Annotated in this window: 50 protein-coding genes (1 of these 50 running past the window's edge); 9 read left to right on the top strand and 41 right to left on the bottom strand. The window is 72.5% G+C overall.

The window, feature by feature from the left end; genetic code table 11:
- From PKE79_RS15405 to PKE79_RS15395, 3 genes are all read right to left on the bottom strand, one after another.
- Positions 1–883 carry the 5' portion of a sugar ABC transporter permease gene (locus PKE79_RS15405; protein ID WP_156243004.1) on the bottom strand. The gene continues 38 nt to the left of window position 1, outside the view, so only the first 883 of its 921 coding nucleotides appear in the window; it begins with the start codon at positions 881–883; its stop codon lies off the left edge, out of view.
- Positions 880–2,502 carry an ABC transporter permease subunit gene (locus tag PKE79_RS15400; RefSeq protein WP_271174593.1) on the bottom strand — a complete coding sequence of 541 codons (1,623 nt, stop codon included), beginning with the start codon at positions 2,500–2,502 and terminating at the stop codon, positions 880–882. Before PKE79_RS15400 ends, PKE79_RS15405 begins: the two co-directional genes overlap by 4 nt.
- Positions 2,503–2,648: 146 nt before the next feature.
- Positions 2,649–3,890: a sugar ABC transporter substrate-binding protein gene (locus tag PKE79_RS15395; RefSeq protein WP_271174592.1), complete on the bottom strand. Its 1,242-nt coding sequence runs from the start codon at positions 3,888–3,890 to the stop codon at positions 2,649–2,651.
- 187 nt (positions 3,891–4,077) lie between these two features.
- Between PKE79_RS15395 and PKE79_RS15390 the strand changes: the two genes are divergently transcribed.
- Together PKE79_RS15390 and PKE79_RS15385 are read left to right on the top strand one after the other, a co-directional pair.
- Positions 4,078–5,718 carry a glycoside hydrolase family 13 protein gene (locus tag PKE79_RS15390; protein WP_271174591.1) on the top strand — a complete coding sequence of 547 codons (1,641 nt, stop codon included), beginning with the start codon at positions 4,078–4,080 and terminating at the stop codon, positions 5,716–5,718.
- A gap of 33 nt (positions 5,719–5,751) precedes the next feature.
- Entirely contained in the window at positions 5,752–6,777 is a 1,026-nt protein-coding gene (locus PKE79_RS15385; protein WP_271174590.1) for a LacI family DNA-binding transcriptional regulator, read from the top strand.
- A gap of 21 nt (positions 6,778–6,798) precedes the next feature.
- Here PKE79_RS15385 and PKE79_RS15380 read toward each other — a convergent pair whose 3' ends face one another.
- The 4 genes from PKE79_RS15380 to PKE79_RS15365 are packed head-to-tail and all read right to left on the bottom strand — an operon-like array spanning position 6,799 to position 10,609.
- Positions 6,799–8,169 carry an FAD-dependent oxidoreductase gene (locus PKE79_RS15380; protein WP_271174589.1) on the bottom strand — a complete coding sequence of 457 codons (1,371 nt, stop codon included), beginning with the start codon at positions 8,167–8,169 and terminating at the stop codon, positions 6,799–6,801.
- A gap of 35 nt (positions 8,170–8,204) precedes the next feature.
- Positions 8,205–9,266, bottom strand: coding sequence for a polyprenyl synthetase family protein (locus PKE79_RS15375; protein WP_271174588.1), 1,062 nt, complete (start codon positions 9,264–9,266; stop codon positions 8,205–8,207).
- Between the two features lie 45 nt (positions 9,267–9,311).
- Positions 9,312–10,067: a class I SAM-dependent methyltransferase gene (locus PKE79_RS15370; protein ID WP_271174587.1), complete on the bottom strand. Its 756-nt coding sequence runs from the start codon at positions 10,065–10,067 to the stop codon at positions 9,312–9,314.
- Positions 10,064–10,609 (bottom strand): DUF402 domain-containing protein, encoded by a 546-nt coding sequence (locus PKE79_RS15365; protein WP_271174586.1) that lies wholly within the window; start codon positions 10,607–10,609, stop codon positions 10,064–10,066. The genes PKE79_RS15370 and PKE79_RS15365 overlap by 4 nt, the downstream gene beginning before the upstream one ends.
- Positions 10,610–10,667: 58 nt before the next feature.
- On the opposite strand from PKE79_RS15365, the gene PKE79_RS15360 reads away from it, so the two are divergent.
- Complete coding sequence (locus tag PKE79_RS15360) at positions 10,668–11,924, top strand: isochorismate synthase (RefSeq protein ID WP_271174585.1); 1,257 nt, start codon at positions 10,668–10,670, stop codon at positions 11,922–11,924.
- An 8-nt stretch (positions 11,925–11,932) separates the two neighbouring features.
- On the opposite strand, the gene PKE79_RS15355 is transcribed toward PKE79_RS15360, so the two are convergent.
- From PKE79_RS15355 to PKE79_RS15305, 11 genes are all read right to left on the bottom strand, one after another.
- Entirely contained in the window at positions 11,933–13,180 is a 1,248-nt protein-coding gene (locus tag PKE79_RS15355) for an FAD-binding protein (RefSeq protein ID WP_271174584.1), read from the bottom strand.
- Between the two features lie 93 nt (positions 13,181–13,273).
- On the bottom strand, positions 13,274–14,767 hold the full coding sequence (arfA, locus tag PKE79_RS15350; RefSeq protein ID WP_271174583.1) for an arabinosylfuranosidase ArfA: 1,494 nt from the start codon (positions 14,765–14,767) through the stop codon (positions 13,274–13,276).
- Positions 14,768–14,817: 50 nt separating this feature from the next.
- Complete coding sequence (locus PKE79_RS15345) at positions 14,818–15,447, bottom strand: DUF624 domain-containing protein (protein WP_271174582.1); 630 nt, start codon at positions 15,445–15,447, stop codon at positions 14,818–14,820.
- 2 nt (positions 15,448–15,449) lie between these two features.
- Positions 15,450–16,385 carry a carbohydrate ABC transporter permease gene (locus PKE79_RS15340; RefSeq protein WP_271174581.1) on the bottom strand — a complete coding sequence of 312 codons (936 nt, stop codon included), beginning with the start codon at positions 16,383–16,385 and terminating at the stop codon, positions 15,450–15,452.
- An 8-nt stretch (positions 16,386–16,393) separates the two neighbouring features.
- On the bottom strand, positions 16,394–17,320 hold the full coding sequence (locus tag PKE79_RS15335; RefSeq protein ID WP_271174580.1) for a carbohydrate ABC transporter permease: 927 nt from the start codon (positions 17,318–17,320) through the stop codon (positions 16,394–16,396).
- 55 nt (positions 17,321–17,375) lie between these two features.
- Entirely contained in the window at positions 17,376–18,710 is a 1,335-nt protein-coding gene (locus tag PKE79_RS15330; protein ID WP_271174579.1) for an ABC transporter substrate-binding protein, read from the bottom strand.
- Between the two features lie 133 nt (positions 18,711–18,843).
- The gene (locus tag PKE79_RS15325) at positions 18,844–19,881 is read right to left on the bottom strand and encodes a LacI family DNA-binding transcriptional regulator (protein WP_271174578.1); all 1,038 of its coding nucleotides are present in this window, start codon (positions 19,879–19,881) and stop codon (positions 18,844–18,846) included.
- A 24-nt stretch (positions 19,882–19,905) separates the two neighbouring features.
- The gene (locus PKE79_RS15320; RefSeq protein ID WP_271174577.1) at positions 19,906–21,051 is read right to left on the bottom strand and encodes a glycerate kinase; all 1,146 of its coding nucleotides are present in this window, start codon (positions 21,049–21,051) and stop codon (positions 19,906–19,908) included.
- 60 nt (positions 21,052–21,111) lie between these two features.
- Positions 21,112–21,981 carry a polyphosphate kinase 2 family protein gene (locus tag PKE79_RS15315; protein WP_271174576.1) on the bottom strand — a complete coding sequence of 290 codons (870 nt, stop codon included), beginning with the start codon at positions 21,979–21,981 and terminating at the stop codon, positions 21,112–21,114.
- A 44-nt stretch (positions 21,982–22,025) separates the two neighbouring features.
- On the bottom strand, positions 22,026–23,714 hold the full coding sequence (menD, locus tag PKE79_RS15310) for a 2-succinyl-5-enolpyruvyl-6-hydroxy-3-cyclohexene-1-carboxylic-acid synthase (protein ID WP_271174575.1): 1,689 nt from the start codon (positions 23,712–23,714) through the stop codon (positions 22,026–22,028).
- A 1-nt stretch (position 23,715) separates the two neighbouring features.
- A complete protein-coding gene (locus PKE79_RS15305) occupies positions 23,716–24,090 on the bottom strand; it encodes a PLD nuclease N-terminal domain-containing protein (protein ID WP_271174574.1) in 375 nt (124 codons plus the stop codon).
- 79 nt (positions 24,091–24,169) lie between these two features.
- On the opposite strand from PKE79_RS15305, the gene PKE79_RS15300 reads away from it, so the two are divergent.
- Positions 24,170–24,448, top strand: a complete 279-nt coding sequence (locus PKE79_RS15300) for a DUF4229 domain-containing protein (protein WP_271174573.1) — start codon at positions 24,170–24,172, stop codon at positions 24,446–24,448.
- A 235-nt stretch (positions 24,449–24,683) separates the two neighbouring features.
- Here PKE79_RS15300 and PKE79_RS15295 read toward each other — a convergent pair whose 3' ends face one another.
- The 7 genes from PKE79_RS15295 to PKE79_RS15265 form a co-directional block, all read right to left on the bottom strand.
- Positions 24,684–25,637, bottom strand: coding sequence for a 1,4-dihydroxy-2-naphthoate polyprenyltransferase (locus tag PKE79_RS15295; protein ID WP_271174572.1), 954 nt, complete (start codon positions 25,635–25,637; stop codon positions 24,684–24,686).
- 11 nt (positions 25,638–25,648) lie between these two features.
- Positions 25,649–26,797 carry an AMP-binding protein gene (locus PKE79_RS15290; RefSeq protein ID WP_271174571.1) on the bottom strand — a complete coding sequence of 383 codons (1,149 nt, stop codon included), beginning with the start codon at positions 26,795–26,797 and terminating at the stop codon, positions 25,649–25,651.
- Between the two features lie 13 nt (positions 26,798–26,810).
- Positions 26,811–27,719, bottom strand: coding sequence for a 1,4-dihydroxy-2-naphthoyl-CoA synthase (locus PKE79_RS15285; protein ID WP_271174570.1), 909 nt, complete (start codon positions 27,717–27,719; stop codon positions 26,811–26,813).
- 97 nt (positions 27,720–27,816) lie between these two features.
- Entirely contained in the window at positions 27,817–28,617 is an 801-nt protein-coding gene (locus tag PKE79_RS15280) for an LLM class F420-dependent oxidoreductase (RefSeq protein WP_271174569.1), read from the bottom strand.
- A gap of 50 nt (positions 28,618–28,667) precedes the next feature.
- Positions 28,668–29,330, bottom strand: a complete 663-nt coding sequence (locus PKE79_RS15275) for a DNA alkylation repair protein (RefSeq protein WP_271174568.1) — start codon at positions 29,328–29,330, stop codon at positions 28,668–28,670.
- Positions 29,331–29,398: 68 nt separating this feature from the next.
- Entirely contained in the window at positions 29,399–30,358 is a 960-nt protein-coding gene (locus tag PKE79_RS15270) for a permease prefix domain 1-containing protein (RefSeq protein ID WP_271174567.1), read from the bottom strand.
- Between the two features lies 1 nt (position 30,359).
- Positions 30,360–30,701 (bottom strand): PadR family transcriptional regulator, encoded by a 342-nt coding sequence (locus PKE79_RS15265; protein ID WP_271174566.1) that lies wholly within the window; start codon positions 30,699–30,701, stop codon positions 30,360–30,362.
- A gap of 96 nt (positions 30,702–30,797) precedes the next feature.
- Here PKE79_RS15265 and PKE79_RS15260 point away from each other — a divergent pair, with 96 nt between their 5' ends.
- Positions 30,798–31,784, top strand: a complete 987-nt coding sequence (locus PKE79_RS15260) for an o-succinylbenzoate synthase (RefSeq protein WP_271174565.1) — start codon at positions 30,798–30,800, stop codon at positions 31,782–31,784.
- 269 nt (positions 31,785–32,053) lie between these two features.
- Here the strand turns inward: PKE79_RS15260 and PKE79_RS15255 are convergent, their stop codons facing one another.
- The 4 genes from PKE79_RS15255 to PKE79_RS15240 all read right to left on the bottom strand — a co-directional run bounded on the left by PKE79_RS15255 (position 32,054) and on the right by PKE79_RS15240 (position 37,287).
- Positions 32,054–33,109 (bottom strand): hypothetical protein, encoded by a 1,056-nt coding sequence (locus PKE79_RS15255; RefSeq protein ID WP_271174564.1) that lies wholly within the window; start codon positions 33,107–33,109, stop codon positions 32,054–32,056.
- On the bottom strand, positions 33,106–34,986 hold the full coding sequence (locus tag PKE79_RS15250; RefSeq protein WP_271174563.1) for a GNAT family N-acetyltransferase: 1,881 nt from the start codon (positions 34,984–34,986) through the stop codon (positions 33,106–33,108). Before PKE79_RS15250 ends, PKE79_RS15255 begins: the two co-directional genes overlap by 4 nt.
- A 1-nt stretch (position 34,987) precedes the next feature.
- A complete protein-coding gene (locus PKE79_RS15245; protein ID WP_271174562.1) occupies positions 34,988–36,571 on the bottom strand; it encodes a phenylacetate--CoA ligase family protein in 1,584 nt (527 codons plus the stop codon).
- A gap of 80 nt (positions 36,572–36,651) precedes the next feature.
- Complete coding sequence (locus PKE79_RS15240; protein ID WP_271174561.1) at positions 36,652–37,287, bottom strand: TetR/AcrR family transcriptional regulator; 636 nt, start codon at positions 37,285–37,287, stop codon at positions 36,652–36,654.
- 163 nt (positions 37,288–37,450) lie between these two features.
- Between PKE79_RS15240 and PKE79_RS15235 the strand changes: the two genes are divergently transcribed.
- The 3 genes from PKE79_RS15235 (at position 37,451) to PKE79_RS15225 (ending at position 43,302) form a co-directional block, all read left to right on the top strand.
- Positions 37,451–40,249 (top strand): MMPL family transporter, encoded by a 2,799-nt coding sequence (locus tag PKE79_RS15235; protein WP_271174560.1) that lies wholly within the window; start codon positions 37,451–37,453, stop codon positions 40,247–40,249.
- Positions 40,246–42,690, top strand: a complete 2,445-nt coding sequence (locus PKE79_RS15230; RefSeq protein ID WP_271174559.1) for a YhgE/Pip domain-containing protein — start codon at positions 40,246–40,248, stop codon at positions 42,688–42,690. Before PKE79_RS15235 ends, PKE79_RS15230 begins: the two co-directional genes overlap by 4 nt.
- 168 nt (positions 42,691–42,858) lie before the next feature.
- Complete coding sequence (locus tag PKE79_RS15225) at positions 42,859–43,302, top strand: DUF1905 domain-containing protein (RefSeq protein WP_271174558.1); 444 nt, start codon at positions 42,859–42,861, stop codon at positions 43,300–43,302.
- Between the two features lie 55 nt (positions 43,303–43,357).
- Here PKE79_RS15225 and PKE79_RS15220 read toward each other — a convergent pair whose 3' ends face one another.
- From PKE79_RS15220 to PKE79_RS15210, 3 genes are read right to left on the bottom strand one after another with little or no spacing between them, the layout of a single operon-like run.
- On the bottom strand, positions 43,358–45,394 hold the full coding sequence (locus PKE79_RS15220; protein ID WP_271174557.1) for a PTS fructose transporter subunit IIABC: 2,037 nt from the start codon (positions 45,392–45,394) through the stop codon (positions 43,358–43,360).
- Between the two features lie 41 nt (positions 45,395–45,435).
- Positions 45,436–46,437 carry a 1-phosphofructokinase family hexose kinase gene (locus tag PKE79_RS15215; protein WP_271174556.1) on the bottom strand — a complete coding sequence of 334 codons (1,002 nt, stop codon included), beginning with the start codon at positions 46,435–46,437 and terminating at the stop codon, positions 45,436–45,438.
- On the bottom strand, positions 46,434–47,213 hold the full coding sequence (locus tag PKE79_RS15210; RefSeq protein WP_271174555.1) for a DeoR/GlpR family DNA-binding transcription regulator: 780 nt from the start codon (positions 47,211–47,213) through the stop codon (positions 46,434–46,436). Before PKE79_RS15210 ends, PKE79_RS15215 begins: the two co-directional genes overlap by 4 nt.
- 137 nt (positions 47,214–47,350) lie before the next feature.
- On the opposite strand from PKE79_RS15210, the gene PKE79_RS15205 reads away from it, so the two are divergent.
- On the top strand, positions 47,351–48,793 hold the full coding sequence (locus tag PKE79_RS15205) for a glycosyltransferase (RefSeq protein ID WP_271174554.1): 1,443 nt from the start codon (positions 47,351–47,353) through the stop codon (positions 48,791–48,793).
- On the opposite strand, the gene PKE79_RS15200 is transcribed toward PKE79_RS15205, so the two are convergent.
- The 9 genes from PKE79_RS15200 to PKE79_RS15160 form a co-directional block, all read right to left on the bottom strand.
- Positions 48,783–49,925: an acyltransferase family protein gene (locus tag PKE79_RS15200; protein WP_271174553.1), complete on the bottom strand. Its 1,143-nt coding sequence runs from the start codon at positions 49,923–49,925 to the stop codon at positions 48,783–48,785. The two genes, PKE79_RS15205 and PKE79_RS15200, sit on opposite strands and share 11 nt — an antisense overlap.
- A 52-nt stretch (positions 49,926–49,977) precedes the next feature.
- Entirely contained in the window at positions 49,978–50,955 is a 978-nt protein-coding gene (gene ccsB / locus PKE79_RS15195; protein WP_374727745.1) for a c-type cytochrome biogenesis protein CcsB, read from the bottom strand.
- Positions 50,956–51,009: 54 nt separating this feature from the next.
- Positions 51,010–52,731, bottom strand: coding sequence for a cytochrome c biogenesis protein ResB (gene resB, locus PKE79_RS15190; protein ID WP_271174551.1), 1,722 nt, complete (start codon positions 52,729–52,731; stop codon positions 51,010–51,012).
- Complete coding sequence (locus PKE79_RS15185; protein ID WP_271174550.1) at positions 52,728–53,501, bottom strand: cytochrome c biogenesis CcdA family protein; 774 nt, start codon at positions 53,499–53,501, stop codon at positions 52,728–52,730. The genes resB and PKE79_RS15185 overlap by 4 nt, the downstream gene beginning before the upstream one ends.
- Before the next feature lie 19 nt (positions 53,502–53,520).
- Positions 53,521–54,156, bottom strand: a complete 636-nt coding sequence (locus PKE79_RS15180) for a TlpA family protein disulfide reductase (protein WP_271174549.1) — start codon at positions 54,154–54,156, stop codon at positions 53,521–53,523.
- Between the two features lie 145 nt (positions 54,157–54,301).
- Positions 54,302–55,186 carry an N-acetylneuraminate synthase family protein gene (locus tag PKE79_RS15175; RefSeq protein WP_271174548.1) on the bottom strand — a complete coding sequence of 295 codons (885 nt, stop codon included), beginning with the start codon at positions 55,184–55,186 and terminating at the stop codon, positions 54,302–54,304.
- Positions 55,183–55,746, bottom strand: a complete 564-nt coding sequence (locus tag PKE79_RS15170; RefSeq protein ID WP_374727746.1) for a KdsC family phosphatase — start codon at positions 55,744–55,746, stop codon at positions 55,183–55,185. The genes PKE79_RS15175 and PKE79_RS15170 overlap by 4 nt, the downstream gene beginning before the upstream one ends.
- A gap of 121 nt (positions 55,747–55,867) precedes the next feature.
- A complete protein-coding gene (locus tag PKE79_RS15165; RefSeq protein ID WP_271174547.1) occupies positions 55,868–56,497 on the bottom strand; it encodes a histidine phosphatase family protein in 630 nt (209 codons plus the stop codon).
- Between the two features lie 19 nt (positions 56,498–56,516).
- A complete protein-coding gene (locus PKE79_RS15160; protein ID WP_271174546.1) occupies positions 56,517–57,224 on the bottom strand; it encodes a DedA family protein in 708 nt (235 codons plus the stop codon).
- Positions 57,225–57,494: the final 270 nt, after the last annotated feature.

The following is a 57,494-nucleotide window of genomic DNA, read 5'->3' as shown; positions in this document are numbered from 1 at the left end:
ACTTCTGGAGGAAGAGGAACAGCGCCACGACGGGCAGCGCGGCGATCACGGCACCCGCCGAGAACGCGCTCCAGTCGGCGTAGCGCGGGTTCGACACGAGCTTCGTGAGGCCGACCGCGAGCGTCTGCACGTCCGTGTCGATGAGCAGCACCGACGCGACCACGTACTCGTTCACGGAGGCGATGAACGACAGCAGCGCGACGACCGCGAGGATGGGCGCCACGAGCGGCAGGATGATCGTGAAGAACACGCGCGCATGCCCTGCGCCGTCGATCTTGGCAGCCTCGTCGATCGACTGCGGGATCGTGTTGAAGAACCCGTACATGAGGTACGTGTTCACGCCGAGCGCGCCGCCGAGGTAGACGAGGATGAGCCCGATGCGGGTGTTCAGGCCGATCGCGGGGAACCAGTCGCTGATCGCGCTCATGAGGAGGAAGATCGCGACGACCGCGAGCAGCTGCGGGAACATCTGCACGACGACGATCGCGATGAGCCCGAACCGGCGGCCCGCGAACCGCATGCGCGAGAACGCGTACGCCGCGAGCCCGCCCAGGAACACGGTCGCGACGGCGGTGATGCCCGCGATGATGAGCGTGTTGCCGAACCAGGCCACGAACGGCACCTTCGGGTCGCTCAGGATCCGCACGTAGCTGTCGATGCCGATCTTCGAGAAGAGCGCGTTCGAGCCGGTGAGGGTGCCGTTCGGGTTCAGCGAGCTCGAGATGACGAAGACGATCGGCAGGAGCGAGAACGCGACCATGACGACGCCGACGAGGTGGCGCCATCCGGTGTCGGCGAACCAGCGCCCGAAGCCGCGCCGGCGGGGCGCGTACGCGCCGCGGCTGCCGCCGGTGATGGCGACGGTGTCGAGTGAGGCGGTCATCCGTTCAGCTCCTCGAGGGACTTGGTGCGGCGGAACGCGATCACGGAGATGACCGCCACGATGATGAAGATGATGATCGAGTACGCGCTCGCGAGCCCGTAGTCGCGGGTCTGCCCCGTGAAGGCGACCTTGTAGACCATCGAGATCAGCAGGTCGGTGTGGCCGACCGGGATCGGCGCCTCGCTGTCGCGCGGACCGCCGTTCGTGAGCATGTAGACGATGTTGAAGTTGTTGAAGTTGAACGCGAACGACGCGATGAGCAGAGGCGCCACGCTCACGAGCAGGAGCGGCAGCTTGATGAGCCGGAACACGGCCCACGGCTTCGCGCCGTCGACGGTCGCGGCCTCCTGGAGCTCCTCGGGGATGGCCTGCAGCGCTCCCGTGCACACGAGGAACATGTAGGGGAAGCCGAGCCAGAGGTTCACGATGAGCACCGACACCTTCGCGAGCACGGGGTCGGTCAGCCACGGGATGTCGGCGCCGCCGAAGATCACCTCGTTGAGGAACCCGAAGCTCTGGTTCATCATGCCCGCCCACACGAGCGCCGACAGGAACGACGGCACCGCATACGGGAGGATCATGAGCACGCGGTAGGTGCGGCGCCCCCGCATGCGCGCGTTGTTGAACGCGATCGCGAGGAAGAGGCCGAGGAAGAACGTCGACGCGACCGAGATGAGCGCGAACGCGAACGTCCAGATCGTGACGTAGACGAGCGGGCTCGCGAGGCGCGCGTCCGTGACGGCGCGGATGAAGTTGTCGAAGCCGACCGTCACCTGCCACCCGGGAAGGATCTCGGTGCCGTCGGGCGCCGTGAACGCGCCGGTGCCGAGATCGGAGTAGACGGTGCCGCTGCGGAGGTCGGTGAGCGTGCCGGCCGCCTCGTCGTACTCGAGCGTCGAGGTGTAGAGGTACGCGCTCGTCCCGTCGGGGGTGCGGAGGGCGCCGTCGTTCGGGTCGTCCGAGAACGGCACGGCGAGCTCGGTGATCTGGTCGGTGCGCTCGAGCACGTCGGCGAACTGCAGCGTCGTCCAGCCGGGCGCCGACACGGCCTTGTCGCCGTCGAAGCCGGCGTCGACCGGCGCGAGGGGCTGCTCGGCGGTCCCCAGGAGGGCCTCGCCGTCGGGCGTGGTGACGAGGAGGCCGATCTCGCCTCCGGACTCGACCACCGTGATCGGGTAGCTCGCGGAGTCGGGCACGCGCTCGAGGGCCGAGGCCATGAGCGCGGCGACGGCCTGCTCCTTCGAGCCGTTGTGGCCCGTGCCGTAGTTCGTGAAGGCGACGTAGCCCGTGTACACGAGCACGAAGACCTGGAACAGGCACAGGAAGATGAGGCCGGGCGCGAGGTACTTCGCCGCGAGCGCGCGGCGGGAGAAGTAGACCCAGTTGACGATTCCCGCCACGAGCACGACCGCCGCGAGGACGATCCACTGCTCGTGGCCGAACAGCACGAGAGCCGCGTAGACGGCGATCGCGTCGACGATCGCGAGGGCCGCGATCTTCACGATCACGGAGGCCAGTCCGCCGCCGGCCTGGTCGGCGATCGACCGCGCGCGCCGCTGGCGCGCCGTGGGCTTCGGGTCTTCGGTCGCCGTCTCGGCGCCGGAGAGGGTGTCGGTCATGGGTTCCTATCGCTGTCTCGTGGGGTCAGCGGCCGGTCGCCAGGGCGGGCGGACCGCTGCGGTGCGCTCGGACGGTCCGCGGCCGCGGGCGGGGACGCCCCCGTCGAGGGGGCGGCCCGCCCGCGTCCGCGATCCGAGCGGGTGCGTCAGCCGATCGCGGCCTGCACGTCGGCGGCGAGCTTCTGCCACGTCGCGACGGGGTCGGCGCCGTTGATGATCTCGGCCTCCGCGATGCCCCAGTACTGCCACACGGCGCCCATCTCGGGGATCGCGGGCATCGGCACGGCCTCCGCGCCGACGGTCGCGAAGCCGCCGATGATCGGGTCGCTCGAGGCGGTCTCCGCGGCCGACGAGAGCGCGGGGAGGATGTTGCCGGCCTCGAAGAGCGCGAGCTGCGCCTCCTCGCTGCCGAGGTAGTTCACGAGGAAGTCGTTCGCGGCGACCTTGTCGTCCGACTCGGCCGACACGAAGAAGCCCTTCACGCCCGCGAAGGGCGATGCCGGCTGATCGGTCGGGCTCGGGACGGGGTCGATCACGACGTCGATGCCCGCGTCGACCGCTGCGCCGACGTTCCACGGGCCGGTCAGCCAGAAGGCCGCCGTGCCGTCGAGGAACGCCTGCTTGGCGATGTCGCCGTCGATGTCGGTGTTGAACGCGCCCTTGCCGCCCTGCTCGCCGAGCCACGTCGCGAACTCCTCGCCGCCGGCGTTGCCCAGCTGCAGGTCGGTCGCGTCGTAGCCGTTCTCGTTCGTGCCGAAGACGGGAGCGCCGAACGCGGTCTGGAACGGGTAGAGGTGGTACGGGTTGCCCTCCGCGCCCTGCTCGACGACGAACGGGGTCTCGAGGCCGGCGGCCTGGCCCTTCGCGATCATGTCGTCGAAGCTCGTCGCGGCCTCGGGGACGAGCTCGGCGTTGCGCAGCATCGCGATGTTCTCGACCGCGTACGGGAGCATGTAGACGGTGCCGTCGTACGTCGAGGCCTCGACGGCGACGTCGAGGAAGTCGCCCGCGGCGTCGCCCAGCTCGAGAGGCGCCACGACGCCGTTCGTCGCGAGCTCGCCGAGCCAGTCGTGCGCGCCCATCGTGATGTCGGGGCCCTCACCGGTCGGCACCTGCTGGATGAAGTCGTCCTTGATCGTCGCGTTGTCCTTGCCGACGAGCTCGACCTCGACGCCGCTCTTCTCGGTGTACGCGTCCGCCACCGCCTGCAGCGCGTCGACGCGCTCGGCGTCGACCCACACGGTGAGCGTCGACGAGGGCGCCTCGGCGTCTCCGCCGCCCGAAGCGCCTTCGTTCGCGCTGTCGCTCGCACAACCCGCGAGCCCGAGTGCCGTCACGCCGGCCATCGCGACGACGGCCGCGAAGCGTCCCCTGCTGTTCACCTTCATTGGTGTGTCCTCCTGGTTGATGAGCCCGCAACTGTGCAAGCGTTTACAGGTATACACCGTCGAGCACCGATTTGAAAACCGCGAATCTGCGGGCGTGACCGATTCGATACGAATCGCGGGGCGAGTCACGCGCCCATGAACTGCAAACGCTTACAACCGACGCCGAAATCCTCTAGAGTGGGCGACCATGACCCCTGAATGGTGGCGCACCGCCGCGATCTACCAGATCTACCCGCGCTCGTTCGCCGACGCCTCGGGCGACGGCGTCGGCGACCTCGCGGGCGTGACGTCGCGCATGGACGCGCTCGCCGAGCTGGGCATCGACGCGATCTGGCTCTCGCCGTTCATGACCTCGCCCCAGCGCGACGCGGGCTACGACGTGACCGACTACCGCGACGTCGATCCGCTCTTCGGGACGCTGGCCGACTTCGACGCGATGCTCGAGGCCGCGCACGCCCGGGGCATCCGGGTCATCATCGACCTCGTGCCGAACCACTCCTCCGACCAGCACGTCTGGTTCCAGGAGGCGCTGACCGCCGCGCCCGGCAGCCGCGAGCGCGCACGCTACCTGTTCCGCGACGGCCGCGGCCCGGGCGGCCACGAGCCGCCGAACAACTGGCAGTCGATCTTCGGCGGCCCCGCGTGGACGCGCGTCACCGAGGCGGACGGCTCTCCCGGTCAGTGGTACCTGCACCTCTTCGACTCGAGCCAACCCGACTTCGACTGGACGCAGCGCGAGGTGCGCGACGAGTTCCTCGACATCCTGCGCTTCTGGCTCGACCGGGGCGTCGACGGCTTCCGCGTCGACGTCGCGCACGGCCTCATCAAGGAGGACGGGCTCCCCGACTACATCCAGCCCGAGGACGCCGACTCGATGGGCGGCGAGGCCGAGGACGACGTGCCCTACTGGGGGCGCCCCGGCGTCCACGAGGTGTACCGCGAGTGGCGCGCGCTGCTCGAGGAGTACGACGGCGACCGCGCGCTGTGCGCCGAGGCGTGGCGTCCGACCGCGCGCGAGACCGCGCTGTGGGTGCGCCCCGATGAGATGCACCAGGCCTTCAACTTCCCGTACATGATGACCGAGTGGGACGCCGCGGCCCTGCGCACGGTCATCGCCGACTCGCTCGAGGCCTTCCCGGCCGTCGGCGCGCCCGCGACGTGGGTCCTGTCGAACCACGACGTCATCCGGCACGCCTCGCGACTCGCGCTGGGCGCCGACAGCCCGCAGGGCCACGGCATCGGCCCGCTCTCCCCGGGCAAGCCCGACCCCGTCGTCGGCCTCCGCCGCGCCCGAGCGGCGACGACCGTCATGTTCGCGCTGCCGGGAAGCGCCTACATCTACCAGGGCGAGGAGCTCGGGCTCCCCGAGGCGATCGAGCTTCCCGATGAAGCCCGCCAGGACCCGACCTGGTTCCGCACGAACGGCGAGCGCTACGGCCGCGACGGGTGCCGCGTTCCCATCCCGTGGGAGGCCGGCGCGCCGGCGTTCGGCTTCAGCGCGACCGGGGCGTCGTGGCTCCCCCAGCCGGCCGAGTGGCGGGCGCTCGCGCGCGACGTCCAGCGCGACGATCCCGCGTCGACGCTCTCGCTCTACCGCGACCTCCTGCGGCTGCGCCGCGAGGAATCCCTCGCGAGCGGCGACCTCGAGTGGGTCGACGGATGGCCGACGCACGTCCTCGCGTTCCGCAACGGGCGTGTGACGGTGATCGCGAACACGGGATCCGAGGATGTCCCCGCACCCGAGGGCATGCGGGTCCTGTGCGCGAGCGGGCCGCTCGGCGAGGGCGTCGTCCCCGTCGACACGGCCGCCTGGTTCATCGCAGGATGACGCGGGATGCCCCGCGTCTCCTACGATGAACGCGTGCATTCCGTGAGCATCGCCGAGGTCGCCCAGCGCGCAGGCGTCTCGACCGCCACGGTCTCGCGCGCCCTCTCCGGCCGCGGCCACGTGTCGGCGGCGGCGAAGGAGGCCGTCCTCGCGGCGGCCGACGCGCTCGGGTACGTCGTCTCATCGAACGCCTCGAGCCTCGCGAGCGGGCGCACGCGCAACGTCGGCGTCGTGCTGCCGTTCCTCAACCGGTGGTACTTCGCCTCCGTGCTCGAGGGCGCTCAGCAGGCGCTCCTCCGGGCGGGCTACGACGTGACGCTCTACAACCTCTCCGGCGGCGGAGAGGAGCGCGCGAGCGTCTTCGAGCACTTCCTCCTGCGCCAGCGCGTCGACGCCGTGATCGCCGTGTCGCTCGAGCTCACGGAGGACGAGGTCGCCCGCCTGCACGCGCTCGGCAAGCCCATCGTCGGCGTCGGCGGGCCCATCCCGGGGGTGCGCACGCTCGCCATCGACGACGTCGCGGTCGCCAAGCTCGCGACCGAGCACCTCGCGGGGCTCGGGCACACGCGGATCGGCCACCTCGGCGGCCGACCGGAGTTCGACTCCGACTTCCACCTGCCTGTCCAGCGCCGTCACGGGTACGAGGCGGCGCTCGACGAGGCGGGCATCCCGTTCGACCCCGACCTCGTGGCGAACGCCGACTTCACGGTGCAGGGCGGGTACCACGCGGCCAAGCAGCTCCTCGGCGCTCCCCCGCGCAGCCGTCCGACGGCGATCTTCGCGGCCTCCGACGAGATGGCGATCGGCGCCATCCTCGCGGCCCGCGACCTCGGGCTCGCCGTGCCCCACGACGTCTCTGTCGTGGGAATCGACGACCACGACCAGGCCGAGTTCTTCGGGCTCACGACGGTCGCGCAGTTCCCGCGGAAGCAGGGAGCGCGCGCGGTGGACATCCTGCTCGAGCAGCTCGAGCCGCGCGACGGCTCCGAGCCGCTCGCGGACATCCCGCTGCCGTTCGAGCTCGTCGTGCGCTCGTCGACGTCGCGCCCGCGCGACTGAGCCGACCCGGCGCTCGGGCCGTCAGTCGCGCGAGATCCGCACCATCTCGTCGCGCGGGACGACCTTGATGCGCGCGCGGCCGTGCGGCTGGCCCAGCGCGATCTCGTGCGCGTCGAGCCGATGCCACCCCTCGAGGTCGGTCCAGATGACGCCGCGCTCGGCGAGGAGCGCGGGGATGGCGTCGGCCGACGGGTCCTCCGGCTGCCACCACGAGCCCTGATCGTTCACGATGTGCTGCACGGTCTCCATCGCGTCGGACTTCGTGTGCCCGATGAGGCCGACAGGGCCGCGCTTGATCCAGCCGGTCGCGTACAGCCCGGGCACGCGCTCGTTCGAGTCCTCGTGCAGCACCTGACCCTCGTGGTTCGGGATGACCCCGTGCTTCTCGTCGAACGGCACGCCGGGCAGGGGCGATCCGAAGTACCCCACGGCGCGGTAGAGCTGCCCCATCGGCACCTCGCGCATCTCGCCTGTCCCGATGACGCCGCCGTGGCCATCCGGTCGCGTCCGCTCGTACACGAGGGCGGCGACACGGCCCTGCTCATCGGTCTTCACCTCGACGGGGCGCGCCCAGAAGTGCAGGTGCAGACGACGCGAGGCGGTTCCCCCGGCCCCGTTCGCACCCGGGAGGGTGCGCCATTCCTGGAGGACGCGGTCGATGACCTTGACCTGCTTGTTCGACGCGACGGCGGCCTTCGACGCCTCGTCGTAGTCGAAGTCCTCGTCGTACACGACCATGTCCACGTCGCGCAGCTCGCCGAGCTCGCGCAGCTCGAGCGGCGTGAACTTCACCTGCGCGGGGCCTCGGCGGCCGAACACGTGCACATCGGTGACGGGCGATGCCGCGAGCACCTCGTAGACGTTGTCCGGGATCTCGGTGGGCAGCAGGTCCTCGGCGTGCTTGGCGAGCATGCGCGAGATGTCGAGGGCCACGTTGCCGTTGCCGATCACGCCCACCGACGACGCCGTGAGCGGCCACGTGCGCGGGACATCCGGGTGCCCGTCGAACCAGCTCACGAAGTCGGCGGCGCCGAACGAGCCGTCGGCGTCGATGCCGGGGATCGCGAGGTCGGCGTCGCGCACCGCGCCGGTCGCGAACAGCACGGCGTGGTAGTGGCGCTTGAGGTCGTCGAGCGTGAGGTCCTCGCCGAAGCGCACGTTGCCGAAGATGCGGATGTCGCCGCGGTCGAGCACCTCGCGGAGGGCGCCGACGACGCCCTTGATGCGCGGATGATCGGGCGCGACGCCGTAGCGGACGAGGCCGTAGGGCGCGGGGAGCTGCTCGAACAGGTCGATCGACACGTCGAAGCTGCGCTCGGTCTTCAGCAGGATGTCCGCTGCGTAGATGCCGGCCGGGCCTGCGCCCACGATGGCGAGACGGAGCTGGGTCATATCGGTCCCTTCGTTCGGCACCGCGGAGGCGGGCGTCAGCTGGAGCGGATGGCGAGACTCTCCGCGAAGCGCGTGAGCGCCTCGCGGACGGCGCCGCGCGGGAGCGCGTCGAGCGCCGCGATGGCGCCCCTGGTCCATTCGAGCGACAGCTCGCGGGTGGCCTCGGTCACCGGGTGGTCGCGGAGCTCCGCGAGCGGCCCGTCGAGGATCGCGGGGTCGGCGCCGTCGGCGATGCGCGCGACTCCCTCGTCGATGCGCGCGAGGAGGCCGCGCGACGCGTCGTCATCGCGACGCGACAGGAGGAGGTAGGGCATCGTCGGCACGCCGGCGCGCAGATCCGTCCCCGGCACCTTGCCCGTGTCGTCGGGGTTCGCCGAGAGGTCGATCACGTCGTCCGCGAGCTGGAACGCGACGCCCACCTTCTCGCCGTACACGCGCAGGGGCTCGCCGTACTTCTCGTCGGCCCCCGAGAAGTACGCTCCGGCCTGGGCGGCCGCGGCGATGAGCGAGCCCGTCTTGTCGGCGAGCACGCCGATGTAGAACTCGATCGGGTCGTCGCCCGGCTGCGCTCCGAGCGTCTCGTGCATCTGCCCGAGGACGAGGCGCTCGAACGTCTGCGACTGGATGCGCATGGCCTCCTCGCCGTTGCGCGACATGATCACGCTCGCGCGGGACAGGAGCAGGTCTCCCGTGAGGATGGCGACGCTGTTGCCCCACACCTGGTGCGCGGCCGCGACGCCGCGACGCCGGTCGGCGCCGTCCATGACGTCGTCGTGATAGAGCGACCCGAGGTGCATGAGCTCGAGGGCCTTGGCGGCCTCGATGACCGGCTGCGTCGCCCCCTGGCCGAGCTGAGCGGTGAGCAGGACGAGCATCGGGCGGACGCGCTTGCCGCCGGCCTCGTAGAGGTACCGGCTCATCGCGTCGACGAGCGGGTCGGCGGCCTTGAGCTCGACGGCGAGCTCGCTCTCGACCTGCTCGAGGCCCTCCTCGATCTTCGCCGCGAGGCGCCGGGCGACGGGTCCGGCGAACACGCGGTCGCTCAGACCGAATCGGCTCGCCAGCTGCGAACCCGGCGCGGAGGGGCTCGGAGTCACCTGCCCAGCCTACCTGCCCGGCCCGCACCGGCGCTCACGGTGCCTTCAGGCCGAGACATCTCCGGGCGCGGCCTCGCCCGTCGGCTTGACCCCGCGGTGCAGGGCGACGATGCCGAAGCTCAGGTTGCGGTAGCGCACGTCGACCCAGCCCGCCTCGCGGATCCACGTCGCGAGCGTCGCCTGGTCCGGCCAGTGCCGGATCGACTCGTTGAGGTAGTCGTAGGCCTCGCCGTTCGATCCGACGAGGCGCGCGACCCGCGGCAGCACGTTGTCGCCGTAGAAGCGATAGAGCTTTCCGAACAGCCGCCCGGGCGGGGTCGAGAACTCGTTGATGACGAGCCGTCCGCCCGGCTTCGTCACGCGGAAGAGCTCGGCGATCGCCTTCTTGGGGCGGTCGACGTTGCGGAGCCCGTACGACATCGTGACGGCGTCGAACTCGTCGTCATCGAAGGGCAGGTCGGTGGCGTCCGCCTGCACGAAGGTGAGATTGCGGATGTCGCCGTGCCGCCGGCGCCCCTCGGCGAGCATGCCGGGCGAGAAGTCGGCGGCGACGACCTCGGCGCCGCTGCGCGCGAGCGACGCGGACGACGAGCCGGTGCCCGCCGCCAGGTCGAGGATGCGCTCCCCCGGCCGAGGCGCGACCGTGCGGGTCGTCGCCGCGCGCCAGAGCGCGTCGTTCCCGAACGTCATCGCGACGTTGGTGAGGTCGTAGCGCGCAGCGACCTGATCGAACATCCCCGCGACGCTCGCGGGGTCCTTGCCGAGGTCGGCGCGGTTGGGTTCCTTCGGTGCGGCGCTCACCCTGTCGAGTCTAGGTCGTGCAGCACCCCGAACCAGCGGTCGGCGGTGGCATCGTCGAACGGCGCGACGTCGGCGCGCACCTCCCGCTCGAGGACGAGCGTGCGGGCCTCGAGCTCCTCCTGCACGTCGGCGGGATAGCCGTAGTGCGCACGGTGCTCGTCCCACTCGTCACGGTCGTCGACGTAGATGCCGCGGTCGTCGAGGCGGTGCACGACGTCGAGGTCCATGTCGATCGCCGTCGGCTCAGGGCCATCCCAGCGCGCATCCCACGCGAGATCGATGTAAACGCGCGTGAGCGACGGCGCCGCGTTCCGCGTGAGCGTCCACGTGGCCTCGCCCGCGGGGAGGAGCGTGATGCACGCGGCGTCGAGGACGACATCGCGACCGGGGCGCGCGCTGCGCCACCCCGGGAGCTGGCCGAACCAGTCGCCCCAGTCGTCCGACCCGAGATACACGCACTCGTGCACCCAGTGCGGAGAGCCGTCCCACTTGCGCCAGCGGAAGAGCAGTCGGGTTCCCACGGCGGGTCGGTCGGCGCTCACCCTGCCGAGTGTAGACGCGCACGACGTGCGCTCAGCGTGAGTCCCTAGGCTGGAGGCCGTGCCCGACCCGCTCTCCCTGCCGCGCCTGCGCGCGGTGACGCGCCCCATCGACGCCCCCGAGGATCCGCTGCTGCTCGCCTCCGCCGAGGACCCGCTCGTCTGGATGCGCCGCGGCGAGGGGATGATCGGATCCGGAGCCGAGGTGCTGCGGATCGACGTCGGAGAGGACGGCCGGCTCGAGGCGATCGCCGACGTGTGGCGCGCGATCTCGGCCGCGGCCGAGGTGGACGACGCCGTCCGCCTGCCGGGAACGGGACTCGTCGCGTTCGGGGCGTTCGCGTTCGACGAGACCTCGCTCGCGCCGAGCACGCTCATCGTGCCGAGCATCGTCGTGGGGCGCCGCGGCGGCCGCGCGTGGATGACGCGCATCTCGCGGATGGATGGCCCGGAGCCGGCCGCCCCCGATCCGCTCGCGTACGGCCCGCACTGGTCGGCGACGCTCGGTCCCGGCGAGCTCGACCCCGCAGGGCACACCGCGGCGGTTGCCGCCGCACTCGAGGCGATCGCCGCCGGCGAGGTCGAGAAGGTCGTCATCGCGCGGGACATCGCGGGCACGCTGCCCGCCGACGCCGACCTGCGGCGGCTCGTGCGCGCTCTCGCGGAGGGGTACCCCGACACCTGGGCCTATGCCGTCGACGGCATCATCGGGGCGAGCCCCGAGACGCTCGTCACGGTCTCGGGCGGCACCGTCACGGCGCGCGTGCTCGCCGGCACCCGCCCGCGCGGCGCGAACGCGGATGAGGACACGGCGATCACCGCCGAGCTCGCGACGACCGCGAAGGACCTCGACGAGCACCGCTACGCGGTCCAGAGCGTACTCACGGCGCTCGAGCCCCACACGTCGGCTCTCGTCGCCGCCGAGCAGCCGTTCGCCCTGAAGCTGCCGAATGTGTGGCACCTCGCGACGGATGTCGAGGGCACGCTCGCGAACGGCGACTCGGCTCTCGACATGGTGCGCGCGCTGCATCCGACCGCCGCCGTGGCCGGGACCCCGACGCCCGACGCGATCGCCGCCATCCGGCGCATCGAGCCGTTCGACCGCGGTCGCTACGCCGGGCCCGTCGGCTGGGTGGACGGCGACGGCGACGGCGAATGGGCGATCGCGCTGCGCTGCGCCCAGATCGGCGCACCCGAGGGGGCGCACCGCCCGGTCACCGCGCACGCGGGCGGGGGCATCGTCGCGGGCAGCCAGCCCGAGGCCGAGCTGCTCGAGACGCGCGTGAAGTTCCGTCCGATCGTCGACGCGCTCGCGTAGCCAACGGCTCAGCCCGCTGCGGCGAGCACCCGGTCCAGGAACGGATTGCGCAGCTTCCCCTCGGGGTCGAAACGCCGCGCGAGCTCCGCGAAGTCGCCCAGGCGCGGCCAGACCGACCGGAGCATGTCGGCGTCGAGTCGCGTGAGCTTGCCCCAGTGCGGGCGCGCGCCCCACGGCTCGAGGGCCTTCTCGAGCTTCGCCACGACGGTCTCGACCTCGGCCTGGCGCTGGTGCCACGTGAAGTGCAGGCCGATCGCGTCGTGGCCGGAGGCAGGGCTCAGCCAGAGGTCGTCGGCGCGCATCGAGCGGATCTCCATCACCTGCACGAGCGGCGCGACCTCGTCGGCGAGCGCGCGGACGGCCTCGATCGCCCCCACCGCGTGCGTGCGCGGCACGAGGAGCTCCGACTGCAGCTCGGCGCCGTTCGACGGCGTGTGGCTGAGCTTGAAGTGCGCGAGCCGGTCGAGCCACGCGCCGCGCTCGCCGAGCTGAGGCGTGGTCGCCTCGGGGGTGACGCCGGCGAGCATGTGCACCTGCTCGGTCGCCTCGGCGATGTCGCCCGGCAGCCGCGGTGCCTCATCGCCGCGCGCCTTCGTCCAGACCTGGTCGATGACGTCGGGGTCGTCCCAGCGGTGGAAGAGGCTGACGCTGTACGCCGAGGCCATGAGCACGTCGAACTCCGCGAGCGCGACCTCGAGCGGCAGCCGCTCGTACACGCGCTGGCGGATGGCGAAGGTCGGCTCGATGTCGAGGGTCACCTCGGTGACGATGCCGAGCGCGCCGAGCGAGACCACGGCCCCGTCGAAGTCGCGGTCGCCGCGGCGCAGGGTGACGACATCGCCCGTCGGCGTGACGAGCTCGAGGGCCGCGACCGCGGACGAGAGCGTCCCGACCGTGTCGCCCGATCCGTGCGTTCCGGTCGCGATCGCGCCCGCGATCGAGATGTGCGGCAGCGATGCGAGGTTCGCGAGCGCCCATCCCTCGGCCTCGAGCGCGGGCGCGAGCTCGCCGTAGCGCATGCCCGCGCCGACCGTGACGGTGCGGGCGCCTGGGTCGATGCGCGGCGCGGCCGTGAGCCGCGCCGTCGACAGGAGCGTGTCGTCGGTGTCGGCGATGAGGTTGAACGAGTGCCCCGACCCCAGCGCGCGCACGCGGCCGGCCGAGGCCAGCACCGCGCGGACCTCGTCGACGCTCGACGGCGTCTCGACCCGCTGCGCGCCGAAGCGCACGTTCCCCGCCCAGTTGGCCTGCGCCATCCTCGTCTCCTTCATCGCCGTTGATTTGTTGCCACTATAGCGTTATTGAGGGCGGGGCGCATCCGCGCCCCGCCCTCCCGACCGTAGCGCGGCTCAGCGCAGCGCGATGGCCGACCACGACACGGGCTCGAGCCGCACCCGCAGCGTGCCGCCGTCGAGCCGGGCGTCGAGGGGCTTGAGCCCCACCCGCTCCTGGTCGTCGATCGTGTTCTTCGCGTACACGTCGTCATCCCACAGCGTGACGGCCTCCGCCACCGCCGCGCGCCCCAGACCCGAGACGTCGATCGTCACGTCGACGGCCTCGCGCGAGCGGTTCACGAGGAACACCGCCGAGCCCTCGTCGCCGTCGGTCGCGACCGCGTCGACCGCCGATGCCTCTCCGTACTTCTTCGAGGTGACCGTCCCGGCCTCGACGCGCGGCTTGAGCACGCGGCCCTGCGCGAGGCGCGAGGTGACCGAGAACGGGAAGAACGTCGTCTGGCGCCACGCGTCGCCGCCCGGCTCGGTCATGATCGGCGCGATCACGTTGACGAGCTGCGCGAGCGAGGCCGAGCGCACGCGGTCGTGGTGCTCGAGCAGCGTCATCAGCAGGCTGCCGAAGACGACCGCGTCCGCGACCGAGTACACGTCCTCGAGCTGGCGCGGAGCGATCGGCCAGGTCTCGTTGACCTCGTCGGACTCCTGGTGCTCCTTGAGGTACCAGATGTTCCACTCGTCGAACGACAGCATGATCTTCTTGTCGGTCTTGCGCCGATGCCCCACCGCGTCGGCCGTCGTCACGACCGTCTCGATGAAGTAGCGCATGTCGAGGGCAGACGCGAGGAAGGAGTCGAGGTCGCCGTCGAACTCCTGGTAGTAGGCGTGGCACGAGACGAAGTCGACGTAGTCGTACGCGTGCTCGAGGACGGTGCGCTCCCACTCCCCGAAGGTCGGCATCGACGATCCCGACGACCCGCACACGACGAGCTCGAGGTCTTTCTGCGCGGCCTTCATCGCCTGCGCGGTGCGCGCAGCGAGCTTGCCGTAGTCGTCGGCCGTCATGTAGCCGGTCTGCCAGGGGCCGTCCATCTCGTTGCCGAGGCACCACATCCGGATGTCCCACGGCTCGGGGTAGCCGTGCGCGGCGCGCAGGTCGCTGAGCGCGGTGCCCGACGGGTGGTTGGCGTATTCGAGCAGGTCGAGCGCCTCGAGGATGCCGCGCGTGCCGAGGTTCACCGCGAGCATGAGCTCGCTGCCGATCTCCTGGAGCCACGAGGCGAACTCGTTCAGGCCGATCTGGTTCGTCTCAAGCGCGTGCCAGGCGAGGTCGCGGCGGACGGGGCGGCTCTCCCGCGGCCCGACGCCGTCCTCCCACCGGTAGCCCGACACGAAGTTGCCGCCCGGATAGCGGATGGTCGTCGCGCCGAGCTCCTTCACGAGGGCGGTGACGTCCTTCCGGAAGCCGTTCTCATCGGCCTGCGGATGGCCGGGCTCGTAGATGCCGTCGTAGACGCAGCGACCGAGGTGCTCGACGAACGAGCCGAAGATGCGGCGGTCGATCGGTGCGACGACGGCCTCGGGGTCGATGCGAATGCTCGCGGTGGACATGCGTACCTCTCGGTTTCTCTCTCAGGGGGTGGCCGGTGCCGGCCATGATGTCACGCGGTCGCGCGGTCGACGGCGGGGCCGATGAGGGCCGCGTGGACGAGGAGCGGCGCGCTCGCTCCGAAGAGGAGCGCGATGGGCGGTGCGGTCAGGAGCGCCGCGGCGACGGCGCCGAGCGCGGCGAGGACGACGAGGGCCCGGCCCGGGGTCAGCCAGGGCGCCACGACCGCGAACCGCAGGACGGTGCGGGTCGTCGCCTGCGGCGCACGGGCCAGGGCGACGACGGCGTACGCCGCCGACACGGCGGAGACGGCGCCCACGATCGTGACGGCCGCGAGGGCGGCCGACGCGACGCCCGCCGGCAGCGACGACGACACGGCGACGTCGAGCGCGATGACGAGCCACGCGACCTGGAACCCGGCGCCGACGAGGTTCGCGCGCCCGAACGCCTCGCGATAGGCCGCGACGAACGCGCGGACCGACGCGGATGGCGCCTCGAGCGCGCGCACGGCGGCGACGGATGCCGGGAAGACGCCGAGCACGACGAGGCCGGCGAGCGCGCCCCCGAACCACAGCCCCTGCACGAGCAGCAGCCGCGAGACGTGGCCGAGCACGTCCATGACGCGCCCCGACCATCCGATCGCCTCCTCGCCTGCCGCGCCCCGGACATCCGTCGTCGCCACGATCAGCCCTTCGATCCCGTGAGGGCGATCGACTCGATGATCTGCTTCTGGAAGATCACGAAGACCGCGAGGACCGGCACGAGCGCGATGCACGACGCCGCCATGATGAGCGGATAGTCGGTCTGGCTCGCGTACGTCGCGTTGAAGCGCGCGATCACGAGCTGCAGGGTCTGCACCTCGGGCGAGTTGAGGTAGATGATCGGCGCGAGGTAGTCGTTCCACACGGCCATGAACCACAGGATGAACTGCGCCGCGATCGCCGGGCGGATGATCGGGAAGATCAGGCGCCAGAAGATCGTGAAGTGGCTCGCGCCGTCGATCACGGCCGCCTCGATGATCGAGTCGGGCACCGTGTCGAGGTACTGGCGCAGGAAGAACACCATGACGATGTTCCCGAAGATCCCGGGCAGGATGAGCGGCCAGAGGGTGTCGACGAGGCCCGCGCGGGCGAACATCTGGAACTGCGGGATCATGAGCGTCGGGAACGGGATCATGATCGCCGCGAGCAGCGACAGGAACAGCGCTCCCTTGCCGGGCAGGCGCATCTTGGCGAACGCGTAGGCCGCGAGCGCCGACGCGGCACCGCCGATGAGCGTCACGCTCACGGCGACGATCGCGCTGTTGGCGATGCCCGTGAGGAGCGGCCCGGCCGTCCACACGCGCACGTAGTTGTCCCACTGCACGGGGTCGGGGATCCACTGCGGCGGCAGGAAGAACACGGCCTCGCGGGTCTTGAGCGAGGTCGTGAGCATCCACAGGAGCGGAGCGACCATCGTGATGCCGCCGAGCGACAGGATGATCGCGACGATCACGTTGCCGAGGCGGGAGCGGCGCGTGCGGCTGCCCTCGGGGCGGCGGCCGCCCTTCTGCGGCTGCACGAGCGCGCGCGTCGACAGGCTCTGCGTCGTGGTCGGGGTGGGGGTCTGGAGAGCGGTCATCGTCGGCCTCACTCGATCGAGAACGTGCTGCGCCGGTTGAGCGCGAACTGGATGGCCGTGACGACGAACACGAGGATGCCGAGGACGATCGACATCGCCGTCGCGTAGCCCATGTTGAGGTACTCGAACGCCTGGCGCCAGATGTACCAGACGATCGTGGCCGTGGAGAACTCCGGGCCTCCCGTCGGGGTCATGATGTTGATCTCGACGAAGATCTGCGCTCCGCCGATGATGTTGGTCACGACGAGGAAGAAGGTCACGGGCCGCAGCATCGGCACGGTGATCGCGCGGAACTGCTGGAACGCCGACGCCCCGTCGAGGCTCGCCGCCTCGTACAGCTGCCGGGGAACGGACTGCAGCGCCGCGAGGTAGAGGAGCATCGAGTAGCCGAGGCCCTTCCACACGGTCATGAGGATGATCGCGGGCTTCGCGGTCGCGGCATCCTGCAGCCAGTTCGGCCCGTCGATGCCGACGTACGCGAGCGCCTGGTTCACGAGACCGAAGTCGCCGTTGTACGCCCACTGCCAGAGGATGGCGATGGCCGCGATCGAGGAGATGACCGGGATGTAGTAGATCGTCCGGAAGAACGTCGTGCCGCGCATCTTGCGGTTCATCGCGAGCGCGAGCAGGAGCGACAGGATGAGCCCGAGCGGGATGCCGAGCATGAGGAAGACGGTGTTGCCGAGCGACTTCCAGAAGTACTCGTCGCCGAGCATGCGCACGTAGTTGGCGATCCCGTTGGGCGCGGGGGCCGTGATGCCGTTCCAGTTCGTGAACGACGTCGCCGCGGCGAACACGAGCGGGTACGCGACGAACGCGAGGAACCCGATCACGGGGATCGCCACGAAGAGCGCGGCCGCCCGGTGCTCGCGCCGATGCAGCGCGCTGCGCCGGCGGGTCGCCCTGGGCGGGGCGACGGCGGAGGTGGTGGTCATCGTCGAGCTCCTTCGTTCGACAGGGAGAGGGAGGGCAGGGGCAGCGGCGCCGCGATCATCCGCCGGTCCTCGCCATCTCGGACTGGTCGTTGGCCATGTCGAGGAACTCCTGCATCCTCGGCTGCGCCTGCGCGAGGTACTCCTCGGCCGTGACCTTGCCGTCGATGACCGGCTGGATGTTCGTGAAGAGCTCGTCGTACCACTGCGCGTTGTACGTGTAGGTGGCGGGCAGCGCGCGGCCGTAGTCCTGCAGGACCTGGAAGAACTCCTCCTTGTTGGCCGGCATGGTGGAGTCGTCGGCCGCGTACTCCTCGGCCATGTCGATGAGGTTGGGGATCTGCACGCCCGCGTCGACGAGCGCCTGCTGCGTCTCGCGGTCCGCCGACAGGTACGCGGCCAGGTCGACGGCCGCCTCGGTGTTCGCGGTCGAGGCCGACACGGCGATGCCCAGGGTGCCGATCCAGGACGCGGTCTCCCCCGTCTCGCCGACCGGCCACGGGATGAGGTCCCACTCGAAGGGGAGGTCCTTGTAGATCGGGACGTCCCACGGGCCGACGGGGAAGAACCCGATCTCGCCCTGCATCCAGCGCTGGTAGGTGTCGAGCGTCTGCGCCTCGGCGACCGAGGGCGTCACGGCGTGGACGTTCTGCAGGTCCGCGAAGAACTGCAGCGCCTCGGCGAACTCGGGGGTGTCGACCGTGACGCTCTCGGCGTCCTCGTCGATCCAGTCGGCGCCGTTCGACCACGCGAACGACTGCAGGTTCCAGACCACGTTGAGGCCCGTGCCCCACTGGTCGAGCTCGCCGTCGCCGTCGGTGTCCTTCGTGATCGCCTTGAGGACCTCGACCCACTCCTCCCACGTGTACGGGTCGTCGGGGTCGGGCCGCTCGACGCCCGCGGCGTCGAGCATCGTCGCGTTGTAGCCGAACGAGAACGGGCCGACGTCCTTGGGGAGCGCGTAGAGCGGCCCCTGCCCGAGCTTCTCGCCGTCGTAGCGGTACGAGTCGATGCCGTAATCCCACATGTTGTCGAGGTCGATCGCGTCGGACGCCTCGACGTACTCCGTGATGTCCTGGATCACCCCCGCGTTCACGTAGGACTCGACGCTGCCCGGATCGATGTAGAACACGTCGGGCACCTGGCCGCCGACGATCGCCGCACGGAGCTTCGTCGCGTACTCGTCGGCCGTCGTCATGATGATCTCGACGTCGATGCCGGTGTCGGCCTCGTACTGCTCGATGGCGGCGGTGTACGCCTCCTCCTCGGCGGGTCCGCCGCGGAACATGAACGTCAGGGTGTCCTCGTCCTGCGCAGCGGCGCAGCCGCCGAGCACCGGCGCGGCGATCGCCAGCACGGCGGTCATCCCCGCGATCGCGATCTTCCTCGCCATCGCGACCTCCTTCTTCTCAGGCGGCGACAGCGCCGCTCGAAACGCTCTTCTCCGAGCCTGGTTTCCAACGTTGTAAAGCCAACGTTGTAAAGATAGACCGCCGACCCCACGACGTCAAGACGACGCGGCGCCGTCAGGCAGCGGGGGCGTCGGCGCGCCGGGTCGACTCGCGCTCGACGATCCGGAACGGCGTCGTGTAGCGGCGCGGAGCCGCTGCAGCGCCGCCCGAGCGGCGCTCCTCGATGCGCGACAGCAGCACCCGCACCGCCTGCTGGGCGATCTGGAGGCGCCCGGGGTCGACGGTCGAGAGGGAGGGCGCCGTGTACCGGGTCTCGTCGAGGTCGTCGAAGCCGATGATCTTGACCTCGTCGGGCACGCGGCGCCCCTCGTCCTGCAGGGCGCGGAGCGCGCCGAACGCGAGCGTGTCGTTCATGCCGAAGACGCCGTCGACGGCGACGCCGCGCGCGAGGACCTCGTGCATCGCCTGCGCGCCGTCCAGGCGGTGCCAGAGGCCGACGTAGCCGACGAGGCTCTCGTCGTAGGGCAGGCCGGCCGCCTCGAGCGCCTCGCGGTATCCGCGCAGGCGCAGGGCCGCGGAGCCCTGGTCCTCGCCGAGGTGCGCGCCGATGGCGGCGATCCGCCGGCATCCGGCCGCGATGAGGTGCTCGGTGGCCGCGCGCGCGGCGACCACGTTGTCCATGACGACGTGGTCGCAGGGCGGATCGAAGATGCGCTCGCCGAGGATGACGAGCGGGTAGTCGACCTCGAGGCGCGCGACGTCGTCCTGGCTCATCGCCAGCGGGCTGAAGATGAGCCCGTCGGTCAGCTGGAGGCTCGGGCTGCGCAGCACGTCGTACTCGGCGTCGAGCTCGGCGCCGGTCTGCTCGATGAGCACCGTGACCCCGTGCTCCTTCGCCTCCGAGATCACGGCTCCCGCGAGCTCGGCGAAGTACGGCAGGGCGAGCTCCGGCAGCGCGAGGCCGATGACGCCGCTGCGCCCGATCCGCAGGCTGCGCGCGGAGATGTTCGGCTGGTAGCCGGTCTGCTCGATCGCCGCGAGCACGGCCGTCCGCGTCGACTCCTTGACGTGCTTGTAGCCGCGCACGACGTTGGAGACCGTCTTGATCGAGACGCCGGCGAGCTCCGCGACATCACGCAGGGTGGCGGCCATGGCGCCCCTCCTCCCCCGCGCCGCTCACAGCGCCTCCGCGAGCGCGGATCCGGCCGCGCGCAGGTGTGTCGCGGGGTCGGCGATCGCCGCCTCGGATGACCCCGCGAGCTCGGTGAGCGAGAGGGCGCGCCAGAGCCCCGACGTGTCGGCGGCGATGCGCCCGGCCACGATCGCGACGCGTGCGCCCGCGGCCTCGGCGAGAGCCGAGACGTGCGCGGGCGCCTTGCCCGAGGCGGACTGGCCGTCGTACGAGCCCTCGCCCGTCACGACGAGATCGGCGCCGGCGATCGCGTCGCCGAGGCCGGTGAGCTCCGCCACGCGCTCCGCTCCCGGGACGATCTCGGCGCCCCACACGAGCAGCCCGTAGCCCGCGCCGCCCGCGGCACCCGCGCCGGCCTCCTCGGGGTCGGCGACGCGCGCGAGCGAGCCGGCGACGGTGTCGCCGCTCACGCCGCGCAGCACATCCACGAGGCGCGCGAGGCCCGCGTCAGCGCGCGCGACGCCCTCCTCGTCGAGGCCCTTCTGCGGGCCGAACACGGCCGCCGCGCCCCGGCCGCCGAGCAGCGGGTTCGTGACGTCGCAGAGCACCTGGACCCCGCCCTCCGGCAGCGGGCGCAGCCGAGAGAGGTCGACCTTCGCGACGTCGTCGAGGCCCGATGCCCCGGGCGCGATCGACGTGTCGAACGCGTCCGTGAAGCGCGCGCCGAGTGCGGTGAGCAGGCCCGTTCCGCCGTCGGTCGACGCGCTCGAGCCGATGCCGAGGACGAGCTGCGAGACGCCGGCGTCCAGGGCGGCCGCGATCGCCTGCCCGAAGCCGAGCGTCGACGCCTCCCACGGACGACGCGCGTCGCCCAGCAGCTCGATGCCCGAGGTCGATGCGAGCTCGACGACGCCGATGCCGCCCGGGGCGGCGTCGGTCGCGGGCAGCCGCAGCCACGACGCGTCGACGGCGAACCCCGACGGCCCGGTCACGCGGATGGGCACGCGCACGGCTCCGGGGACGGCCTCCGCGAACGCGGCGAGGGTGCCCTCGCCGCCGTCGGCCATCGGCCGCGCGACGATCTCGTCGTCGGGGCGCACCGCTGTCCATCCCGCGGCGAGCGCCGCGGCGACATCGGCCGCCGCGATCGTGCCCTTGAAGCTGTCCGGTGCGATGACGATGCGAGCCATGCCCCCATCCTCCCGCATCCGCGGAGCGCGCACGGACCGCGGCCATCCGCCGTCGCGCGGTCAGCGCATGGTCGCGCGCAGCCGCGCCTTCTCGGCCTCGACGTCGAAGTCGGCGGCCGGCCACTGCGGGTCGATCTGCTCGAGCGTCTCGAGGAGGAGCTCCTGAACGGCGAGCCGCGCATACCACTTGCGGTTCGCCGGGACGACGTACCACGGGGCCTCGGGGGTCGAGGTGCGGTCGAAGACCGTCTGATACGCCTCCTGGTAGGCGGGCCACTGCGCGCGCTCGTCGACGTCGCCGGGGTTGTACTTCCAGTGCTTGTCCGGGCGCTCGAGGCGCTCCATGAGCCGCTCGCCCTGCTCGTCGTAGGAGATGTGCAGCATGACCTTCACGATGCGCGTGCCCTGCTCGACGAGGCGCTTCTCGAACGCGTTGATCGCGTCGTAGCGCCGCTCGATCTCGTCCGCCGGCGCGAGGGCGCGGACCCTCCCGATGAGCACGTCCTCGTAGTGCGAGCGGTCGAAGACCCCGATGAAGCCCGGGCGCGGCACGCGCTGCTCGATGCGCCAGAGGAAGTCGTGCTCGAGCTCCTCGGGTGACGGCGCCTTGAAGGCGACGAGCTCGATCCCCTGCGGATCCACGCCGCCGACGACGTGGCGCACGATGCCGCCCTTGCCCGCCGAGTCCATCGCCTGCAGGACGAGCAGCACGCTGTCGCGGCCGTCGCCGCCGTGGCTCTCGGCGTAGAGGCGCTCCTGGTACTCGGCCAGCTGCGTCAGACCGGAGGCGAGGTCGACAGCGCCGTCCTTCTTGTCGCCCGCGTAGCCCGGGGTCGCGTCCGGATCGAGATCGGCCAGGCGGAACCCCGCCGGGGCTCGGAGCGCGGTCAGCGCGTCCTCGGTCCACTTCACCTGGCTCTTCGCGATCATGGTCCCCATCCTGCCGCGCACGGTCGCCGCGGCGCCAGGGCGGGTCAGCGCGCGAGCGGGACCTCGATGATCCGGCGGCGGCCGACGGTCGAGGTGAGCGCCTGGTCGAGCGCGCCGCGCGTCGTGACGCGGTGGTGCTCCCACCCGTACGCCGCGGCGAGCTGCTCGATGCGGGCGGACTGCGGCGTGTAGAGCACACGCGTCATGTCCTCGTCGGAGGCCGTCGCCGCGACCTCGAGCCCGTCGAAGATCGTTCCGCCGCGGTCGTTGCCGACGATCACCTGCACACGCGGCTCGTCCTCGAAATCGGGCAGGAGGAGCGCGCCGGCGTCGTGGAGGAAGGCGAGGTCGCCGAGCAGGACGCGGGTGACGCCCGGCCGGTCCGGGCCCTGGCTCGCGAGCGCGACGCCCATCGCCGTGGCGACCGTGCCGTCGATGCCGGCGAGCCCGCGGTTCGCGTGCACAGGCACCTTCTTGCCCGGCAGCAGCGCGTCGGCGACCCGCACGAGCCGTGACGACCCGAAGACGAGCCGGTCGTGCGGCCAGGTCGCCGCCCAAACTGCCGACACGAGCTGCGCACGGTCGAGGGGCCGCCGCACGGCGTCGAGCTCGGCGCGCACGGCGTCGAGGCGCTCGTGCGGATCCGCCGAGCGCAGCCCGGGCAGGTCGGGCGCGGGCGCGTCGAGGTCGGCGGCATGCGCGTGCGAGAAGCGCATCCACGCGCCCAGCCACGCGTCGTCGACGGGTCCGTCCTCGACCGCGACGGCGTCGGCGGGGCGCGTGCGGCCGTTGAGGTTCAGCTCCTCGCCCCCACGGCGGACGGCCACGACGTCGACCGCGGGGTCGGACAGGAGCGCGGCGACCTCGCGGCTCAGGGTCGGATGGCCGAGCACGACCGCCCGCTCGACGCGGCCGCCCAGCTCGGGGTCGCGCAGCGCAGCGCGGTAGCCGTGGATGATCCGCCGACCGAACCGCGCGCCGCTCACGATCTCCGCGACGAGCGGCCAGCCCGCCTCGTGCGCGAGCTGCTCGGCGTCAGCGCCCGCGCCCTCGCCCGCGACGACGACCGTCCGCGGGCCGCGCGGCAGGATCGTCGTCGTGCGCGCGCGTGCGCTCGGGGGGACGTCTGCCGACAGCCCCGGCTCCCCGTCCGGCTCCGGGATGGCGCCCGCGAGCGGCTCGCGGTACGGCAGGTTCAGGTGAACAGGGCCCGGCACGGCGTCTCCCGCCCGCCCCGTCGCGTGCGCGAGCGCGAGCGCCGCGAGCCGCGCCATCCGCTCGCCCTCGCCATCCGCGCCCGTCGGCGTCTCGGCATCCGTCGCGAACCGCGCGAGCGCGTCGAAGAGGCCCGGCTGCCGCGTGGTCTGGTTCGCGCCGACGCCGCGCAGCTCGGGCGGCCGATCCGCGGTGAGGAGGAGCAGGGGCACGCCCGAGTGGTGCGCCTCGAGGGCGGCCGGGAGGAGGTTCGCGACCGCCGTCCCCGACGTGCAGACGACCGCAGCCGGCACGCCGAGCTCGCGGCCGATGCCGAGCGCCGTGAACCCCGCGACCCGCTCGTCGATGCGGACGTGCAGGCGGATGCGCCCCTCGCGCTCGAGACGCGCCGCGGCGAGCGCGAGCGCCTGCGACCGCGACCCCGGGCTCAGGACGACGTGCGAGACCCCGCCGCGGACGAGCTCGTCGAGCAGCCGCCACGCGGCCGCGGAGGCCGGGGAGGCGATGGCGTCCGGCATGTCAGCGGAGGCGTCCGTCGCCGTCGGGATCGTCGCGCTTGTCGTCGCGGGTCGGGTCGTCCTCGGCGTCAAGCCGGGCGAGTTCCTCCTCGAGCTGGCGGATGCGCTCGTCCTGGTCGGGGATCGGCCGCACGGTGCCGAGGAAGGTCGGGTCGTCGTCCGGCGCGATCGGGCGCTGGCGCTGCGCGTCGGGGCGTGTGCGCCCGATGACGAACCAGAGGATCCCGCCGATGACGGGGATGAGGACGACGATGGCGATCCATGCGCGCTTCGAGACGCCGCGGTGACGCGACGGCGGCTGCACCGAGCAGTCGACGATGCTGAACACCCAGAACACAGCAGCGGCGACCGCCAGGACGATGAGAGCGCGGGCCATCCTCACATCCTAGGCGGGGGAACCGGGAGCGGCCCGGGTGCCCCGGATTCCCTCAGACGACGCTCCGTAGGATGTCAGCGTGAAGATCCGGTCTGTCGTCGTCTACTCGGTGCTGCGTCTGCTCGCGTTCCTCGTGCCGTTCGGCGTGCTGATGATCTTCCCCGTCTTCCAGCAGCTGTGGTGGCTCGCGGCGATCTTCGCGGCGCTCATCGGGCTGAGCCTGTCGATCCTCCTCCTGCGTCGCCCGCTCGACGACGTCTCGACGGGGCTGTACGCGTCGCGTCAGCAGAAGCAGTCGCGCCGCCGCTCCGCCGCCGAGCTCGACGCCGAGGCCGAGGACTCCGCCACCGGCGCGTGACGCGCCCCGCGGCGTCCCGCGGGTGCATGTCTCGCTCCAGGCCGTGCGTGTCTCACGCTCTGCCGTGCATGTCTCACGCCAGGCGGTGCGTGTCTCACTGCCGGCGAGAACGGCCCGGTCTAAGCCGCAGCGAGTGAGACATGCAGAGTGGGAGTCTCCCTCCCGGCGGTGCGTGTCTCACGCTCTGCCGGAATGGCCCGGTCTAAGCCGCGGCGAGTGAGACATGCGGATGGGCTCAGCCGACGAAGGCCCAGGCGAGGAAGACGCCGTACGCGAGCGACCCGAGCGACGTGAGGGCGAGCGCGAGGATGAGCTCGCGCGCGGTCTGATACGTCCACACGATGAGGATGGCCGGTCCGACCGCCAGGAGCGCGAGCAGCGCGAGCCACGCGATCGGATAGAAGAACGCGAGGTACACGGCGATCGCGAACGCGAGCGCGACGAGCGCCGTGAAGAGCGCCTGCGTCGCGCGCTTGCCGATGAGCACCGTGAGCGTCCGCTTGCCGGCCGCTCGGTCCTGGTCGATGTCGCGGAGGTTGTTCGCGAGGAGCACCGCGCACGCGAGGAAGCCCGCTGCCACGGCGCCGAACCACGCCTCCTGCGGGAGGGCGAGCGCCTGCACCCACGTCGTCCCGAGCGTCGCGACGAGCCCGAAGAACACGAACACGAACACCTCGCCGAGAGCGTTGTAGCCGTAGGGGCGCTTGCCGCCCGTGTAGAACCAGGCGGCGACGATGCAGACCGCGCCGACCGCGAGCATCCACCACTGCTGCGTGCGGATGACGATGGCGAGCCCGGCCACCGCGGCGATCCCGAAGAAGACGAGGGCGACGACGAGCACCGACTTCGCGGACACGCGTCGCGACGCGGTGAGCCGTGCCGGGCCGACGCGGTGGTCATCCGTGCCGCGGACGCCGTCGGAGTAGTCGTTGGCGAAGTTCACGCCGATCTGCAGCGCGACCGCGACGACGAGACACGCGAGCGCGATGACCCAGTGGAAGAGGTCGCCGACGAGCACGGCGGCGCCCGTTCCGATGACGACCGGGGTGATCGCGAGCGGCAGCGTGCGCAGTCGCGCCGCGCCGATCCAGTCTCCGAGCGTGACGGGCTTCGGCGGAGGGGCGACGACGCTGCCGCGCTTCGCCGGGTTGCCGCTGACGTTCTTCCTGCGGTTCTTCGCCTGTGCCACGGCTTCCGATCCTACGACGCAGGCTCGCCCTGACCGCGCACGAGGCTCCGGATGGCCTGACGGTCGGGCTTGCCGGAGGCGAGCCGCGGCAGCGCGTCGACGAGGACGAGGCGCGAGGGCCTGGCCGGCTTCCCGACGGCCGCTGCGACGGCCGCGCGCACGACGTCGAGCGACGGCGCGTCCTCCGCTCTGCGCGTCGCGACGACGACGGGCGTCTCTCCCCAGCGCTCGTCGGGCGCGCCGACGACGACCGCGTCGGCGAGACCGGGCAGCTCGCGGACGGCGCGCTCGACACGGTCGAGCGAGACGTTCACGCCGCCGGAGACGATGACGTTGTCGATCCGGCCCGTGACCGACACCGCGCCATCCGCGACCGCTCCCGCGTCGCCCGTCCGGTACCAGCGGATGCCGTCGCCATCCGTCGCGAAGGTGCGCGCCGTGAGCTCGGCGTCGAGGTAGCCGTCGGCGAGCACGGGGCCCGCGATCCGCAGCTCGCCGCCGACCTCGGCGACGCGGACGCCGTCGAGCGGCACGCCGTCGTACACGCAGCCGCCGCTCGTCTCGGTCGAGCCGTAGGTGCGGACGATCCGCGCACCGAGCTCGGCCGCGCGCTCGCGCAGGGCGACCGGCAGGGCCTGCCCGCCGACGAGGATGGCCTCGAACGACGCGAGCGCGCGCTGCACCTCGGCGCTCTCGGCCGCGGCATCGACGAGGGTCTGCAGCTGCGCGGGCACGAGGGATGTGTAGGTCGGCACGCGCTCGCCGCCACGCGACGATCGCATGCCCGAGACGACATGCGCGAAGGCCCGCGCGGAGAACCGCCCGGACAGCACCGCAGGCTCGGTGCCCTCGACGAGCCCGCGCACGAGCACCTGGACGCCGGCGATGTACGTCGGCGCGAGGGGCAGGAGCCACTGCCCCGCGCCGATCCGCTCGCGCGTCGCGAGGGCGCTCGCGGTGAGCGCGTGCCGCGACAGGACGACGCTCTTGGGCACCCCTGTCGAGCCCGAGGTCGTGAGGACGACCGCGGTGCCCGCCGGGACATCCGCGGGCAGGCCATCCGCCGCCCCCACGGCGATCGCGGGGCCCGCCCCGAGCGCGCTGCGCAGAGCCCGCAGGAGGTCGCGCGGGTCGTCGCCCGCGAAGCGCTCGAGCTTCACCGCGCCATCCGGATCAGAAGTGCCACGGGAACGGCGCCCAGTCGGGATCCCGCTTCTCGAGGAACGCGTCGCGGCCCTCGACCGCCTCGTCGGTGCCGTAGGCGAGACGCGTCGCCTCGCCCGCGAAGAGCTGCTGCCCGACGAGGCCGTCGTCGACCGCGTTGAAGGCGTACTTCAGCATGCGGATGGCCGTGGGCGACTTCCCGAGGATGGTCCGGGCCATCGCGATCGCCTCGCGCTCGAGCTCCGCGTGCGGGACGACGCGGTTGACTGCGCCCATCTCGTACGCCCGCTGCGCCGAGTAGGTCTCGGCGAGGAAGAAGATCTCGCGCGCGAACTTCTGGCCGATCTGCCGCGCGAAGTACGCCGAGCCGTATCCCGCATCGAACGAGCCGACGTCGGCATCCGTCTGCTTGAACTTCGCGTCCTCCGACGCGATCGAGAGATCGCACACGACGTTGAGGGAGTGCCCGCCTCCTGCGGCCCAGCCGGGGACCACGGCGATGACGACCTTCGGCATGAAGCGGATGAGCCGCTGCACCTCGAGGATGTGAAGCCGCCCCGCGCGCGCGGAGTCCGTGACCGACGTCTCGTCCTCGGAGTACTTGTACCCGTCGCGGCCGCGGATGCGCTGATCCCCGCCCGAGCAGAACGCCCATCCGCCGTCCTTGGGGCTTGGGCCGTTGCCCGTGAGGAGCACGACGCCGATGCGCGGGTCGGTGCGCGCGAGGTCGAGAGCGCGGTAGAGCTCGTCAACCGTCGCCGGACGGAACGCGTTGCGCACCTCCGGCCGGTCGATCGCGATCCGCGCGATGCGGCCGTCCTTCGACACGTGCGCCGTGATGTCCCGGTAGTCCTCGGAGCCGGGCGCGGCGTCCCACTCGGCGGGGTCGAACAGGTCGGATACGAAGGCGTCGCTCACGTGGACCAGCCTATTCCGGGGCCCGGGGAGGCGGTTCGCCGCGTTTCGCGGCGAACGGGCTCGGGTTCGCCGCGTTTCGCGGCGAACCCGTCGCGCCTCAGCCGTTCTTCGCGTCGCGCCAGGCGAGCCAGCGCCGCACGAGGTCGAAGTCGAGCTCGGGGCCGCTGATCCCGAGCGTGAACAGGCGCACGCCGGCCGCGAAGAGCTCATCGGCCTTCGCCTCGTCGCGCCCCTTGAGTTCGTTCGAGACGACGAGCTGCGACAGGTCGCGCTCCTCCTTCTCACCCCAGCTCGCGAGCACATCGAGCTTGCGCGCGAGCTCCTCGCCCTCCGTGAAGCTGTGCCAGATGTCCGCGTGCCTCGCGACGAGGCGCAGCGTCTTCTGCTCGCCCTTGCCGCCGATGAGCACGGGGATCCGCCGCGTCGGTTCCGGGTTGAGCGCGTCCCAGCGGCGCTCGATCCGCTCCATCCCCGCGGCGAGGTCCTTCAGGCGCGTGCCCGGGGTGCCGAACTCGTAGCCGTACTCGTCGTAGTCGCGCTCGAACCATCCGGCTCCCGTGCCGAAGATGAAGCGCCCGGTCTCGCCGCCCTTCGCGGAGATGTGGTCGACGGTCCGGGCCATGTCGGCCTGGAGATCCGCGTTGCGGTACGAGTTGCAGTTCACGAGGCAGCCGAACTCGACGCGCTCGGTCTGCTCGGCCCACGCGGCGAGCATCGTCCAGGCCTCGAAGTGCGTGCCTTCGGGGTCGCCCGAGAGCGGGAAGAAGTGGTCCCAGTTGAAGAGGATGTCGACGCCCATGTCCTCGAGGAGGGAGACCGCGTCGCGGATCGTGGCGTAGGAGGAGTGCTGCGGCGCGATCTGGACGCCGAGTCGGACCGGGGTGTCGAGAAGAGGCATGTGGCCAGCCTATGGGCGCGCGGATGGTGCGGGCTCGGACGGCAGGCCGCTCACGGGAGCTTGGCGCGCGCCTCTCTCCGGACGGACGCCGGGAGGCGCTCCCCCACCCGCTCCAGGAAGGCTTGCACCGCGTCGGGCGCGGCGGCCCCGGCGTGCTTGAGGGCGATGCCGACCGGCTTCGAGACGAGCGGATCGGGGTCGTCCGCGAGCAGCTCGGCGAGGCGGAGGAGGTCGTCGATGCCCGCAGGGTGCGGCGGTCGCGTGTACGCGAGCGGCGCGGTCATGGCCGTGCGCCGCCGGAGCGGGTCCGGCGACGCCGCGAGATCGAAGAGGATGTCACGCGGGCGCTCCCGCAGGAATCCTCCGACGACGCGCGGCGCCGCGCGGTCGACCATGTCCCACGAGTCGATGCGATCATGCCGGTCGAGGTAGAGGCGGAAGCATGACGCCCGGTCGGCGTCGGCCATGCGCGGAGATCGGACGGCGAAGTCCAGGACGCAGAAGGCCGCCAGGCGCGCCTCGTAGGGATCCTCGTCGAGCAGCCGGCCGATCTCATCGAGCGGCAGCGCGGCGAAGGCCTTCGCGATGTCGAAGACCGTGCCCATCCGCACGCCCATGACCCGGGCGTCGCCGCGGTAGTGGCGGTTCGGGTGCGCGAGAGGATCCGCCGCCGCCTCGAGCTCGGCGACGAGGGCATCGGCAGTCAGCGCCATGCGGGCATGGTACCGGTCGCCCGTGCACCGGAGGGGCGCACCGCCCGCCGGCGAGGCGCCCTTCTCAGTCAGCGCGCTGCGCGACGGGCCTTCACGAAGCCGTCGACGATCGACCACCCCGCGACGGCGATGATCACGATCCCGAGGACCGCCTTCGTGACCGGGAGCGCCGCGCCCGGCAGGAACGTCGCGGTGAACGCGGGGCTCAGCAGACCGTCCTGCACGAGCAGCACGAGGGCCGGCACCGCGAAGGCGAGAGCGGCGACCGCGTTCAGCGCGGCAAGCGCGCTCGTCCACCGCCCCTTCGCATACACCGCGATCGCGACGAGCGCCGACAGCACGAGGGTCGCGAACAGCCACGCGATCCCCCAGGGCCACAGTCGCTGGTCGAGCACGGGCATCCATCGCTCGGGCGTCCGCGCGAACCCGACCGCGCTGTCCCAGAGGATGGCCCCCGCGAGCGCGCCGAGCAGGACGAGCGACGCGATGAGGTCGCTGCGCCCCGTGCCGTCGCCGCCCGGCTCGGGCAGCTGATCGACGCTCCACCGCACGCCGGTGTCGGTGCCCGTACGCTCGAGGATCGCGAACACGAGCGTCGTCCAGAACGCGACATGGACCCCCACGGAGAGGCCGAGCGCGATCGACCCGCCGATCACCTCCCCGATGAGGTTCGCGCTCGCGTCCAAGCCGGCCGCACGCTTCGTGAGCACGAGGGCGATCGCATGGCCGACCATGGCGCACGGGATGACGATCCACAGCAGGAGCTTGAGGAGCCGCCACCACACGAGGTAGTAGCGCGGGCCGATGAGCTGCAGGGGCCGGTCGGCGTAGCGCGCCGCCAGCACGTCGGGGTCGCCGAGCTCGGTGAGCACGGCGCGCTCGGCGTCGACGAACGGCTGTCCCGCGTCGACGCGCGCGTCGATCGCGTCGGCGATCGATGCCTGGAGCTCATCGCGGACGTCGCCCTGGGCGGTGGGCGGGAGCGTGCGGATGGCGGCGGCGATGTACCGCTCGGTGTAGCCGGTCATGTCAGTCCTCCGAAGGATCGGTGAGGGAGGCGATGGAGGCGGTGAGCGCGCGCCACTCGCCGGTGAGGGTCTCGGCGAGGCGGATGCCCGCCGCCGACGTGCGGTAGAACTTGCGCGGCCGCGCCTCGTCGGTGTTCCACTCGCTCGTGAGGTGTCCCTGCTTCTCGAGGCGACGCAGCAGCGGGTACAGCGTGTTGGCGTCGGTCGCGAAGCCGTGGCGTTCGAGGTCTTCGAGCAGCCCGTACCCGTAGCCCGCGTCCCGCAGGAGCTGCAGGCACGCGAGCACGATCGTGCCGCGCCGGAGCTCCTGCAGGTGCGTCTCGAAGGCCTCGTTCTCGCTCATGCGCTTCACATTACTGTGCGACACACACTATTGCAATAGACACTACTGACCCGGGTCGCACACGCTGCGTCCGGCGGCGAGGGGCAGGATGGTCCCATGACCGCTCCGCTGCCCCCGCTCGCCGAGATCCTCGCGAGCACGCGCATCGTCTCGCTCCCGCTCGCGACGCGGTTCCGGGGTGTCGACCACCGCGAGGCCGCGCTGTTCGAGGGGCCGGAGGGGTGGGCCGAGTTCTCCCCCTTCCTCGAGTACGACGACGAGGAGGCGAGCACCTGGCTCGCGGCGGCGATCGACTTCGCGTGGAACCCGCAGCCCGCGGCGCATCGATCCTCGATCCCCGTCAACGCGACGGTGCCCGCCGTCGCCGCCGCAGACGTCGCCGCCATCCTCGCCCGCTATGACGGATGCCGCACGGCGAAGGTCAAGGTCGCCGAGCGCGGGCAGACGCTCGACGACGACGTCGCCCGCGTGAGGGCCGCGCGCGAGGCTCTGGGTGTCGAGGCGCGCATCCGCGTCGACGCGAACGGCGGCTGGAACGTCGACGAGGCCGAGCGGGCCCTCCACGCCCTCTCCGAGTTCGACCTCGAGTACGCGGAGCAGCCGTGCGCGAGCGTCGACGAACTCGCCGAGATCCGACGGCGGCTGCATGACTGGGACATCCCGGTCGCGGCCGACGAGAGCGTGCGGAAGGCGGCCGACCCGCTGCGGGTCGCCCGCGCGGGAGCGGCCGACATCCTCGTCGTGAAGGCGCAGCCCCTGGGCGGCACGAGGCGCGCCCTCGACATCGTTCAGGCGGCTGGGCTCCCCGCGGTCGTCTCGAGCGCCCTCGACACGTCGATCGGCCTCGCGCAGGGCGCGGCCCTCGCCGCAGCTCTCCCTGACCTGGCATACGACTGCGGCCTCGGCACGACCGCACTGCTCGCGGCCGACGTCGTCGATCCGCCCCTCGTTCCCTCAGGCGGCGCGATCCCCGTCACCCGGCCGGAGCCGGATCCCTCCCTGCTCGACGCGCACGGGGCATCCGCCGAGCGCGAGCAGTGGTGGCGCGCCCGTATCACCCGCTGCCACGCGCTCCTGACGTAGCGGACGCCAACGGCGACCCGGACCACACACCACCCCACCCAGGTCGCAACTCCCGTCCCCACAGACGCCGATACCGACGGAAACCGCGACCCGAACCACACACCACCCCACCCAGGTCGCAACTCCCGTCCCCACAGACGCCGACACCGACGGAAACCGCGACCCGAACCACACACCACCCCACCCAGGTCGCAACTTCCATCCCCACAGACGCCGATACCGACGCCAACTGCGACCCGGACGACGTCGCGGTCGCTCTGCGGACGAGATCAGCCGAGACGCGGCGAGCGCGGCGGCACCGCCAGCGGCCGCCCGGCCGATGTGACGAAGAGCGGCACCGTGCGGCGCCCGAGCCCGAGCCGGTACTGCAGCTCGCCCTGGGCGAGTGCAGAGTCGAGCACCTCCGAGTGGGGCGCGAACGCGATGCCGCGCTCCGCGGCGAGAAGCCACACCCGCATGAGCGCGCGGCCGGCCTCGAACACCGTCTCCGCGGGCAGGCCGAGCGGCGAGTTGAGGATCCGCGTGAGCGCGGCGCCGGTGCCGAGGTCGAGCTCGTCCGACTCCACGACGAGCACGAAGTGGTCCGCGTCGGCGGCCTCCCCTGCGGCCTGCACCGGCACCTCGAGCAGCACGCGGCGCACGAGGTCGCCGCCGATGCGCGCCACGCGGGCCGCGCCGTCGCGCAGCCGGCGGCGTCGCGTGAACGGCGCGGCGAGTGCCGCGAGGCGCGGCGGCAGGAGGAGCACGCGGTCGCTCAGCCCGTCGAGGCCATAGCGGGGGTGCTGCGGCGACAGCCTCAGCCAGGAGGCGAGCTCCTCCGCGACGCCGGGCCGGGTGAGCGTGTCGGCTGTGCCCAGTGCCGACAGCCGGCGCAGGTCGCCCGCGGCGATGGGCACGAGCCGGATCCACGGCGGCACGACGGCAGACGCGGCCTCGAGGAAGCCGGGCACGCGCCGCACGGCCCCGCGATAGGTGAGCCGCCGATCCAGAGCCGTGCGCTGCACGGGCACCTCGCCACCGAGCGTGAGACGTGCGACCGGGTCGCGGCGCTCGGCGCGGACGATCACCGCGGGGTCCGCGAGGGCCGGCAGGGTCTGCACGTCGAGCGCGCGCCCGCGTGCACGCGCCGCGGCGGCGGCGGCCTCGGTCCACGCGCCGAGCGCGAGCACGGTGTCGCGTCCGGTGGGGTCGCCCACGCGGAGCGTGCGCCCCTCCGCGACGCCCAGCTCGATCGCGTCCGAGCGGATGCGGGCCTCCCACGGCTGCGTGTTGTGCGCGGACGGCGCGCTCGACGCCGCCGCGACGATGTCGCGAAGATCGGTCATGACTCCTCCAGCCGGCGGCGGTAGAAGGCCGTCCCGTGCAGCGGACGGCCGCCGAGCCGCTCGATGGGTCGGGCCGAGGCCGCGTTCTCGCGCCCGATGTACGTCGTCCGCAGGATGCGGTAGCCGCCCTCGCGGAGCCGCTCGGCGACGGCGCGCCAGAGAAGCCCGGCGATGCCCCGCCCCTGGCGCTCGGGCACGACGCCGTGGATGACGAGCACGGCGTCGCGGCCGCGCCCGCCGCGCAGCAGTCGAAGGGCCTCGCGCGGCCCGACGCGGCCGCCGGATCCCCTCAGCACGTCGACCGGGTCGGGCACGACGAGCACGAAGCCGACCGGCTCGCCCGTCCGCGCGTCCTCGGCGAAGAGCCACAGCCCTGGGTCCATGAGCCCGACGAGCCCGCTCGTCGCGTCGCGCATCTGCGCGCGCGAGATCTCGGTGTAGTACGGCAGCTGCGCGAAGGCGGCGTTGACGAGCGTCCGCAGCCAGGCCACGTCGCGCGCGAACCGCACGCGCGACGCGCGCCGGATCCGGATGCCCGCGGCGGCGAGCTCCTCGGCCGACGGGGCGGATGGCGCGGGAGCGGCATCGAGGTCGGCGATCCAGGTGTCGGATGCGTTCCAGACCGCGAAGCCCGCCTCCTCGTACACGCGCGGGACCCAGTCCGGATTCCAGGCCCCGTCGAAGAAGCCGGGCTCGTCGAATCCGCTCGTGATCACCCCGCCGGTCTGGTTCGGCAGCAGCGAGACGGGGCCGATCACCTCGGCGCTGCCGTCGCGCCGCCCGCGATCCGCGATGAGCTCGAGCAGGGCCCGGAGGTCGTCGGGCGTCGCCGCCCAGGTCGCCCCGAAGAGCGTCGCGCGCGTGCCGAGCTTCTCGTCGAGCGCGCGGTCGGCGTGGATCGTCGTGCGCCCCACCGTCTCGTCGCCGCGGCGTGCGAGGAGCAGCTCGGTGCGGCCATCCGCCGCCGCCGACCCGTCGAACCACGCGCGCACCACGTCCTCGAGGAGCGGCACCGCGAGGTGCGCGGGGTCGCCGCGGCGCGACACCGCGAGGAACTCCTGCAGCTGCGCCTCGGTCTCGACCCGCTCGAGGCGCAGCCGCTCCCCATCGTCGCCGCCTGGGCCATCCGCCGGAACGCGGGCCGACGCCTGCTCGGCCGCCGATGCCTGGCGCGCGAGCTCGCCGCGCGAGGAGAAGATCCGGATGAAGCCGCCCGTCGCGTTGACCGTGTCGCGGACGATCCACTGCATGAGGTGGCGATGCTCCGGCATGCGCGCGAAGCGCATCATGTCGTCGCGCGTGCGATAGGTCGCGAGCGTGCCGAGCGTGAACGGCCACTCGGCGTAGACGCCGTGCCACACCGTCCCGGGCATGCGGTGCATCTTCGCGACCATGGGCCACCAGTGTCGGTTCGTGGCGAGCCACGCGAGCGGATGGCGGTAGCGCGTCGCGCCGAGGAACATCGACTCCCCATCGAAGATCGTCCAGCGACGCGGCTCGGGGCGACGGCGCTCCCGTCGCGGACGCCGCACCGGCCCGGCGATCTCGGGCGGCTCCCGGCCGTCGCGCAGCTCGGTGGAGACGGGGTGGAAGCGCTCGTTGTGCGCCATCCCGCTGTCCTCCGCGCGCCACACGCCGTTCGTGTAGCCGCGCGGCTCGGCCACGAGGAGCCGCACGCGCCCGCGGTGCGCGCGGGCGGCGGCCTCGGCGGCCGCGACCGACGAGAACAGGACGAGCTCGGCGCGGATCGACCCGTCACGCAGTCGGCGCCGCCACGTCACGCCGTCGCGGCGGCCCGCCGCGCACCGGCCCTCGGCGATCACGAGAGCGGCCGCGCGGCCCTGCACGGGGGCGCGGGAGAAGTCCTCGGTGAACACGTCAGTCCTTCACGAGATAGACGTTCTTGATCTTGGACTCGCCGCCTGCGAACGGCCCCGTGCCGTGCGCGTGCACCTCGACGCGGATGTCGGCGGTTGTCGGGTCCTCCTCGAGCGACTGCGCGAAGTCGCGCGAGACCGCCTCGAGGTGCGCGACGATCCCGCCCCGCGCAGCCTGCGCGAGCTCGTCGCGCTCCGCCGCATCGAGGGCCGCTCCCTCGCGCAGCTGCACATGCACGAGCGGGCGCTGCTCGTGCGCGCCGATGTCGACGAGCGCGAGCTTGAACGACTCGATCTGCGGCGCGAACCGGTTGTCCCGGTAGAGCCCGTTCTCGATGTCGATCGGATAGAGGTTCGCGCCCATGTACGAGATCGTGGAGTCCTTCCGCCCGAACAGGAAGAGGAACGGCAGGCGCATGCGCTGCACCGCGAACGCCCGGTGGAACGCGCGCTGCAGCTCGGGGTCGAAGGCGAGCGCGTCGAAGACCTCGGGGAGCGAGATGAGCTTCGCCTCGTCGCCGATGTTGTAGCGGAGCTTGGGGCTCATGACGGCGGTCGAGTTGAGCGTGACGACGAGCTCGCCGGCGCCGTTCACCTCGAGGAAGGTCTCGAGCGGGTTGTACTGGAACACCATCGGGATGCGCGTCTCATCGGGCCCGAGCAGCCGCTCGCGCACCCGCTCGTCGGCGTACATCGACCGCCGCAGCCACACCGCGACATCCGACTCCCCGCCCATCCCGATCGTGAGGTCGCTCGCGCCGTATCCCGAGTACACGCGTCCGAAGCAGACCTCGAGGTAGTCGCGCAGGCCCTCCGTCATGGCCTCGCCGCCGACGAACCCGTTCAGCTGGTAGTCGCGCCACGAGAACCACTCCTCGCGGTCGAGCCGGTCGCGGAGGTGCTTGAGGAACGGCGGGTACGCGCTCACGAGATACACGAAGCGCGGTCCGAAGTGGCGGATGGTGTCGACGATCTTGTCGAGGTCGGGACCGGTGTTCTTCACCATGGCGATCTTCGACATCGCATGGCCGGTGTTCGTCCCCGTCGCCCAGGCGCCCATCGAGAACGCGTTGATGCAGAACAGCCGCTTCGAGCCGAACAGGAGCGTCACGTACCCCGCGACGTTGCTGTGGATGGTCTTCAGCTCGTGGCGGCCGCGCATCCAGTTGAACGGCGTGCCCGACGAGCCGGACGACTCGTCGACGACCGTGCCGATCGTGTCGATCTCGCCGTTCCAGCAGCGGTCGTCCTCCGAGTGCGCCGTGACGTAGCCGTGCTTGTCGGTCTCGGGGAAGCTGTCGAGCTGGAACCACCGGAAGCGGAACCCGTGCGCACGGAGGTGGCGCTGATAGGCCGGCACGTCGAGGTTCGCGAGCTGGCACATCATCCACGCGTTGAACCTCGCGAACCGCGCCATCCCGGGCTGGAAGTGCCGCGCCGTCCACCGCCAGACCACCGGATGGATGCGGTACAGCTCGTAGAGGTCGGTGATCGCCTTGGCCGAGAGCCGCAGGAGCGTCTGCCGCAGAGCCGAGCCCGGCCCCTCGAGTCCGGCCGGCCCCGGGCCGCTGTGCCTGCGCCTCACGACGACTCCCCCTCCGTCCGCGCCCGACGCGGACCCCTGGGCAGAAACCTAGCGCCCGGCGGCCCCCGGCTGAAGCACGGTCAGCACCGCTCGATGAGCAGCTGCACGACGCGGCCGACCTCCACGCTGCGCAGCTCGCGCGCGGCGTCCGCGTCGAGGCCCGCGATGGCCGCACGACCCGAGACGTCGCCCCACACGGCGAGGATGATGCGCGCGGCCTCGAGCGAGGTCACACGCAGCTCCAGCCGCTCGTTCTCGACGACCTCCTCGATGAGCTGGACGACCTCGTCGACCATCTCCTGCTCCTGCACCGCGTAGGCGACGGCGAAGTCCCGGTCGCGCATCGCGTGGAGATTGATCTCGTACATGAGGAGCGTGCTCAGCCGGTCGTCGCCGATCACGTCGAGGACCCGGATGATCGCCGCGACGTCGGAGGCCTCGACGCCGATCGTCGCGGCGACGTCGATCTCGGCGACACGCGCCCGCGCCGCGGCCACCCGGTCGCGGGCGACGACCTTCGCGAGCTCGAGGAACATCTCGTCCTTCGTGGCGAAGTTCGAGTAGAACGCGCCGCGGGTGTAGCCCGCCCGCTCGCAGATGCGCTCGACCGACGCCTCGCCGAGCCCCACCTCCGCGAACACCTCGGCAGCCGCCTCCAGCAGCCGCGCGCGCGTGTTCTCGCGGCTCCGCGTCCCGCTCCGCACCTCTTCTGCCACCTCGGCCTCCTCCCGCGGAGCGCGCCATCGGCGCGTCCCGCGCTGTTCACGATCTCACACCCGGGATTCAGCCCGGGATCCTGCTCGGTCGATTACGATACAGTCCTGTATCGGATACAGCGCTGTATCGAAGCCCGCCTGACGTGCCCCCGGAGGCGCCACCGTGTCCACTCTGCTGTTCTCGCTCGGCCGCTGGTCGTTCCGCCACCCCTGGCGCGTCCTCGGCGGCTGGCTGCTCCTCCTCGTCGTCGTGGGGGCAGGCGCCCTCGGCCTGAACCGCGGCTTCGACAACAGCTTCTCGATCCCGGGGACTGAGGGCCAGGAGGGCATCGAGCAGCTGAGCCGCACGTTCCCGCAGGTCTCGGGGACGGCCGCGCAGTTCGTCGTCGTGGCCGCCGATGGCGACCGCATCGACGATGCGGCCTACCGGGAGCCGATCGAGGAGAAGGTCGATGAGCTCGCCGACTTCCCCGGGGTCGAGGCGACGACCTCGCCGTACAGCGAGATGGTCGACGGCCTCGTCTCCGACGACGGCGAGGCCGCGATCGTGCAGGTGCAGTTCACCGGCCAGAGCTCGACGATCTCCGATGAGACGAAGGACGGCTTCGCCGAGGCCGTGCACGAGCTGCGCGGCGAGCTGCCCGACGGCGCGCGCGTCGCGCTCGGCGGCGACCTCTACGCGACCGAGCTCCCCGCCCTCTCGATCGTCGAGGCCGTCGGCGTCGTCATCGCGCTGCTCGTGCTCATCGTGACGTTCCGCTCGTTCGTCCTCGCTGGCCTCCCCCTCGGCATCGCCCTGCTCGGCGTGGGCGTGTCGATGCTCGGCATCGTGGCGTCGACCGCGTTCGCGACCGTGTCGTCGACGACGCCGATGCTCGCCCTCATGCTGGGGCTCGCGGTCGGCATCGACTACGCGCTCTTCATCGCGGCGCGACACCAGGACCAGGTGCGCAGCGGCGTCGACCCCGAGGAGTCCGCCGCCCGGGCCACCGGCACGGCCGGATCGGCGGTGGTCTTCGCGGGCGTCACGGTGCTCATCGCGCTCGTGGGCCTGGGCTTCGCCGGCATCCCCTTCCTCACGACGATGGGCATCGCCGCCGCCGTCGCGGTCGCGGTCGCCGTGCTCATCGCGGTGACGCTCACGCCCGCCTTCCTGGGGCTCGTGAAGGGCCGGGCTGCCGGCCGGCCGCCCCGTGCCCGACGCGCACGGAAGAGCCCGACGGCCCCGGCGGATGGCGCGGAGCCGGCCCGCGACGCAGGCGCGCGCCTCGGGTTCGCGCTGCGCTGGGTGCGCGGAGTCACGCGCCACCCCTGGATCACGACGGTCGCGGTCGTGCTCGGGCTCGGCATCGTCGCCATCCCGTCGGCCCAGCTCGGCCTCGCGCTGCCGAACGCGGGCGTTCTGCCCGAGGACAGCGAGGCGCGGCAGAGCTACGACCTCGTCGGCGAGCACTTCGGCGAGGGGTTCAACGGGCCCCTCATCCTCACCGGCACGATCGTGACGTCGGACGACCCGCTCGGCCTCATGGAGGATCTCGCCGACGAGGTCGAGCAGATCGACGGCGTCGCCCGGGTCGCGCTCGCGACCCCCAACGAGACCGCCGACACGGGCATCGTCCAGATCATCCCCGAGACCGGGCCATCCGACCCCGCGACGAGCGAGCTCGTGCGCGAGCTGCGCGCGCACCACGACGCGTGGCTCGACGAGTACGGCGTCGACCTCGTCGTGACGGGCTTCACGGCGGTCTCGATCGACATCTCCGACCGGCTCGGCGAGGCGCTCCTGCCGTTCGGCGTTTTCGTCGTGGGCCTCTCGTTCGTCCTGCTCATGATCGTCTTCCGCTCGATCTGGGTGCCGCTCAAGGCGACGGCGGGGTACCTGCTGTCGGTCCTCGCCGCCTTCGGCGTCGTCGCCGCCGTCTTCGAGTGGGGCTGGGGCGCCGACCTCCTGCACGTCGCGCGCACGGGCCCCGTGATCGCGTTCATGCCGATCATCGTCATGGGCGTGCTCTTCGGCCTCGCGATGGACTACGAGGTGTTCCTCGTCTCGCGCATGCGCGAGGACTACGTGCACGCCGCGCGGCGACGCGGCCGCACGCGCGAGGTGGCGGTGGGCGCGATCCACACGGGCTTCGCCGCCTCGGCCCGCGTCGTGACGGCCGCCGCGGTCATCATGTTCGCGGTGTTCGCGGCCTTCGTCCCCGAGGGCGACAGCAGCATCAAGCCGATCGCGCTCGCGCTCGCCGTCGGCATCGCCGTCGACGCGTTCCTCATCCGCATGACGCTCGTGCCCGCGGTCCTCGCGCTCCTCGGACGCCACGCCTGGTGGATGCCGGCGTGGCTCGAGCGCGCCCTGCCGCACTTCGACATCGAGGGCGAGGCCGTCGAGCGCGAACGCGAGCTCGCCGACTGGCCGGAGCCCGGCTCGACGGCGGTCGTCGCAGCCGAGGGACTCGTCATCGCCGACGGCGACCGCGCACTCGTGTCCGGCGCCGGTCTGCGCGTCGACCCCGGCGAGGCGCTCGTCGTGACCGCGGACGACCCGGCCCGATCGCGCGCCGTGCTGCTCGCGATCGCCGGCCGCCTGCCGATCGCCGACGGCCGCCTGCGCGTCGCCGGCCATCTCCTGCCCGGACGCGGGGCCTGGGTCCGCGGCCATGTCGGCGTCGCCCTCCTCGACGGCGCAGACGACCCGGCCGCCGACCTGCGCGCCGCGCTCTCCGGCGCGACGCGGCTCGTGGTCGTGGACGGCCTCGACACGCTCTCCCCCGCGACCGGCGACCAGGTCGCCGCGCTCCTGAGGGATGCCGCGCACGCGCAGGACCCGACCGCGCCGCTCACGGTGGTCGCCGCGGCGCGCGACTCCCGGGCGGCCCTCGCCCTCCTCGCCGCCGCGGGCTTCCCCGATGGCGGCACCGCAGACATCCGCACGCCCGACGAGACCCTCGAGGTGACCGCATGACGCCCTTCCGGCCATCCGCAGACCGCAGCCGCGTGCGCTGGCTCGCGGTGATCGGAGCGCTCGCTCTGCCCGCCCTGCTCGGCGGCGTGCTCGTGTCGGCGCTCGACGACCCGACCGCGCGACTCGACAACATGACGGCCGCGATCGTGAACGACGACGACGGCACCGAGATCGACGGTCAGACCGTGCCGCTCGGCCGCCAGCTCGCCGCGGGGCTCGTCGAGGGCTCCGACGACCTCGACAGCAACCTCGACTGGGTGCTCTCGAACGAGGACGACGCCGAGGAGGGCCTCGCGGACGGCACCTACCAGGCCGTCGTGACGATCCCCGCCGAGTTCTCGGCCGCGGCGATGTCGTCGGCGCAGTCGCTCTCGGGCGAGGACGAGAAGCCGGAGCAGGCGCTCATCGAGGTCACGACCGCCCCCGACGCCCGGGTCGTCGACGGCGCGATCACGAGCGAGATCGCCTCGGTCGCGGCATCGACGCTCGGCACGACGCTGTCGGAGTCGACGCTCGAGAACGTCTTCGTCGGCTACACGACGCTCGGCGACCAGCTGGGCGAGGCGGCCGACGGCGCCCACGCGCTCGCCGACGGCGCGACGCAGGCGCAGGACGGGGCGACTCAGCTCGCCGACGGAGCGACGCAGGCGCAGGACGGGGCGATGCAGCTCGCGAACGGAGCAGGTCAGGCGCAGGATGGCGCCGTCCAGCTCGCGAACGGAGCCGGAGCGGCCCGCGACGGCGCGACGCAGCTCGCCGATGGAGCAGGCGCCGCGCAGACCGGCGCGACGCAGCTGGCCGACGGGGCGACGCAGGTCGCGGACGGCATCGGTCAGCTCGGCACGGGCGCCGGCGACCTCGCGAACGGCGCCGACCAGCTCGCGACCGGAGCGACCGACGCCTCGGCCGGCGCGACCCGGCTCGCCGACGGAGCGGGCGCGCTCGCGGACGGGGCGACCCAGCTCGCCGCCGGCATCCGGCAGGCGCAGGACGGCGCCGCGCAGATGCAGACGCAGCTGTCCGACGGGGCGGCGGCCCTCACCGCGAGCGGACTCGTGCCCGACGATCTCCTCGCGGCCGCGAGCGGAGCGGCGCAGGCGACGACCGGCGTCTCCGACGGCCTGGACGCCCTCGTCGCGGGCTGCGCGGCCTCGGGAGCGGCGGCGGAGTACTGCGCGCAGCTGTCGGCGATCGCGGGAGCCGCAGACCAGGCCGAGCAGGCCGCGGCCGGCACCTCGGGCGGCCTGTCGGCGTTCGACGCGCAGGCCACGGCGCAGATCGCGGGGCAGCTGCAGGAGGCAGCGGGCGGCGCGGGCGCTCTCGCCGGCGACGAGGGCCTGGGCGCCCTCGCGACGGGTGCCGACGCGCTCGCGTCGGGCGCGAGCGAGCTGCAGACCGGGGCCGGCGCGCTCGCCGACGGGGTCGCGCAGCTCGCGGGCGGCGCCACGCAGCTGGGCGACGGCGCGCGCCAGCTGCAGGGAGGCGCGGCCCCGCTCGCGGATGGCGCGACGCAGCTCGCCACGGGAGCGACCGACCTGTCGGGCGGCATCGGGCAGCTCGCCGGCGGCGCGACCGACCTGTCGGACGGCATCGCGCAGCTCGCGACGGGCGCGGCCGATCTCGGCAGCGGCATCGGGCAGCTCGAGGACGGCGCGACCGACCTCGGCGGCGGCATCGGGCAGCTCGCCGACGGCGCGACCGACCTCGGCGACGGCATCGGCGAGCTGGGGTCGGGAGCGACCACGCTCGGCGACGGGCTGGATCAGGCGACCGAGGCTCTCCCCTCGTACACCGACGAGGAGGCCGCCGACCTCGCCTCGGCGGTCGCGGACCCGGTCGCCTCGAGCGCGTCCGATCTCGAGCTCTTCGGCGCCTCGGCCATCCCGCTCCTCATCGCGGCCGTGCTGTGGTTCGGCGGTCTCGCGACGTTCCTCGCGCTCCGCCCCGTCGCCGGCCGGACGCTCACCTCGCGCCGCGCATCGGTCCTGCTCGCGGGCGGCGGACTCCTCCCCGCAGCGGGCATCGGCGCCGCGCAGGGCGTGCTCGTCGCGGGCGTCGTGCAGCTCGCGGCGGGCTACGAGGCGTCGACCTTCTGGGCGCTCCTCGGGCTGAGCGCGCTCGCGGGCGTCGCGTTCGCCGCCGTGCACCAGGCGCTCGTCACGATCCTCGGTGGGGCGGGCCGCTGGATCGCGGCCGTGGCCGGAACGCTCGCGATCGCCACGGGCATCGTGTCGACGACCCCTGGCGTGCTCGGCGACCTCGCCGCGGCCCTGCCCACGGCCCCGGCGCACCGCGCCCTGCTCGCGGTCATCGCCGATGCGCCGGGCGCGGGCGCCGCGATCGCCGGGCTCGTCGTCTGGGCGGTGCTGGCGTTCGCGGCGACCTCGATCGCGGTCGCCGCGCGGCGCACGGTGTCGGCGCGCGCCCTGCTCGCAAGCTGAGCCGGACGCCGCGACCCCGGGCGGCGGGGGAGGTCGCCCGGCCCACCCGGCTTCGCCCGACGTCCTTGCCGCGTCCGGCCGCCATCCGCCCGCCTGACCGGCCACTCGCGGCACATGTGCAGGGCGCGACGCATCCGAACACGGATCCGAGGCCGCTATCGTGACCGCATGAACGCCCTGCAGCTGCACACCACCATCCATGCGCGCGGACCGGCCGCGGCCATCCTGCTCTCGGACGAGCAGGTGGCCGCGCTCGGCTCGGTGAAGAACCCGCCTGTCGTCGTGACGATCGGCGACCGAGTCGCACGGCTGCGCATCGCGCGGATGGGCGGCGAGAACATGCTCGGGCTCAGCAAGGCCGCGCGCGCCGAGCTGGGCGTCGAGATCGGCGACGAGGTCGAGGTCGAGATCGCCCTCGACGCGGCAGAGCGCACGGTCGAGGTGCCGCCCGCGCTCGCCGAGGCGCTCGCGGCGGATCCCGCAGCGAAGGCCGCCTTCGACGCGCTCGCGTACTCGCGCCGCAAGGAGATCGCACGGTCGATCGCGGAGGCCAAGCAGGAGGCGACGCGCGAGCGCCGCCTCGAGAAGGCGCTCGCCGAGCTGCGGGGCTGATCGACAGCACGGCGCCCCATCCGGCGAGCGGATGGGGCGCCGTGCGCCGCGCGGATCAGGCGATCGCGACGGCCTCCTCGAGAGCCGGTGCGGGAGCGTCGGTGCGGCGACGCGCGAACCGCTTGAGGAGCACGACCGCGAAGGCCGTGACGACGGTGCCGGCGACAAGCGAGAGCGCGAAGCCCCAGATCGGGTCGATCGCGAACCACACGAACAGGCCGCCGTGCGGGGCGCGCGAGCCGACCGAGAACAGCATCGAGAGCGCGCCCGTGACGGCCCCGCCGAGCATCGAGGCGGGGATGACGCGCAGCGGGTCGGCCGCCGCGAACGGGATCGCCCCCTCCGAGATGAAGGACAGGCCCAGCAGCCACGCGGCCTTGCCGTTCTCGCGCTCGGGCGCGGTGAACGCCTTGGGGGCGAGCACGGTCGACGCGAGCGCCATGCCGAGCGGCGGCACCATGCCGGCGGTCATGACCGCGGCCATGATGAGGTACGGCACGCCGTTGCCCTCGGTCGCCGTTCCCAGGCCCGCGACGGCGAACGCGTACGCGACCTTGTTCACGGGGCCGCCGAGGTCGAAGCACATCATGAGGCCGAGGACGATGCCCACGACGACGATGAGGCCCGACTCCGCGAGCCCGTTGAGCCCGTCGGTCATGGCGCTCATGAGCGCCGCGATCGGCCAGCCGAGGAACAGGATCATGAGGCCCGACGCGAAGATCGAGCCGAGCAGCGGGATGATCACGACGGGCATGAGGCCGCGGAGCCAGCGCGGGACGCTGAGAGAGCCGAGCCACCAGGCCGCGAGCCCGGCGAGCACGCCGCCGACGATGCCGCCGATGAAGCCCGCGCTCATGAGCACGGCGACCGAGCCGGCCACGAAGCCGGGCGCGATGCCCGGGCGGTCGGCGATCGCGAACGCGATGTAGCCCGCGAGCGCTGCGACGAGGAAGCCCATCGAGATGCCGCCGATGGAGAAGAACACGGCGCCCAGGTATTGGAAGAGGCCGCCCTCCGGCAGGTTCCACAGAGCGTTCTCGATCACGATCTGGTTCGCGACCTGATCGATGCGGAACCCGCCGAAGAGGAACCCGAGCGCGATCAGGAGGCCGCCGCCCGCGACGAACGGGATCATGTACGAGACGCCCGTGAGGAGCACGCGCTTGACCTTCGCGCCGAACGACTCCTTCTGCGCCGAGGCGGCGGCGGTCGACGCCGCCGCGCTTCCGCTCACGCGCTCCGCCGCCGGGTCGACCGCGGCTTTCGCGGCCGTCTCGATGAGCTCGGCGGCGTGCTCGATGCCCGCCTTCACCGAGCGCCGCACGACGGGCTTGCCGGCGAAGCGCTCGGGCTCGCGCACGTCGACGTCGACCGCGAAGATCACGGCGTCCGCCTGCGCGATCGTCTCGGCGTCGAAGCGGTCGAAGCCGCTCGAGCCCTGCGGCTCGACCGCGAACTCCACGCCGGCCTTCTTCGCGGCGGCGGCGAGCGCGTCGGCCGCCATGTACGTGTGGGCGATGCCGGTGGCGCACGCGGTGACCGCGACGATCCGCACGGGGCGCCCGTCGATCTGCCGTCCGCCGTCGGCGGGAGCCGCCGGCGTCGGCGCCGCCGCGACCGGCTCCGCGTCGGCAGCTCCGTCGCCCTCGCCGATCGCGTGACGGACGATCGCGACGGCCTCATCGGCGTCCTTCGCGCCGCGCAGCGCGGCGAGGAAGTCCTCGTCCATGAGGTGCCGCGCGAGCGTGGAGAGCACGGCGAGGTGCTCCTCGGCGGCGGTGTCGGGCGCGGCGATCATGAAGACGATGTCGCTCGGGCCGTCGAACGAGCCGAAGTCGACGCCCGGCGAGAGCCGCGCGAAGGCGAGCGAGGCCTGGGTGACGGTCGCGCTCTTGGCGTGCGGGATCGCGATGCCTCCCGGCAAGCCGGTCGCGTCGGTCTCCTCGCGCGCCCACGCGGCGGCGAAGAGCTCCTCGGCGTCGCGGGCGCGGCCCTGCGCGACGAAGCGCGCCGAGAGCGAGCGGAGCACGGCTTCCTTGTCGGCTCCGAGATCCTCGTCGAGGCTGACGAGCTGGGGGGTGATGGTGGACACGGTGCCCTCCTGGATGGGTGCGGTGCGGGATTCGGGTGCGCTCAGTCGAGCGCGCGGACGGGGATGTCGCCGGTCGGGAGATCGGCGGGGGTCGCCAGGCGCGTCCCGGGCAGGGCCGCGGTCGCGGAGCCGTAGCGGACGGCGGTGCGGAGCCGCTCGGCGGGGGCGGCCCCGGCCCGGTCGGCGAGCAGGTAGCCGGCGAGCGAGCTGTCGCCCGCTCCGACGGTGCTGAGCACGTCGACGCCCGCCGGGATGCCGGCGTGCCAGACGCCGTGCGCGTCGACGAGGATCGCGCCGTCGCCGCCGAGCGTCACGAGCGCCGCGCGGACCGTGCCGGGCACGAGCTCCCGCGCGAGGCGCGCCGTGGCGGCGATCGGGTCGGCCTCGACCTCGCGGACGAGACGCGAGTGCAGCGCGGGCCGGTCGACATCCGGCGCCGAGAGGTCGACCGCGAGCTGCACGAGCTCGTCCTCGTTGGGCTTGATGAGGTCGACGGCGCCGATCTCGTCGGCCTGGGCGAGCACGGTCTCGAGCGCGGGCCCGGTCGCGTCGACGGCGATCCGCGGCGGATGCGCGACGCGGGCGCGCACCGCGTGGATGACGGTCGCGTAGAGGTCACCGGGGGCGCCCGCGGGCAGCGAGCCGCACAGGGCGAGCCAGTCGGCGCCGTCCGAGGCCGCGACCACGGCGTCGACGAGCGCGCGGAGCACGTCGTCGCCGAGCGGGGTGCCCGCGAGGTTGATCTTCGTCGTCTCGCCGGCGGCATCCGTCAGCGCGATGTTCGCGCGGGCGTGCGCCGTCGTCGGCACGGCGCGGATGGCCAGGGTCGGGTCGAGCAGCGCCGCGAACGGGTCGTCCGCGGCGAGCGGCAGGACCGCGAGGGTCTCGACCGCGGAGCCGTGGAGCACCCGGGCGACGTTGACGCCCTTGCCCGCGGCGTCCTCCTGCGCGGAGGAGGCCCGGTGCACCTCACCCGGCACGAGGGCGCTGTCCAGCGCGATCGTGCGGTCGAGCGCCGGGTTGGCGGTGAGCGTGACGATCATGCGACCCAGACCTCCGTTCCCGCGTCCTCGAGCGCCGCGGCGAGCGCCGCGTCGGGGGCGCGATCGGTGACGAGCACGTCGAGCTGGTCGAGCCTCGCGAAGCGCTGGAGCGACTCCTCGCCGAACTTCGACGCATCGGCGAGGACGACGACGCGGCGCGCGGCGCGCACGATCGCGCCCTTGACATCGGCCTCGTCGGGGTCGGGGGTGCTCGCGCCGAATGCGGCCGAGAGGCCGTTGACGCCGACGAAGGCGATCTCAGGCCGGAGGGACGAGATCGCCTCGACCGTCCGCGCGCCGACCGCCGCTCCGGTCACGCCGCGGACCCGTCCGCCGATCGCGGAGAGGGCCACCCCCTCGCTCGCGCTCAGGGCGGCGGCGATCGCGACCGAGTGCGTGACCACCTCGACCCGCGCTCCGCCGAACCGGGCGGGAAGCAGATCGGCGAGCGCCGCGGTGGTCGTGCCCGCGTCGATGAGGACGGAGCCCGTGAACCCGGAGGGCAGGGCGTCGAGCGCACGCTGCGCGATCCGCCGCTTGGCGACGCCGTGGCGGCCGACGCGCTCCCTGAGGTCGGTCTCGGCGAGGCTGCCGCGGTCGGCGGGAACCGCGCCGCCGTGGACGCGGCGGAGGACGCCGGCCTCCTCGAGGACGGCGAGGTCGCGGCGCACGGTCTCGGTCGTGACGCCCAGGCGCTCGGCCAGATCGGCGACCGCGACGCGGGCGTCGGCGAGCAGCGCCTGCTCGATGAGCTCTCTGCGCTCCGTTGCGTACATGCGGCATCCTCCTTCGGATTCCCACACAATACAACCGAAACCCACACAAAGCAACAGAGTTATGGATCCCCTGGCAGACCGTCCGCCACACGCGCAATCCCCTGGGACCGCTGAGGCCGCCGACTTAGGCTCTCCGGATGCTGCACCTCCGCCCGATGCTTCCCCGCGGGCGTCAGTACGCGCTCACGTGGTCGGTCGACGACACGTGGGGCGGGATGACCTCCGCGATGCTCCACCGCAGCCGCGCGTTCGTGCGTCTCGCCGACCGGCCGGTGACCGTGCTCACGTTCGATCCGGACCCGGACTACCCGGCCAGGGAGGAGCGTCTGCGGCGCGAGGGCATGATCGTCGACGGGATGACCCTCCTCAATCTGTGGGACTGGCTGCGCGAGAACCCCCTGCCCGGCGGCTCCCTCCGCCCTGACCGGCACCCGTTCACGCCGCTCGCGACCCTGCCGCCGCGTGACGGCGAGCGGCTGTCCGAGCGGCGCCGGGGCGACATCGTCCTCAGCCGCGTGCGCGCATCAGAGGGCGGCGAGATCCTGCAGACCGACCACTTCCGCGCGGACGGCTCGCTGCTCCTCTCGGAGCGCCGCGACGTCGCCGAGCGCGGGACCCCGGGCGGGAAGTCCGTCGTCCTGTGCGACGGCGACGGCCGGCCGGTGCGGTCGTGGGGCCGCATCGCGCGCCTCTACCGCGCGTGGCTCGACGCGCTCACCGAGGACGAGCCGTCGTACCTCGTCGTCGACAGCAAGACCGTCGCACGCTGGGCGATGGACTACCGCCGCCCGCACGCGGTGACCATGCACGTCGTGCACGCGTCGCATCTCGTCGGACGCCGGCGGCCGATGGGGCGCCTGCGGGAGTCGCGGAGGCCCGTGTTCGAGAACCTGGACGCGTTCGACGCCGTCGTGCTCCTCACGCAGCGCCAGCGCGACGACGTCGTGGCCCTGCTCGGCGAGCACGCGTGCCTGGACGTCGTGCCTAACGGCCGCGACCTGCCCGAGGCGCCGCCGCTCGAGGGCCGGCCGCCCGGCGCCGGCATCATGCTCGCGAGCCTGACCCGACGCAAGCGCATCGCGCACGCCATGGCGGCCGTCCGCGCGGCCCGCTCCGCGGGCCTCGACGTCGAGCTCGACGTGTGGGGCGAGGGCGAGGACCGCGCGAGCCTCGCCCCGCTCGCCGACGACGGCATCCGGCTGCGCGGGTACGCGCCCGACGCGGCCGCGCACCTCGAGCGCTCCTCCTTCCTGCTGTCGACGTCGACCTCGGAGGGCTTCCCGCTCGTCCTCATCGAGGCGCTCGCCGCGGGCTGCGTGCCGATCGCGTACGACGTCCCCTACGGGGCGGCCGACATCATCCGCGACGGCGAGAACGGGTTCCTCGTTCCCGCAGGCGACGAGGAGGCGCTGGCCGCCGCGGTCGCGCGGTTCGTCGGAGCGTCAGAGGAGGAGCGGATGCGGATGCGCCGTGCGGCCGTCGAGAGCGCGCAGCGCTTCTCCGACGAGGACGTCACCCGCGCGTGGGGACAGGCGATGCGCCGCGCGCACCGCAGGAAGCACCGCCTGCTCAGGCGGTGACGCGGGCGAACGCGCGCTCCGCGCGGCGCCCCGCCGCGCGCGCGGCACGGTGGGAGGGCCGCTCGACACCGCGGTGGAAGAGCCACCCGACCGCGAGGCTCAGCGGGACGCCCGCGAGAGCGACGAGCGCCCAGTTCTCGTCGCCCCACGCGAACGCGAGCGTCGCGAGGATCGGCGCGTGCACGAGGTAGAGGCTGAACGAGATGTCGCCCAGCCAGCGCAGCGGGCGCGTCTGCAGCACGCGCTCGGCGAGCGGGGAGCACACGGCGAGCAGGATGAGCCCTGCCGCGCCCGCGCCCGCGAGACCCCACAGCGCCTCCCCCAGCGTGCTCGAGGGCGGCACGAGCGGGCGCGTCCACCACGACGCGATGAGCAGCAGCCAGGAGGCGGCGAAGAGCGCGAGCCACAGGATGGGCCGCGGCCGGCGCCGCGCCCACGCGGTGATCTCGTCGAGGCGGACGGCGATGAGGCAGCCGAGCAGGAACGTCGGCAGGTAGACGAGCGCGTCGAGGTCGAAGGGCCGCTCGTCGAGCACCCGGCCGGCGACCATCGCCGCGATGCACGCGACCGCGGCCGGCCAGGCCCAGCGCCGCAGGAGCAGCGCGACGGCCGCGAACACCGGCAGCAGCACGCTGAAGACGATCTCCCAGCGCAGCGACCAGAGCGTGTTCACCGTGTCGTACGTCACGGGCATGAGGGTGGCCTCGTCGAACGCGAGCGCCCAGTCGGGGAAGGTGATATTAGCGTTCACGATCCAGACGTCGGGCGTCACCCGGGAGGAGTCGCGCGGGATGGCCACGACGAGGAGGACGGCGAAGAGGATGGCCGCCCACACGGGCAGGTAGAGGCGCACGAGTCGCGAGACGAAGTAGCCGGGCCACGAGAACCCCGCGCGCAGCGCGGGGAGCGTCACGACGAGGCCCGACAGCACGAAGAACACCTGGACCGCCTCGGTTCCCGCGAACCCCAGCTTGAGGGGCGACTCGGTCGCCGTCTCCCAGATGAGGCGGGCCGTCCCGTCGTCGGCGAACGGCCGGGCGATGAGGCTCGCGTGGTAGAGCACGACGACGAGCGCGGCCGCTCCGCGCACGCCGTCGAGCGCGTGCAGTCGTGCGGGTCGGGGCGCGGCCATCCGATCAGCCTAGGCAACCGAGCGGAGCGCGGTGCTCAGGCTCCTCCCACGCTCAGCTGAGGCCGCTGTACGCGTGCAGCCCCTCGAAGAACATGTTCACGATCGTGAAGTTGAAGATCACGGCGACGAAGCCGACGATCGAGAGCCACGCCGAGCGCGTGCCGCGCCAGCCGCGCGTCGCCCGCGCGTGGATGTAGCCCGCGTAGAGCACCCAGATGATGAAGGTCCAGACTTCCTTCGTGTCGAAGCCCCAGTAGCGCCCCCAGGCGTCGTTCGCCCAGATGGCCCCCGCGATGAGCGTGAACGTCCAGAAGATGAAGCCGATGATCGCGAAGCGGTACGCGAGGCCCTCGAGCGCCTCGGCGCTCGGGATGGTCCGGAGCATGCTGCGGCGCGCAGGCGCCTCGGCCGCCTCGACCGCCATCCGCTCGCGCCGTGCCTGCAGGAGCTGCAGCACCGACAGCGCGAAGGCGAGCGCGAGGAAGGCGGTCGCGAGCGACGCGACGAAGACGTGGATGACGAGCCAGACCGACTTGAGCGGGTCCATGAGCGGCGTGATCTGCACGTAGAACAGCGACGACGAGCCGAGCAGCACCGTCACGAGGCCCGTCATGAACGACCCGAGGAAGCGGAGGTCCTTCCAGAACAGGACGCCGAGGTAGACCGCCGTCATGAGGAGCGTGCCGGTCATCGCGAACTCGTACATGTTCGACCACGGCACGCGCCCCGCCGCGAGGCCGCGCAGGAGCGTCGCGCCGAGGTGGAACACGAAGCCGAGCCACGTGAGCGAGGTGCCGATCCGGCCCCACACGTAGCGCGGGGCCGCCGCGACCACAGGCTCGCTCGCGGCGGGAGACGCGGCGCGGGCGCCGACGCCGACGAGCTGCCGGGCGTCCTTCGCGGCCAGCGACGCCTGCGAGCGGTTCGCGAGGTCGACCGCGTAGGCGATGAACGCGAGGACGTAGAGCGAGATGGCCGTCCAGACGAGTACGACGGAGAAGCTGTCCATCGTCACGGGATCGAGCTGCATGGTGTCCATCCTAGGTTTCGGGGGTCGCGCGCGGTCGGGAGCCGAGCGCGAGGATCAGTCGTCGAGCGCGGCCCGGTGCTTCGCGCGCAGCTGCTCGACCGCGTCGGCGAGCGCGGGATCCTCGCCGCGGGCGAGAGCCGCGTACTCGAGGCGCACGCCGTCTCCGTCGGGCGTGGCCTTGACCCACATCCGGCGCCGGGGCACGAAGAGCGCGACGAGCAGGCCGAGCGTCGCGAGGACCGCGAACACGAGCACGCCGAGCGCCGAGGGATCGTGGTGGATCTGGAGCGACACGAACCGCTTGACCGACTCGGTGTAGCCGAGGGCCGGATCGGTGCCCTCGGGCGTCTCGTCCTCGAACGTGATCGTGCCCATGCCGTTCGGCAGGTCGGCGGTGTCACCCGGTGCCAGCTCGATCGAGTCGACGCCCGTGTCGCCGCCCGTGAGCTGCTCGAGCCCCGTCACGTCGAGGGCGTACACCGAGCGCGGCGTGCCGTCGTCGATGCCGAGGTCGCCCGCGTACACGTTCAGGGTGAGCATGGGGTTGAGCAGGTCGCCGTACGCCGAGGCGAATGCGCCCGTGTCGAGCGGCACCTGAGTCGGGTAGAAGAAGCCCACGAGGCCGAGCTGCTCGGAGAGGCCGTCGGGCACCTTGACGACGCCGGTCGACGTCATCGCGGTGTCCTGCGGCAGGAACGGCACGGAGTCGCGGTACACGACCTCGCCCTCGGGGTTCCGGACGGTGATCGTCGGCGCGTACCCGTTGCCGAGCAGGTAGATCGCGTCGCCCTCGAGCTGGAGAGGGTGGTTGACGCGCACCGCGTCCTCCGACGTCGACCCGTCAGGATGCGTGACCGTGACGTTGGCGGAGAAGTCGCCCGCCTGCCCCGACCCGGGCCCGCCGTACTCCTGGTAGGTGACGTCGAACGAGTCGAGCCGCATCGAGTACGGCGTGAGGGCGGCCTCCGACACGAAGCGGCCGCGGTTCATCGACGAGTAGTCGAGCAGCGAGTTGACGAAGGTCGTGCCCTCGACGACGACGCGCTGGCCCGTGTAGGCGAATCCGCCGCCGATGCCGACCGTGAGGAGCACGCCGACGAGCGACGCGTGGAAGACGAGGTTGCCCGTCTCGCGCAGGTACCCGCGCTCGGCCGACACCGAGAACGCGCCGCGGCCGTCGTAGCGCTCGACCCGATACCCCTGCGCCTTGAGCTGTGCGGCCGCGAGATCGACGGCGTGGGCGGCCTCGGCCTCCGGGTCCTCGGCCGCGATGCGGTCCTCGCGGAAGTCGTCGAGGCGCGCGAGCCGCGCGGGCGTGCGCGGCGGCTTCGTGCGCAGGGCCTTCGCGTGGTGCTTCGTGCGGGGCAGGATGCAGCCGATGAGCGAGACGAAGAGCAGGATGTAGATCGCCGAGAACCAGGCGGACTGGTACACGTCGAACAGCTGCAGCGCGTCGAGCACGGGGAACAGATCCGGGTTGTCGCGCTCCCACTGCGTGACGCCGTTCGGGTTCGCCATGCGCTGCGGGAAGATCGACCCCGGAACGGCCGCGATCGCGAGCAGGAGCAGCAGCACGAGCGCCGTGCGCATGCTCGTGAGCTGACGCCATCCCCACCGCAGCCATCCGACGAAGCCGAGCGCGGGCTGCGCGATCGCCTCGTCGGCGTCGACGTGGTCGGAGGGGCGCAGCGGCTCGCTGCCGTCGCGCTGGGGCGCGGTGCGCTGATCGGTCACGGTGTCCTTCCGGGCGGTCGCGGCGCCCTTCTCGGCGGTCATAGAGGCGGCTCGATCGTGGCGAACAGCACGCCGAGGCGCGACATCACGTCGGTCCACAGGCCCGCCACCATGAGCAGGCCGAGCACGATGAGGAGCACGCCGCCGACGATGTTCACGACGCGGATGTGCCGACGCAGGAACGCGGTCGATCGCGTGACCCAGCCGAAGCCGAGGGCGACGAGGAGGAACGGGATGCCCAGCCCGAGCGAGTAGGCGAGGCCCAGCACCGCGGCGCGCCATCCGTCTCCCTGGATGATCGCGAGCGACATGATCGCCGTGAGGGTCGGGCCGATGCACGGCGCCCACCCGATGCCGAGGGCGATCCCGAGCAGCGGAGCGCCGATGAGGCCGAGGTCGCCCTTGACCTGCGGGCGCGCGATGCGCTGCGCGAACCCGAGGAAGCCGATGAAGACGACGCCCATGAGGATGATGACGACGCCGAGGATGCGGGTGATGAGGTCGCCGTAGAGCAGGCTGAACTGCTGCAGGCCGCTGCCCGCGAGCCCGCCGAGCACGATGAGGGTCACGAACACGAGCGTGAAGCCCGCGATGAACAGGAGCACCCCGCCGACGAGGCGACCGCGCGAGCCGCCCGGCGCGGCGCCATCCGCCGCCCCGCCGCGGGGCGCGACGGCTCCCCCGATGAAGCCGAGATAGCCCGGGATGAGGGGCAGCACGCAGGGCGACACGAACGACACGAGCCCCGCGAGCATCGCGATCGGGATCGCGAGCCACAGGGCCCCGCCGAAGACGACGGCGTCGAGGCTCACGATGCCGCGCCCGCGGCGGTCATGCCGACTCCGCGAGCGTGTCGGCCACGAGCGTCGAGAGGATGGACGCGCCCTCGAGCTGGCCGATGAGGACCGCGGCGACGCGCCCCTCGGTGTCGAGGACGAGCGTCGTGGGCGTCGCCTGGATCGAGGTCGCGCCGGCGAAGGCGAGCTTCGCGCTGCCGTCGTTGACGTCGATGATGCTCGGGTACGTCACGCCCCACCGCTCGGCGAACGAGCGCGCGGTGTCGGCCTGGTCGTAGGTGTTCACGCCGACGAACGACACGTTCTCGCCCTGGTACTCCTGCCACACCGACTCGAGGTCGGCGGCCTCGGCCCGGCAGGGGCCGCACGCGGCGTACCAGAAGTTCACGACGGTGACATCGCCCGCGGTGTCGTCGCTCGAGAGCTCGTCGCCCTCCTCCGTGACCCCCGACCACTTCACGGGCTCGCCGCGCTCCTCGACGGGGATCTCCTTCACCCGGAAGTCGCTCGCGATGTAGCCCTTGTCGTCGCCGTCGAGGTAGGCCTGCGTCACGGGGTCCGCGGAGCACGCGGCCAGACCGGCGATGAGCGTCGCGACGGCGAGCGCGGCGGCCGCTCTCGCGCCCCGGCGGATGCGGGGAGACAGGCTCGGGACGGCAGGCGTGCGCACGGCTCCCATCCTACGTTCCCGTGTTCGAGGTGCCTGGGTCGATGCTGTATGGCCGGGGCGGTGGCTTCGGGGGCAAGGCTCGGCGAGCCTTGCCCCCGAAATGCGGCGATCGGGCGCCGGTTCGCCGCGAAGCGCGGCAGGCGGGTCAGACCGCGGCGCCCGCCCCCACGCGGCGCAGCTTGGCCATGGGCGCGAGCTCGCCGGGGAAGACGCGCTTGATGCCGTCGCCGAGGGCGGGCTCGATGTCGCGGATGCCGGCGACGAGGGCCGCGAGCTCGGTCGGCTCGATCGAGGCGGCGTGGTCCGAGCCCCACATGCCGCGATCGAGCGTGATGTGGCGCTCGACGGCGGCCGCGCCCAGCGCGACGGCGGCGAACGAGATCGCGAGGCCGCGCTCGTGCCCCGAGTATCCGACCGGGACGCCGGCGAAGCGGTCCTTCAGCGTCGGGATCATGCGGAGGTTCGCCTCCTCCGCCGGCATCGGATACGTCGACGTCGCGTGCAGGAGGACGAGGTTCTCCGTGCCGAGGAGGTCGACCGCGCGGTCGATCTGCTCCATGGTCGACATGCCCGTGGAGAGGATGATCGGCTTGCCCGTCTCGCGCAGCGCCGCGAGGAGCCCGTCGTCGGTGAGGCTCGCTGATGCGACCTTGTGCGCGACGACGTCGAGGTCCTCGAGGAACGCGACCGAGGGCTCGTCCCACGGCGACGCGAACCAGTCGACGCCGCGCTCGGCGGCGTGCGCGCCGATCTCGAGGTACTCGTCGCGGCCGAACTCGACCCGGTAGCGGTACTCGAGGTACGTCATGGTGCCCCACGGCGTCTCGCGCGGCACGTCGCGCATGTGCTCGGGCGTGGAGATCTCCGGGGTGCGCTTCTGGAACTTGACCGCGTCCGCGCCGGCGGCCGCGGCGACGTCGATGAGCTCCTTGGCGATCTCGACCGAGCCGTTGTGGTTCAGGCCGATCTCGGCGATGACGTAGGTGGGGTGCGCATCGCCCAGCGTGCGAGTGCCGATCGTGACCGTCATGAGTGCTCCTCCGGTTGTGACGAGGACGGGATGGACGCGCGGAGCGCAGCGCCCGCGCGCTCGGGCACGAGGCCCGTGCGGGAGCGCAGGACGCGCTCGGCCAGTTCGCGGACGGCGCCGTCGCCGCCCGCTCGGTGCAGGACGACGCGGGCGATCGCGAGCACGTCGGGATGGGAGCGCGGAACCGCGACGGGCCAGCCGACGATCCGCAGGCACGGCAGGTCGTTCACGTCGTTGCCCAGGTACGCGACATCCGCGAGCGCGACGCCCTGGGCATCCGCCCACTCGCGCAGAGCCGCCGCCTTGTCGTCGAGCCCCTGGCGCACGTCGACGCGGAGCTTGCGGGCGCGCGCGGCGACGACGCCGTTCGTCTCGGTGGAGAGGATGAGGAAGGGGATGCCGGCCCTGCGCAGAAGCGAGACGCCCATCCCGTCGGAGCGGCTCACGCGGACGAACTCGCGCCCGTCGGCGTCGACGAAGGCGGTGTCGTCGGTGTGGACTCCGTCGAAGTCGGTCACGACCGCTCGGGCGTCGATCGCCTCTCGCCTCAGACCGCTCACGTGACCTCCGTCAGCGGGCGTCTCCCGCTGACCTTCTACGGTCAGCGCACTGCGTGAACGCGAGGGGTCCGGAAGGTGCCCGCGAGGCGACGGCGGGGTGAAGGATGGCGCGGTGCCGGTCTCAGACGGCCCCGACGTCGACCGCGCCCGCGGTCGACGCGGGCTCGACGTAGTCGATCTCGCGCCAGACGTCGCCCTTGCGCTCGAACGAGGTCACGCTCGAGAGGGCGCACCGGCGCGTGCGGGGATCGTGCCGCAGCGGCAGGCCCGCGACGGAGAGGTGCGTGATCCAGATCGGCGCCTGGTGCGTCACGATGACGACGTCGCCGCCGTCGGCGGCGTCCCACGCGTCGTCGAGGGCCGCGTGCATGCGATCGACGACCTCGCGGTACGGCTCGCCCCAGCTCGGCCGCGACGGGCGGCGCAGGTGCCACCAGTTCTGCGGGATGAAGACGGCGCGGCTCATGCGCTTCCCCGCGAACGCGTTCCACGGCTCGATGACGCGCTCGTCGGCGCGCGGCTCGAGCTCGAACAGCGCCGTGAACGGCTCGGCCGACTCGCGCGTGCGCTCGAGCGGAGAGCACACGAGCTCGGCGAGCGGGCGATCGAGCGAGCGCACGTAGTCGGCCGCTGCCCTGGCCATCCGCCGCCCGTCCTCGCTCAGGCGGAATCCGGGCATGCGCTCGTACAGCACGCGCCGCGGATTGAAGACCTCGCCGTGGCGGACGAGATGGAGGCGTTCGGCGGGCACAGGCCCAGTCTACGAACGCTCAGTCGGCCGCGGGCGCCTCGCGCTCGCCGCGCGGAGCGACGGCACCGGCCGCCCGCTGGCGACGCTGCGCCCGGATGCGGACGACGACGAACCAGACGACCGCGGCCGCGACGCCCACGATGACGACGTTCTGGACGATGTCCATGTACTGCTCGACGATGTGCCACCCGCTGCCGAGATACCAGCCGACGAGGATGAAGACGGTGTTCCAGATGACGCTCCCTGCGGCCGTGAGCAGCGCGAAGCGCCACACGGGCATCCGCACGACGCCGGCCGGGATCGAGATGAGGCTCCGGAAGATCGGGACGAACCGGCCGAGGAAGACGGCCTTGCCGCCGTGCCGGTGGAACCAGGCCACCGTCCGGTCGATGTCCTCTCCCGAGACGAGCGGCAGGCGCTCGGCGATGCGGCGCAGGCGGTCGACGCCGAACCAGACGCCGATGCCGTAGAGGAGGAGCGCGCCGACGACGGACCCGACCGTCGTCCAGAGGATCGCCTCCCACAGCGCGAATGCGCCGCGATGGGCGGCGAGGCCCGCCATGGGGAGGATGGCCTCGCTCGGCAGCGGCGGGAAGAGGTTCTCGGCGGCGATCGCGACGCCGGCGCCGTAGGGGCCGATGACGTCCATGAGCCCCACGACCGCATCCACGAGAGTGGAGAGCCAGGATCCTCCGTCGGCGGCGGCCGTGATCTCGGTCGTCGTCATGTCGGTGCGGCCTTTCCGTCGGCGCGGGCGGTGGGGTCGGGCTCGACGCTATCGACGGCGCATCCGGGTTCCCTGTGCGAAGGGCCGGGATCGCCTGTGCGCTCGTCGCGCGCGGTTCGGCATCTGCGGGGTTGTCAGCATCTGAGGTGTTGGGTGAGTTTGGTGTGGAGTCGGGTGCGGGAGGTGGGTGCTGGTCGGTGGCGGTGGTGTCGGTCGATCCAGTTGGGGGCGGCGATGTAGGGCACGCCGTGGTGCATGTGGATGTTCCAG

The organism is Microbacterium barkeri (assembly GCF_027921765.1).
GTDB classification, from domain to species: Bacteria; Actinomycetota; Actinomycetes; order Actinomycetales; family Microbacteriaceae; genus Microbacterium; species Microbacterium barkeri.
Note: the sequence above shows the minus strand (reverse complement) of the source record. Positions and strands in the feature narration are given on the sequence as shown.

Excerpts from the sequence above, each read along its gene's own strand:
- PKE79_RS15275 (WP_271174568.1), bottom strand. The coding sequence starts at position 29,330 with ATGGCGCTGACTGCCGATGCCCTCGTCGCCGAGCTCGAGGCGGCGGCG.
- PKE79_RS15400 (WP_271174593.1), bottom strand. The coding sequence starts at position 2,502 with ATGACCGACACCCTCTCCGGCGCCGAGACGGCGACCGAAGACCCGAAG.
- PKE79_RS15200 (WP_271174553.1), bottom strand. The coding sequence starts at position 49,925 with ATGGCCGCGCCCCGACCCGCACGACTGCACGCGCTCGACGGCGTGCGC.
- PKE79_RS15330 (WP_271174579.1), bottom strand. The coding sequence starts at position 18,710 with ATGGCGAGGAAGATCGCGATCGCGGGGATGACCGCCGTGCTGGCGATC.
- PKE79_RS15175 (WP_271174548.1), bottom strand. The coding sequence starts at position 55,186 with ATGACGGTCACGATCGGCACTCGCACGCTGGGCGATGCGCACCCCACC.
- PKE79_RS15280 (WP_271174569.1), bottom strand. The coding sequence starts at position 28,617 with ATGCCTCTTCTCGACACCCCGGTCCGACTCGGCGTCCAGATCGCGCCG.
- PKE79_RS15160 (WP_271174546.1), bottom strand. The coding sequence starts at position 57,224 with ATGACGACGACCGAGATCACGGCCGCCGCCGACGGAGGATCCTGGCTC.
- PKE79_RS15225 (WP_271174558.1), top strand. The coding sequence starts at position 42,859 with ATGAACGCCCTGCAGCTGCACACCACCATCCATGCGCGCGGACCGGCC.
- PKE79_RS15395 (WP_271174592.1), bottom strand. The coding sequence starts at position 3,890 with ATGAAGGTGAACAGCAGGGGACGCTTCGCGGCCGTCGTCGCGATGGCC.
- PKE79_RS15270 (WP_271174567.1), bottom strand. The coding sequence starts at position 30,358 with ATGACCGGCTACACCGAGCGGTACATCGCCGCCGCCATCCGCACGCTC.
- PKE79_RS15390 (WP_271174591.1), top strand. The coding sequence starts at position 4,078 with ATGACCCCTGAATGGTGGCGCACCGCCGCGATCTACCAGATCTACCCG.
- PKE79_RS15215 (WP_271174556.1), bottom strand. The coding sequence starts at position 46,437 with ATGATCGTCACGCTCACCGCCAACCCGGCGCTCGACCGCACGATCGCG.
- arfA (WP_271174583.1), bottom strand. The coding sequence starts at position 14,767 with ATGTCCACCGCGAGCATTCGCATCGACCCCGAGGCCGTCGTCGCACCG.
- PKE79_RS15355 (WP_271174584.1), bottom strand. The coding sequence starts at position 13,180 with ATGGCGCAGGCCAACTGGGCGGGGAACGTGCGCTTCGGCGCGCAGCGG.
- resB (WP_271174551.1), bottom strand. The coding sequence starts at position 52,731 with ATGACCGCCGAGAAGGGCGCCGCGACCGCCCGGAAGGACACCGTGACC.
- PKE79_RS15210 (WP_271174555.1), bottom strand. The coding sequence starts at position 47,213 with ATGTACGCAACGGAGCGCAGAGAGCTCATCGAGCAGGCGCTGCTCGCC.
- PKE79_RS15320 (WP_271174577.1), bottom strand. The coding sequence starts at position 21,051 with ATGGCTCGCATCGTCATCGCACCGGACAGCTTCAAGGGCACGATCGCG.
- PKE79_RS15205 (WP_271174554.1), top strand. The coding sequence starts at position 47,351 with ATGCTGCACCTCCGCCCGATGCTTCCCCGCGGGCGTCAGTACGCGCTC.
- PKE79_RS15340 (WP_271174581.1), bottom strand. The coding sequence starts at position 16,385 with ATGACCGCTCTCCAGACCCCCACCCCGACCACGACGCAGAGCCTGTCG.
- PKE79_RS15380 (WP_271174589.1), bottom strand. The coding sequence starts at position 8,169 with ATGACCCAGCTCCGTCTCGCCATCGTGGGCGCAGGCCCGGCCGGCATC.
- PKE79_RS15325 (WP_271174578.1), bottom strand. The coding sequence starts at position 19,881 with ATGGCCGCCACCCTGCGTGATGTCGCGGAGCTCGCCGGCGTCTCGATC.
- PKE79_RS15230 (WP_271174559.1), top strand. The coding sequence starts at position 40,246 with ATGACGCCCTTCCGGCCATCCGCAGACCGCAGCCGCGTGCGCTGGCTC.
- PKE79_RS15255 (WP_271174564.1), bottom strand. The coding sequence starts at position 33,109 with ATGACCGATCTTCGCGACATCGTCGCGGCGGCGTCGAGCGCGCCGTCC.
- PKE79_RS15315 (WP_271174576.1), bottom strand. The coding sequence starts at position 21,981 with ATGATCGCGAAGAGCCAGGTGAAGTGGACCGAGGACGCGCTGACCGCG.
- PKE79_RS15260 (WP_271174565.1), top strand. The coding sequence starts at position 30,798 with ATGACCGCTCCGCTGCCCCCGCTCGCCGAGATCCTCGCGAGCACGCGC.
- PKE79_RS15265 (WP_271174566.1), bottom strand. The coding sequence starts at position 30,701 with ATGAGCGAGAACGAGGCCTTCGAGACGCACCTGCAGGAGCTCCGGCGC.
- ccsB (WP_374727745.1), bottom strand. The coding sequence starts at position 50,955 with ATGCAGCTCGATCCCGTGACGATGGACAGCTTCTCCGTCGTACTCGTC.
- menD (WP_271174575.1), bottom strand. The coding sequence starts at position 23,714 with ATGCCGGACGCCATCGCCTCCCCGGCCTCCGCGGCCGCGTGGCGGCTG.
- PKE79_RS15335 (WP_271174580.1), bottom strand. The coding sequence starts at position 17,320 with ATGACCACCACCTCCGCCGTCGCCCCGCCCAGGGCGACCCGCCGGCGC.
- PKE79_RS15305 (WP_271174574.1), bottom strand. The coding sequence starts at position 24,090 with ATGGCCCGCGCTCTCATCGTCCTGGCGGTCGCCGCTGCTGTGTTCTGG.